Origin of the sequence: Actinomadura parmotrematis, from assembly GCF_019458805.1 — a bacterium.
Taxonomy (GTDB): Bacteria; Actinomycetota; Actinomycetes; order Streptosporangiales; family Streptosporangiaceae; genus Spirillospora; species Spirillospora parmotrematis.
This window is the reverse complement of sequence record NZ_JAIBOA010000011.1, coordinates 56,058-111,535: the sequence shown is the minus strand read 5'-3', so window position 1 is coordinate 111,535 and position 55,478 is coordinate 56,058. Positions and strand designations below refer to the sequence as shown.

54 protein-coding genes and 2 pseudogenes (2 of these 56 cut by a window edge) are annotated in these 55,478 nt (G+C 74.9%); 15 read left to right on the top strand and 41 right to left on the bottom strand.

Annotated elements, in window-relative coordinates:
* The 5 genes from gad to hutH all read right to left on the bottom strand — a co-directional run.
* A protein-coding gene (gene gad / locus K1Y72_RS18670; protein WP_220167640.1) for a glutamate decarboxylase crosses the window boundary here: on the bottom strand, positions 1-913 show its 5' portion. 464 nt of this gene lie to the left of the window's left edge; only the first 913 of its 1,377 coding nucleotides appear in the window; it begins with the start codon at positions 911-913; the stop codon falls past the left edge of the window.
* An 88-nt stretch (positions 914-1,001) separates the two neighbouring features.
* On the bottom strand, positions 1,002-2,369 hold the full coding sequence (locus K1Y72_RS18665; RefSeq protein ID WP_220167639.1) for a formimidoylglutamate deiminase: 1,368 nt from the start codon (positions 2,367-2,369) through the stop codon (positions 1,002-1,004).
* A gap of 68 nt (positions 2,370-2,437) precedes the next feature.
* Entirely contained in the window at positions 2,438-3,667 is a 1,230-nt protein-coding gene (locus K1Y72_RS18660; protein ID WP_258572763.1) for an allantoate amidohydrolase, read from the bottom strand.
* Positions 3,667-5,346, bottom strand: coding sequence for a urocanate hydratase (gene hutU / locus K1Y72_RS18655; protein WP_220167638.1), 1,680 nt, complete (start codon positions 5,344-5,346; stop codon positions 3,667-3,669). Before hutU ends, K1Y72_RS18660 begins: the two co-directional genes overlap by 1 nt.
* Positions 5,347-5,371: 25 nt before the next feature.
* Complete coding sequence (gene hutH / locus K1Y72_RS18650; protein ID WP_220167743.1) at positions 5,372-6,916, bottom strand: histidine ammonia-lyase; 1,545 nt, start codon at positions 6,914-6,916, stop codon at positions 5,372-5,374.
* Between the two features lie 103 nt (positions 6,917-7,019).
* Between hutH and K1Y72_RS18645 the strand changes: the two genes are divergently transcribed.
* From K1Y72_RS18645 to K1Y72_RS18635, 3 genes are all read left to right on the top strand, one after another.
* The gene (locus K1Y72_RS18645; protein ID WP_220167637.1) at positions 7,020-7,778 is read left to right on the top strand and encodes an IclR family transcriptional regulator; all 759 of its coding nucleotides are present in this window, start codon (positions 7,020-7,022) and stop codon (positions 7,776-7,778) included.
* 118 nt (positions 7,779-7,896) lie between these two features.
* The gene (locus K1Y72_RS18640) at positions 7,897-8,508 is read left to right on the top strand and encodes a matrixin family metalloprotease (protein ID WP_220167636.1); all 612 of its coding nucleotides are present in this window, start codon (positions 7,897-7,899) and stop codon (positions 8,506-8,508) included.
* Between the two features lie 21 nt (positions 8,509-8,529).
* Positions 8,530-9,162 carry a hypothetical protein gene (locus K1Y72_RS18635; RefSeq protein WP_220167635.1) on the top strand — a complete coding sequence of 211 codons (633 nt, stop codon included), beginning with the start codon at positions 8,530-8,532 and terminating at the stop codon, positions 9,160-9,162.
* Positions 9,163-9,248: 86 nt separating this feature from the next.
* Here K1Y72_RS18635 and K1Y72_RS18630 read toward each other — a convergent pair whose 3' ends face one another.
* The 4 genes and pseudogenes from K1Y72_RS18630 to K1Y72_RS18615 all read right to left on the bottom strand — a co-directional run.
* On the bottom strand, positions 9,249-10,166 hold the full coding sequence (locus K1Y72_RS18630; protein ID WP_220167634.1) for an ABC transporter substrate-binding protein: 918 nt from the start codon (positions 10,164-10,166) through the stop codon (positions 9,249-9,251).
* A gap of 33 nt (positions 10,167-10,199) precedes the next feature.
* The gene (locus tag K1Y72_RS18625) at positions 10,200-10,892 is read right to left on the bottom strand and encodes an ABC transporter permease (RefSeq protein WP_220167633.1); all 693 of its coding nucleotides are present in this window, start codon (positions 10,890-10,892) and stop codon (positions 10,200-10,202) included.
* On the bottom strand, positions 10,889-11,647 hold the full coding sequence (locus tag K1Y72_RS18620; RefSeq protein ID WP_308287137.1) for an ABC transporter permease: 759 nt from the start codon (positions 11,645-11,647) through the stop codon (positions 10,889-10,891). Before K1Y72_RS18620 ends, K1Y72_RS18625 begins: the two co-directional genes overlap by 4 nt.
* Positions 11,648-11,736: 89 nt before the next feature.
* A pseudogene (locus K1Y72_RS18615) lies at positions 11,737-12,480 on the bottom strand (ABC transporter ATP-binding protein); the annotation flags it as partial.
* 179 nt (positions 12,481-12,659) lie between these two features.
* On the opposite strand from K1Y72_RS18615, the gene K1Y72_RS18610 reads away from it, so the two are divergent.
* Positions 12,660-14,126 (top strand): aromatic amino acid ammonia-lyase, encoded by a 1,467-nt coding sequence (locus K1Y72_RS18610; RefSeq protein WP_220167632.1) that lies wholly within the window; start codon positions 12,660-12,662, stop codon positions 14,124-14,126.
* Between the two features lie 21 nt (positions 14,127-14,147).
* On the opposite strand, the gene K1Y72_RS18605 is transcribed toward K1Y72_RS18610, so the two are convergent.
* Positions 14,148-15,167 (bottom strand): LacI family DNA-binding transcriptional regulator, encoded by a 1,020-nt coding sequence (locus tag K1Y72_RS18605; protein WP_220167631.1) that lies wholly within the window; start codon positions 15,165-15,167, stop codon positions 14,148-14,150.
* Between the two features lie 116 nt (positions 15,168-15,283).
* Between K1Y72_RS18605 and K1Y72_RS18600 the strand changes: the two genes are divergently transcribed.
* Positions 15,284-16,201: an amidohydrolase family protein gene (locus K1Y72_RS18600; protein WP_220167630.1), complete on the top strand. Its 918-nt coding sequence runs from the start codon at positions 15,284-15,286 to the stop codon at positions 16,199-16,201.
* The gene (locus tag K1Y72_RS18595) at positions 16,191-16,727 is read left to right on the top strand and encodes a cysteine dioxygenase (RefSeq protein ID WP_220167629.1); all 537 of its coding nucleotides are present in this window, start codon (positions 16,191-16,193) and stop codon (positions 16,725-16,727) included. Before K1Y72_RS18600 ends, K1Y72_RS18595 begins: the two co-directional genes overlap by 11 nt.
* On the opposite strand, the gene K1Y72_RS18590 is transcribed toward K1Y72_RS18595, so the two are convergent.
* Entirely contained in the window at positions 16,666-17,832 is a 1,167-nt protein-coding gene (locus tag K1Y72_RS18590) for a hypothetical protein (protein WP_220167628.1), read from the bottom strand. The genes K1Y72_RS18595 and K1Y72_RS18590 overlap by 62 nt on opposite strands.
* Positions 17,833-17,959: 127 nt before the next feature.
* Here K1Y72_RS18590 and K1Y72_RS18585 point away from each other — a divergent pair, with 127 nt between their 5' ends.
* Positions 17,960-18,706 (top strand): SGNH/GDSL hydrolase family protein, encoded by a 747-nt coding sequence (locus K1Y72_RS18585; protein ID WP_220167627.1) that lies wholly within the window; start codon positions 17,960-17,962, stop codon positions 18,704-18,706.
* A gap of 257 nt (positions 18,707-18,963) precedes the next feature.
* Here K1Y72_RS18585 and egtD read toward each other — a convergent pair whose 3' ends face one another.
* The 4 genes from egtD to egtA are packed head-to-tail and all read right to left on the bottom strand — an operon-like array spanning position 18,964 to position 23,178.
* Positions 18,964-19,914, bottom strand: a complete 951-nt coding sequence (gene egtD, locus K1Y72_RS18580) for an L-histidine N(alpha)-methyltransferase (RefSeq protein WP_220167626.1) — start codon at positions 19,912-19,914, stop codon at positions 18,964-18,966.
* Between the two features lie 11 nt (positions 19,915-19,925).
* Positions 19,926-20,666, bottom strand: coding sequence for an ergothioneine biosynthesis protein EgtC (gene egtC / locus K1Y72_RS18575; protein ID WP_220167625.1), 741 nt, complete (start codon positions 20,664-20,666; stop codon positions 19,926-19,928).
* Positions 20,666-21,997, bottom strand: coding sequence for an ergothioneine biosynthesis protein EgtB (egtB, locus tag K1Y72_RS18570; RefSeq protein WP_220167624.1), 1,332 nt, complete (start codon positions 21,995-21,997; stop codon positions 20,666-20,668). Before egtB ends, egtC begins: the two co-directional genes overlap by 1 nt.
* Positions 21,976-23,178: an ergothioneine biosynthesis glutamate--cysteine ligase EgtA gene (gene egtA / locus K1Y72_RS18565; RefSeq protein WP_220167623.1), complete on the bottom strand. Its 1,203-nt coding sequence runs from the start codon at positions 23,176-23,178 to the stop codon at positions 21,976-21,978. Before egtA ends, egtB begins: the two co-directional genes overlap by 22 nt.
* Before the next feature lie 173 nt (positions 23,179-23,351).
* On the opposite strand from egtA, the gene K1Y72_RS18560 reads away from it, so the two are divergent.
* A complete protein-coding gene (locus K1Y72_RS18560; RefSeq protein WP_220167622.1) occupies positions 23,352-24,566 on the top strand; it encodes a hypothetical protein in 1,215 nt (404 codons plus the stop codon).
* Between the two features lie 13 nt (positions 24,567-24,579).
* Here K1Y72_RS18560 and K1Y72_RS18555 read toward each other — a convergent pair whose 3' ends face one another.
* The gene (locus K1Y72_RS18555; RefSeq protein WP_220167621.1) at positions 24,580-25,227 is read right to left on the bottom strand and encodes a rhomboid-like protein; all 648 of its coding nucleotides are present in this window, start codon (positions 25,225-25,227) and stop codon (positions 24,580-24,582) included.
* Positions 25,228-25,313: 86 nt separating this feature from the next.
* On the bottom strand, positions 25,314-26,903 hold the full coding sequence (locus tag K1Y72_RS18550; protein WP_220167620.1) for an MFS transporter: 1,590 nt from the start codon (positions 26,901-26,903) through the stop codon (positions 25,314-25,316).
* A gap of 122 nt (positions 26,904-27,025) precedes the next feature.
* On the opposite strand from K1Y72_RS18550, the gene K1Y72_RS18545 reads away from it, so the two are divergent.
* The gene (locus tag K1Y72_RS18545) at positions 27,026-27,667 is read left to right on the top strand and encodes a TetR family transcriptional regulator (protein WP_220167619.1); all 642 of its coding nucleotides are present in this window, start codon (positions 27,026-27,028) and stop codon (positions 27,665-27,667) included.
* Positions 27,668-27,674: 7 nt separating this feature from the next.
* Here the strand turns inward: K1Y72_RS18545 and K1Y72_RS18540 are convergent, their stop codons facing one another.
* Entirely contained in the window at positions 27,675-28,337 is a 663-nt protein-coding gene (locus K1Y72_RS18540; protein ID WP_220167618.1) for a pentapeptide repeat-containing protein, read from the bottom strand.
* 148 nt (positions 28,338-28,485) lie between these two features.
* On the opposite strand from K1Y72_RS18540, the gene K1Y72_RS18535 reads away from it, so the two are divergent.
* Complete coding sequence (locus K1Y72_RS18535) at positions 28,486-31,167, top strand: ATP-binding protein (protein WP_258572824.1); 2,682 nt, start codon at positions 28,486-28,488, stop codon at positions 31,165-31,167.
* A gap of 6 nt (positions 31,168-31,173) precedes the next feature.
* On the opposite strand, the gene K1Y72_RS18530 is transcribed toward K1Y72_RS18535, so the two are convergent.
* From K1Y72_RS18530 to K1Y72_RS18520, 3 genes are all read right to left on the bottom strand, one after another.
* Positions 31,174-32,610: a SulP family inorganic anion transporter gene (locus tag K1Y72_RS18530; protein WP_308287136.1), complete on the bottom strand. Its 1,437-nt coding sequence runs from the start codon at positions 32,608-32,610 to the stop codon at positions 31,174-31,176.
* Complete coding sequence (locus tag K1Y72_RS18525; protein ID WP_220167616.1) at positions 32,607-33,179, bottom strand: carbonic anhydrase; 573 nt, start codon at positions 33,177-33,179, stop codon at positions 32,607-32,609. The genes K1Y72_RS18530 and K1Y72_RS18525 overlap by 4 nt, the downstream gene beginning before the upstream one ends.
* A 173-nt stretch (positions 33,180-33,352) precedes the next feature.
* Positions 33,353-33,682: a hypothetical protein gene (locus tag K1Y72_RS18520; protein WP_220167615.1), complete on the bottom strand. Its 330-nt coding sequence runs from the start codon at positions 33,680-33,682 to the stop codon at positions 33,353-33,355.
* A 74-nt stretch (positions 33,683-33,756) separates the two neighbouring features.
* On the opposite strand from K1Y72_RS18520, the pseudogene K1Y72_RS37590 reads away from it, so the two are divergent.
* Positions 33,757-34,137, top strand: a pseudogene (locus K1Y72_RS37590) (DUF4184 family protein); the annotation flags it as partial.
* 40 nt (positions 34,138-34,177) lie between these two features.
* Positions 34,178-34,531, top strand: a complete 354-nt coding sequence (locus K1Y72_RS18515; protein WP_220167757.1) for a phospholipase C/P1 nuclease family protein — start codon at positions 34,178-34,180, stop codon at positions 34,529-34,531.
* Here the strand turns inward: K1Y72_RS18515 and K1Y72_RS18510 are convergent.
* From K1Y72_RS18510 to K1Y72_RS18490, 5 genes are read right to left on the bottom strand one after another with little or no spacing between them, the layout of a single operon-like run.
* On the bottom strand, positions 34,476-35,642 hold the full coding sequence (locus K1Y72_RS18510; protein ID WP_220167614.1) for a lipid-transfer protein: 1,167 nt from the start codon (positions 35,640-35,642) through the stop codon (positions 34,476-34,478). The two genes, K1Y72_RS18515 and K1Y72_RS18510, sit on opposite strands and share 56 nt — an antisense overlap.
* Complete coding sequence (locus K1Y72_RS37205; protein WP_308287135.1) at positions 35,639-36,928, bottom strand: OB-fold domain-containing protein; 1,290 nt, start codon at positions 36,926-36,928, stop codon at positions 35,639-35,641. Before K1Y72_RS37205 ends, K1Y72_RS18510 begins: the two co-directional genes overlap by 4 nt.
* Positions 36,929-36,936: 8 nt before the next feature.
* Positions 36,937-38,109 carry an acyl-CoA dehydrogenase family protein gene (locus tag K1Y72_RS18500; RefSeq protein ID WP_220167613.1) on the bottom strand — a complete coding sequence of 391 codons (1,173 nt, stop codon included), beginning with the start codon at positions 38,107-38,109 and terminating at the stop codon, positions 36,937-36,939.
* A 3-nt stretch (positions 38,110-38,112) separates the two neighbouring features.
* Positions 38,113-39,204, bottom strand: coding sequence for an acyl-CoA dehydrogenase family protein (locus K1Y72_RS18495; RefSeq protein WP_220167612.1), 1,092 nt, complete (start codon positions 39,202-39,204; stop codon positions 38,113-38,115).
* Complete coding sequence (locus tag K1Y72_RS18490; RefSeq protein WP_220167611.1) at positions 39,205-40,818, bottom strand: AMP-binding protein; 1,614 nt, start codon at positions 40,816-40,818, stop codon at positions 39,205-39,207.
* 214 nt (positions 40,819-41,032) lie between these two features.
* Here K1Y72_RS18490 and K1Y72_RS18485 point away from each other — a divergent pair, with 214 nt between their 5' ends.
* Entirely contained in the window at positions 41,033-41,638 is a 606-nt protein-coding gene (locus K1Y72_RS18485; protein WP_220167610.1) for a TetR family transcriptional regulator, read from the top strand.
* Between the two features lie 70 nt (positions 41,639-41,708).
* Here K1Y72_RS18485 and K1Y72_RS18480 read toward each other — a convergent pair whose 3' ends face one another.
* The gene (locus K1Y72_RS18480) at positions 41,709-41,891 is read right to left on the bottom strand and encodes a DUF397 domain-containing protein (protein WP_220167609.1); all 183 of its coding nucleotides are present in this window, start codon (positions 41,889-41,891) and stop codon (positions 41,709-41,711) included.
* A complete protein-coding gene (locus tag K1Y72_RS18475; RefSeq protein ID WP_220167608.1) occupies positions 41,879-42,688 on the bottom strand; it encodes a helix-turn-helix domain-containing protein in 810 nt (269 codons plus the stop codon). The genes K1Y72_RS18480 and K1Y72_RS18475 overlap by 13 nt, the downstream gene beginning before the upstream one ends.
* 158 nt (positions 42,689-42,846) lie before the next feature.
* Here K1Y72_RS18475 and K1Y72_RS18470 point away from each other — a divergent pair, with 158 nt between their 5' ends.
* A complete protein-coding gene (locus tag K1Y72_RS18470; RefSeq protein ID WP_220167607.1) occupies positions 42,847-43,356 on the top strand; it encodes an ATP-binding protein in 510 nt (169 codons plus the stop codon).
* A gap of 371 nt (positions 43,357-43,727) precedes the next feature.
* Here the strand turns inward: K1Y72_RS18470 and K1Y72_RS18465 are convergent, their stop codons facing one another.
* Entirely contained in the window at positions 43,728-44,162 is a 435-nt protein-coding gene (locus K1Y72_RS18465) for a hypothetical protein (protein ID WP_220167606.1), read from the bottom strand.
* A gap of 9 nt (positions 44,163-44,171) precedes the next feature.
* Positions 44,172-44,939, bottom strand: a complete 768-nt coding sequence (locus tag K1Y72_RS37200) for a hypothetical protein (protein WP_220167605.1) — start codon at positions 44,937-44,939, stop codon at positions 44,172-44,174.
* 133 nt (positions 44,940-45,072) lie between these two features.
* Here K1Y72_RS37200 and K1Y72_RS18455 point away from each other — a divergent pair, with 133 nt between their 5' ends.
* A complete protein-coding gene (locus tag K1Y72_RS18455; protein WP_220167604.1) occupies positions 45,073-45,318 on the top strand; it encodes a DUF397 domain-containing protein in 246 nt (81 codons plus the stop codon).
* Positions 45,319-45,345: 27 nt separating this feature from the next.
* Here K1Y72_RS18455 and K1Y72_RS18450 read toward each other — a convergent pair whose 3' ends face one another.
* The 11 genes from K1Y72_RS18450 to K1Y72_RS18400 form a co-directional block, all read right to left on the bottom strand.
* Positions 45,346-45,921, bottom strand: coding sequence for a biotin/lipoyl-containing protein (locus K1Y72_RS18450; RefSeq protein WP_220167603.1), 576 nt, complete (start codon positions 45,919-45,921; stop codon positions 45,346-45,348).
* A 259-nt stretch (positions 45,922-46,180) separates the two neighbouring features.
* Positions 46,181-46,471 (bottom strand): hypothetical protein, encoded by a 291-nt coding sequence (locus K1Y72_RS18445; protein WP_220167602.1) that lies wholly within the window; start codon positions 46,469-46,471, stop codon positions 46,181-46,183.
* Positions 46,471-46,698: a hypothetical protein gene (locus K1Y72_RS18440; protein ID WP_220167601.1), complete on the bottom strand. Its 228-nt coding sequence runs from the start codon at positions 46,696-46,698 to the stop codon at positions 46,471-46,473. The genes K1Y72_RS18445 and K1Y72_RS18440 overlap by 1 nt, the downstream gene beginning before the upstream one ends.
* The gene (locus K1Y72_RS18435) at positions 46,698-47,606 is read right to left on the bottom strand and encodes an RpnC/YadD family protein (RefSeq protein ID WP_220167600.1); all 909 of its coding nucleotides are present in this window, start codon (positions 47,604-47,606) and stop codon (positions 46,698-46,700) included. The genes K1Y72_RS18440 and K1Y72_RS18435 overlap by 1 nt, the downstream gene beginning before the upstream one ends.
* Positions 47,607-47,628: 22 nt before the next feature.
* Complete coding sequence (locus tag K1Y72_RS18430) at positions 47,629-47,856, bottom strand: hypothetical protein (RefSeq protein WP_220167599.1); 228 nt, start codon at positions 47,854-47,856, stop codon at positions 47,629-47,631.
* Positions 47,857-47,874: 18 nt separating this feature from the next.
* Complete coding sequence (alc, locus tag K1Y72_RS18425) at positions 47,875-48,891, bottom strand: allantoicase (RefSeq protein ID WP_220167598.1); 1,017 nt, start codon at positions 48,889-48,891, stop codon at positions 47,875-47,877.
* Complete coding sequence (gene allB / locus K1Y72_RS18420; protein ID WP_220167597.1) at positions 48,888-50,225, bottom strand: allantoinase AllB; 1,338 nt, start codon at positions 50,223-50,225, stop codon at positions 48,888-48,890. Before allB ends, alc begins: the two co-directional genes overlap by 4 nt.
* 9 nt (positions 50,226-50,234) lie before the next feature.
* The gene (locus tag K1Y72_RS18415; protein WP_220167596.1) at positions 50,235-51,350 is read right to left on the bottom strand and encodes a glycerate kinase; all 1,116 of its coding nucleotides are present in this window, start codon (positions 51,348-51,350) and stop codon (positions 50,235-50,237) included.
* Positions 51,350-52,153: a hydroxypyruvate isomerase family protein gene (locus tag K1Y72_RS18410; protein WP_220167595.1), complete on the bottom strand. Its 804-nt coding sequence runs from the start codon at positions 52,151-52,153 to the stop codon at positions 51,350-51,352. Before K1Y72_RS18410 ends, K1Y72_RS18415 begins: the two co-directional genes overlap by 1 nt.
* 51 nt (positions 52,154-52,204) lie before the next feature.
* Complete coding sequence (gene pucD, locus K1Y72_RS18405) at positions 52,205-54,508, bottom strand: xanthine dehydrogenase subunit D (protein WP_220167594.1); 2,304 nt, start codon at positions 54,506-54,508, stop codon at positions 52,205-52,207.
* Positions 54,509-55,478, bottom strand: the 3' portion of a protein-coding gene (locus K1Y72_RS18400; RefSeq protein ID WP_220167593.1) for an 8-oxoguanine deaminase. The gene runs 398 nt beyond the window's last position; 970 of the gene's 1,368 nt are visible here — the last part of the coding sequence; its start codon lies off the right edge, out of view; it ends in the stop codon at positions 54,509-54,511.

Genomic DNA, 55,478 nt, shown 5'->3' with positions numbered 1-55,478 from the left:
CGAGGTAGTCCACCCGGAAGATCAGGTCCTCGGGCAGCAGGTCCGCCGACCGCCACACCACCCAGCCGACGCCGAGCGGCGCGAGGCCGTACTTGTGGCCGGAGGCGTTGATGGACGCGACCCGGTCGAGGCGGAAGTCCCACACCAGGTCGGGCTGCGCGAACGGCGCGACGAACCCGCCGCTGGCGGCGTCCACGTGGATGGGGACGTCGAGCCCGGTGTTCATCTGGATGGCGTCGAGCGCCTTGGCGATCTCGGCGACGGGCTCGTAGTCGCAGGTGAAGGTGACGCCGAGGATCGCGACGACGCCGATGGTGTTCTCGTCCACGTAGTGGGCGAGCTGGTGCGGGCGGAGACCGGTCGCGCCGGGCTCCAGCGGGACCTGCCGCAGCTCGACGTCGAAGTAGCGGGCGAACTTCTCCCAGCACACCTGGACGGGCCCGCACACCAGGTTCGGCCGATCCGCGGGCTTGCCCTCGGCCTCCCGCTTCTTGCGCCACCGCCATTTCAGCGCGAGGCCGCCGAGCATGGCCGCCTCGCTGGACCCGGTGGTGGAGCAGCCCATCGTGGTCCGCTCCTGCGGCGAGTTCCACAGATCGGCGAGCATGCGCACGCAGCGCGACTCGATCTCGGCGGTCTGCGGGTACTCGTCCTTGTCGACCATGTTCTTGTCGAGCGACTCGGCCATCAGCCGCCGGACCTCGTCGCTGCTGAACGTGGTGCAGAAGGTCGCGAGGTTCTGCGCCGAGTTGCCGTCGAGCAGCAGCTCGTCGTGGAGCAGGTTGTAGACGACCTTCGGGTCGGACTGCCCCTCGGGCAGCCTGTCCTTGGGCAGCACCCGCTCGCTGAGGGAACTGGCGAAGACGTCGTCCGGCCCGCCCCCGTCGCCGGCGCTCACCTCGTGCAGTGCCATCCGCCCTCACCTCTGTCGCGCGATCACTCCAGGCTGTCCCTTCCAGGCTTTGCACCCCGTGATGCACGGTCGAAGGTTAAAAGTCCGTTCAGGTGGTGACAGCGCGGATGGCGGTGGCGAGGGCGGCGGGGACGTCGGGGACGTGGAGGTGGCGGCCGTCGCGGACGACGGGGCGGCCGGAGGCGATGACGTCGCGGACGTCGGCGGCGGTGGCGGCGAAGACGGCGGCCTCGGCGGCGTGGTCGGGGGCGGCGCCGGCGGTGCGGACCGAGGACATGTCGAGGGTGACGAGGTCGGCGCGGGCGCCGGGTTCCAGGCGGCCCGCGTCGGGCCAGCCGAGGGCGGCGTGGCCCGCGGAGGTCGCGGCGTCGAGCAGTTCGGCGGCGGTCCAGTGGCCGCGTTCGCGGGTGCGGAGCCGCTCGTCGAGCTCGACGGCGCGGGCCTCCTCCAGCAGGTCGATGACGGCGTGCTGGTCGGAGCCGAGGCTGAGCGGGGCGCCCGCGCGGGTCAGGTCGCGGGCGGGGCCGATGCCGTCGGCGAGGTCGCGCTCGGTCGTCGGGCACATGCAGACGCCCGTCGCGGTGCCGCCGAGCAGCGCGACGTCGTCGGCGGTGAGGTGGGTGGCGTGCACGGCGACGGTGCGGGCGCCGAGGGCGCCGCACTCGGCGAGCAGGCCGGCGGGCGTCAGGCCGTGGGCGTCCAGGCAGGCGGCGTTCTCGGCGGGCTGCTCGGACAGGTGGACGTGCAGCGGCGCGTCCCGCTCGGCCGCCCAGGACGCGACGGTGCCGATCTGGTCGCGCGGGACGGCGCGGACGGAGTGGATCGCCGCGCCGACGCGGGCGTGCGGGCGGGGGCGCAGGGCGCCGGCGCGGCGGGCCCAGTTGCGCGCGGAGCCGTCGCCGAAACGGAGCTGGGAGCCGGTGAGGGGCGTGCCGATGCCGCCGGTCAGGTAGCAGGCGTCCAGGAGGGTGATGCGGATGCCCGCGTCCGCGGCGGCGGCGATGAGGGCTTCGCCCATGGCGTTCGGGTCGGCGTAGGCGGCGCCGCCGGGCTGGTGGTGCAGGTAGTGGAACTCGCCGACGCAGGTGATGCCGGCGAGGGCCATTTCGGCGTACACGGCCGTCGCGAGGCGGTGGTAGGAGTCGGGGTCGAGGCGGTCGGCGACCGCGTACATCTGCTCGCGCCACGTCCAGAACGTGCCGCGATCGCGCTGGACGCGCGCGCGCAGCGCCCGGTGGAAGGCGTGGGAGTGGGCGTTGGCGAGGCCCGGCACGGTGAGGCCGCGCAGCCGCACCGCGTCCGGGGGCGCGGGGACGCCGCGGGTGACGGCGCTGATGCGCTCGCCGCGCGCCTCGATGAGGACGTCGCGGGCCACCGCGTCCCCGAGCCACGCGAGCTCGGCATGCCACTGCACAGGAACCTCCCGGTGAACGGGTCCGGAGAATCGTGACCACATGGTCGTCCGCGGTTGAGATGCGGCGTGTTGGGCGCTTTGACGATCGAAAGTGCCCAACACGCCGCATCTCAACGGGGGGTGACCGGGGGGTCGCGGGTCAGATCGGCGAGCACGGCGGTGAGCGCGCGGACGCCGGCGAGGGCGTCGGCGTGGTCGGCGTGCTCGGCCGGGGCGTGCGAGACGCCGGTCGGGTTGCGGACGAACAGCATCGCGGTCGGGATGCGGGACGCCAGGATGCCCGCGTCGTGCCCGGCGCCGGTCGGCAGGACGGGCGCGCCCGGCAGCGCCGCGAGCAGCCGTTCGCGCAGGCCGCGCGGGAAGTCCACGACCGGCGTGTAGGACTCCTCGGCGAGCGCGACCGCCACGCCGTGCCGGGCGGCGACGGCGCGGGCGTCGCGCTCGATGTCGGCGACGGTGGCGCGGACGGCGTCGTCGATCGGGCCGCGGGCGTCCAGCCAGGCGGTGACCGCCGACGGGATCGCGTTGACGCCGCCGGGGACGACGTCCAGCTTGCCGATCGTGGCGAGGGTGGCGTGCCGGTCGGCGGCCTGCCGGGCGGCCAGGATGGTGGTGGCGAGCGGCAGCATCGGGTCGCGGCGGTCGGGCAGCAGGGTGGTGCCGGCGTGGTTGCCCTCGCCGGTGAAGTCCAGCCGCCACCGGCCGTGCGGGACGATCGAGGTCGCGACGCCGACCGGGACGCCGAGCGCCCGGCCCTGCTCGACGTGCAGCTCCACGTAGCAGGACACGCGCGACAGCAGGTCCTCGTCGGGGCCGAGCGCGTCCGGGTCGAGGCCGTTGGCGGCGGCCGCGTCGGCGAAGGTGCGGCCGGCGCCATCGCGCAGGCCGCGGGCGCGCTCGGGCGCGATGGCGCCCGCCAGCAGCCGCGAGCCGAGGCAGGCGACGCCGAACCGGGCGCCCTCCTCCTCCGCGAACGCGGCGACGCCGATCGGGCGGGCGGGGACGTGGCCGCCGGCGCGCAGCGCGTCGAGGGCGGCGAACGCCGACACGACGCCGAGCGGCCCGTCGAACGCGCCGCCGCCCGGCACCGAGTCCAGGTGGCTGCCGGTGAGGACGGCGCCGCTCCGGGCGCCGCCGGGCGGCAGCCACCAGGCGAACAGGTTGCCGTTGGCGTCCCGCTCGACCTCCAGGTCCCGGCGGGACGCCTCGTCGAGGAACCAGGCGCGGCAGTCCAGCTCGGGGCCGGTCCAGGTGAAGCGGGAGTAGCCGCCGTCCGCGCCGCGCCCGACGGGCAGCAGCGCCGCCCACATCTCGTCGAACGCCGTGTCCCAGCCCGCCATCAGCCCTCCACGGTGTCTTCCATGGGGCCTTCGGCCATCGGGATGCGGACGCCGCGCTCGGCCGCGACCTCATGGGCGCGCTCGTAGCCGGCGTCGGCGTGCCGCATGACGCCCGTCCCGGGGTCGTTGGTGAGGACGCGCTCCAGCTTGCGCGCCGACAGGTCGGTGCCGTCGACCAGGCAGACCTGCCCGGCGTGGATCGAGCGGCCGATGCCGACGCCGCCGCCGTGGTGGATCGACACCCACGTCGCGCCGGACGCGGTGTTCAGCAGCGCGTTCAGCAGCGGCCAGTCGGCGATGGCGTCCGAGCCGTCGGCCATCGCCTCGGTCTCGCGGTAGGGCGAGGCGACCGACCCGGAGTCCAGGTGGTCGCGGCCGAGGACGAGCGGCGCGCTGATCTCGCCGCGCGCCACCAGGTCGTTGAAGACCGCACCCGCCTTGTCGCGCTCGCCGTAGCCGAGCCAGCAGATCCGCGACGGCAGGCCCTGGAAGTGGACCTTCTCCCCCGCCATCCGGATCCACCGGGTGAGCGGCTCGTTGTCGGGGAACAGGTCGAGGATCGCCTTGTCGGTGCGGGCGATGTCCTTGGGGTCGCCCGACAGCGCGGCCCAGCGGAACGGGCCCTTGCCCTCGCAGAACAGCGGCCGGATGTAGGCGGGGACGAAGCCGGGGAAGGCGAACGCGCGGGTGCAGCCCGCGAGCTCGGCCTCGCCGCGGATGGAGTTGCCGTAGTCGAACACCTCGGCGCCCGCGTCCTGGAACCCGACCATGGCCTCGACCTGCGCGGCCATCGACTCGCGGGCGCGGGTGGTGAAGCCCTCGGGGTCCTTGGCGCGCTCGTCGGCCATGTCGGCGAACGCGACGCCGCGCGGCAGGTACATGAGCGGGTCGTGCGCGCTCGTCTGGTCGGTGACGATGTCGATCGGCGCGCCCCGGCGCAGCAGCTCGGGGAAGACGTCGGCGGCGTTGCCGAGCAGCCCGATCGACAGCGGGCGGCGGGCGGCCTTGGCCTCCTCGGCGAGGCGGAGCGCCTCGTCCAGGGAGTCGGCGCGCACGTCGCAGTAGCGGTGCTCGACGCGGCGGTCGATGCGCGTCCCGTCGCACTCGACGCAGATCGCGACGCCGCCGTTCATGGTGACGGCGAGCGGCTGGGCGCCGCCCATCCCGCCGAGCCCGCCGGTCAGCGTGATCGTCCCGGCGAGGTCGCCCCCGAACCGCTTCGCGGCGACGGCGGCGAACGTCTCGTAGGTGCCCTGGAGGATGCCCTGGGTGCCGATGTAGATCCACGACCCGGCGGTCATCTGCCCGTACATGGTGAGGCCCTCGGCCTCCAGCCGGCGGAACTCCGGCCAGGTCGCCCACTGCGGGACGAGGTTGGAGTTGGCGATGAGGACGCGCGGCGCCCACTCGTGCGTCCGGAAGATCCCGACGGGCTTGCCGGACTGGACGAGCAGCGTCTCGTCGCCCTCCAGCGAGCGCAGCGAGCGGACGAGGCCGTCGAAGGCGTCCCAGCTGCGGGCGGCGCGGCCCGACCCGCCGTAGACGACCAGCTCGTCGGGGTGCTCGGCGACCTCGGGGTCGAGGTTGTTCATGAGCATCCGCAGGGCCGCCTCCTGCGGCCAGCCCTGGGTGCTCAGCGTGGTGCCGCGCGGCGCGCGCACCGGACGGGGACCGGACATGGCGTTCTCCTTGAAGAGCGGCGGGTCAGGACAGGGGGCCGGTGACCGACTCGGCGGCGGCGAGCAGCGACCCGTCGCGGACGAGCGCGGTGGTCGCGGCGATCTCGGGCGCCAGATGGCGGTCGGGGCCGGGGCCCGGGACGTGCTCGCGCAGCGCCGCGACGACGGCGGACGTCGCCGGGCCGGGACGCAGCGGGGTGCGCAGGTCGAGGGCGCGCGCCGCCGTCATCAGCTCGACGGCGACGACCTGCGCGAGGCCGTCCACCGACCGGCGCAGCTTGCGGGCGGCGTTCCAGCCCATCGACACGTGGTCCTCCTGCATCGCCGAGGAGGGGATGGAGTCGGCCGAGGACGGGACGGCGCGCCGCTTCAGCTCCGACACGATCGCCGCCTGCGTGTACTGGGCGATCATCAGGCCGGAGTCGACGCCGGGGTCGCCGGCGAGGAAGGGCGGCAGCCCGAACGAGCGGGCCTTATCGAGCATGCGGTCGGTGCGGCGCTCGGCCATGGAGGCGACGTCGGCGGCCGGGATCGCCAGGAAGTCCAGCACGTAGGCGACGGGCGCGCCGTGGAAGTTGCCGTTGGACTCCACCCGCCCGTCGGGCAGCACCACCGGGTTGTCGACGGCCGAGGCGAGCTCGCGGCCCGCGACGAGCTCGGCGTGCGCGAGGGTGTCGCGGGCGGCGCCGTGCACCTGCGGGGTGCAGCGGAGCGAGTAGGCGTCCTGGACGCGGGTGTCCTCGGGGCCGCGGTGCGACTCCATGATCCCCGAGCCGGCCAGCAGCGCCCGCAGGTTGGCGGCGGACGCGGCCTGGCCGGGGTGCGGGCGCAGGTCCTGGAGGTCGGCGGCGAAGACGCGGTCGGTGCCGAGCAGCGCCTCGACGCTCATCGCGGCCGCGAGGTCGGCGTGCTTCAGCAGGTGGTGCAGGTCGTGGATCGCGAGGACGAGCATGCCGAGCATGCCGTCGGTGCCGTTCAGCAGGGCGAGGCCCTCCTTGGCGGCGAGCGTCACCGGCGCGAGGCCGGCCTCGGCGAGCGCCTCGGCGGCGGGCCGCAGGTCGCCGCGGGCGTCGCGGACGTCGCCCTCGCCGATGAGGGCGAGCGCGACGTGCGCGAGGGGCGCGAGGTCGCCGGAGCAGCCGAGGCTGCCGTGCTCGTGCACGACGGGGGTGATGCCGGCGTTGAGCAGGGCGGCGAGGGCGCGGGCGGTGGCGGGCTGCACGCCGGTGCGGCCGGTCGCGAGGGTGCGCAGGCGGAGCAGCATCAGGCCGCGCACCACCTCCCGCTCGACCTCGGGGCCCGACCCGGCGGCGTGCGAGCGGACGATGTTGAGCTGGAGCTGCGCGCGCAGCTCGGGCGCGATGTGCCGGTTGGCGAGGGCGCCGAACCCGGTGGAGACCCCGTAGACGGGGGTGGGGCGCGCGGCCAGCTCCTCGATGTGGGCGCGGGACGCCTCGATCGCCGCGAGCGCCGTGTCGGACAGCTCGACGCGGGCGCCGTGCCGGGCGGCGGCGACGACCTGCCCGAAGGTCAGCGGATCCGGCCCCACCTGGATGTTCTTGTCCCCCATGCCGAAGCTCATACCCTCCATGCAAGCGGGTCGATCTTGCCGGGACGAGGCCCCGCGCGCGCGTTGTGTCTCGGATACGAGACGGCCGGGCGACAATGGGGGCATGACCCAGGTGCCCGCCGCGCGGCGCGCGCTCGCGGTGCTCCGCCTGCTGGCGGCGTCCGCCGGGCCGCAGCCCGCCTCGTCCATCGCCCGCGCCCTCGGCCTGCCGCGCTCCAGCGCCTACCACCTGCTCGCCGCGATGGCCGAGGACGGCTTCGTCGCCTACCTGCCCGAGGAGCGCCGGTGGGGCCTCGGCGTCGCCGCCTTCGAGATCGGCTCGGCCTACCTGCGGCACGGCCCGGTCGAGCGGCTGGCCCGGCCGCTGCTCCGCCGCCTGGTGGACGACCTCGGCGAGATCGCCCAGCTCGGCGTGCTGCACGGCGCCGAGACGCTGTACCTGCTGAAGGAGCAGCCGCCCCGGCACGCCACCCTGGTCACCGACGTCGGCGTCCGGCTGCCCGCGCAGCTCACCGCGTCCGGCCGGTCGATGCTGGCGCACCTGCCGGCCGCGCAGCTGCGGGCGCTCTTCCCCGGCCCGCTGGTGGACCGCACCGGGCGGGGCCCGGCGTCGCCGAGCGCGCTCCGCCGCGGGCTCGCCGCCGACCGGCGGCGCGGCTGGTCGCTGGAGGACGGCCTGGTCACCGAGGGCTTCGCCAGCATCGCGGCGTGCGCGTTCGACCACACCGGCCATCCGGCGGCGGCGATCACCGTGACGTTCCGCCGGGACCGCCGGCCGCCGGAGGAATGGCCGCAGATGGCCGCACTGATCAGGGAACGGAATCGGGAACTGACGTCTCGCCTGCACGGCTATGCACCATAAGTCGCTTAAGTCGACCGGCGTCAATTTAATAGTGAACTAAATATTTGACCTGCTCCTTTTCTTCTGCCCAAGATCACTGTGACACGTCCGCGACGATCAGGGCAGGCAGCCGGGAATCATGCAGAGACTGTTGAACGTCAGCGTCGCCGTCCTCGTGGCCGCGACCCCCGTGGCGGTCCTCGCCGCGACCGAGGCGCCCGCGAACGCCTACTGTTTCAAGGGCATCGGGCGGTGGAAGTACAACTCCTACACGTTGCAGGCGCGCTCGAGCATTCCGTCGAGCTGGAACGGCTCGGTGAAGAACGCGATGAAGCAGTGGAGCGGGATCAAGAATTCCAAGCTCCGGTACTACGGGCCGACCTGGAAGAGCCAGGCCGCCAACCCCGCGTTCTCGATCGACCGGATCAACTTCGCCAACGCGGGGCTGCCCGACGTGCCCGGCATCGCGCTCGGCTCGACGGTGCAGAAGCACCTCACCACCGCCGTCTCGCTGAACAGCCGGTTCACGTGGAACACGAGCGGCACGATGAGCCAGAGCGCCCGCAAGACCGACGTGTGGACCATCGCGGTCCACGAGATGGGGCACGCCTCGGGCCTCGCCCATCCCTACGAGTCGGGCGGCTGCGGCAAGCCGACCAAGGCCGAGAAGGCCGGCGTCATGTACGTCACGTGGAAGAAGAAGCGCTACCCGAACTCCGACGACAAGGCCGGGATCGCCAAGCGGTACTGAGCGACCGCCGACCAGCAGGGGATGGACAACCAGATGAAGCGCGTCATCATCGGCGCCGGGGCGGTCGCCCTGGCCCTCGCCGCCACCGGTTACGCGGCGGCCTCCACCGGGGACGGCTCCGCCGCCCCGGCGGCGTCCGGGACCGCGGGGCGGCGGACCGTCACCACCCTCGACGGCTACGAGCTCGGCGGCGACGTCAAGAGCGCCGCCGCCTTCAGCGGCAACGACCTGGTCTTCGACGGGACCGTGGCCGGCCCCGCCGAGCCGGCCCGCCGGGTGCGGCGCACCGTGCCCGGCGGCGGGCGGATCGACTACGTGTACACGCCGGTCCCGGTGCGGGTGGACAAGGTCCGCAAGGGCACCGGCGTCCGCGCGGGCCAGACCGTGCGGGTCCGCGTCCTCGGCGGCGCCGTCGGGTCGTACCAGACGGTGAGCAGCCTCGGCCCGCGGGCCCGCGACCTCACCCGCGGCCTGAAGGTCACCCTGTTCACCCAGCCGCTGGTGGACGCCGGGGACGGCCTGAAGGCCGTCACCCCGAACTTCGCCTTCGGCTACACGCCCGACCGCAAGAACGTCTACAGCATCGGGCCGGAGGGCTTCACGCGGAAGACCCCCGGCGGGTCCTTCGCGAAGGCGCTGAAGTCCGTGCGGTGACGCACCGGCGCTGAGGACGGGACGAGGCCCGCACCCCTTCCGGGGTGCGGGCCTCGTCGCCGCCGGTGGTGACCAGGCCGTGCGGATCAGGCGAGGCCGGCCTTCTTCAGCCAGTCGCCCGCCACGTCCTTAGCGTCGGCCTTGTCGACCGACATCTTGGTGTTCATGTCGAGCAGGTCCTGGGTGGTGAGCTTGGCCGAGACCGCGTTCAGCGCCTCCTGCGCCTTGGCGTCCACCTTCGCCTTGTAGATCAGCGGGGTGACGTTCTGCGCCGGGAAGACGAACTTGGGGTCCTCCAGCGCGACGAACTTGTTGCGGGTGATCGCCGCGTCGGTGCTGAACAGGTTCGCGGCCTGCACGCCGCCCTGCTTCAGCCGGGCGACGGTGATCGGGCCGGCGGTGTCCAGGGACTTGAACTCCTTGAACTCCACGCCGTACTTGTCCTTGATGCCGACGAGGCCCGACACGCGGGTCTTGAACTCCGACGGGCCGCCGATGGTGAGCTGCCCGGCGACCGGCTTCAGGTCGGCGATCGTCTTCAGCTTGTACTTGTCGGCGGTGGCCTGGGTGACCACGACCGAGTCCTTGTCCTCGGCCTGGGCGGAGGCGAGCACGCCGAGAGCCGCGGGCAGCTTGGTCTTCAGCGCCTCGTTCACCTGGTCGGTGGTGGTGGCGGTCGCCTTCGGGTCGACGTGCAGCAGCAGGTTGCCGTTGTACTCGGGCACCACCGACAGCTGGCCGGAGGAGATCGCCTTGTAGTACGCCTCGCGGGTGCCGGCGACCTTGGTCTCGGACTTGATGCCCTTGGCGTCCAGGGCCTGCTTGTAGACCTCGCCGAGCACCTGGCTCTCGGGGAAGTCGGCGGTGCCGATGACCAGGCTGCCGCCGCCCCCGCCGCCACCGCTGCTCTTCAGCGGGTCGCCGCCCTTGTCGTCGCTGCCGCAGGCGGTCAGGGCGAGCGCCGCCGCCAGCAGCAGGGCGGCTCCTCGGGTCTTACCGAGCATGGGAGTGTCCTTTCGGAAAGGGTGAAGGCGGGGTCAGGAGGAGGCGGACCGGCGCAGGCCGGGCGAGACCGCCGTGCGGGCGAGGACCGAGAAGCAGAGCTGGACCGCGAAGGCCAGCAGGATGACCAGGATCGCGCCGCCCGCCGTCGTGGCGTACTCCTGGCGCTTCAGCCCGTCGATGATGTAGCGGCCGAGGCCGCCGAGCCCGACGAACGCGGCGATCGCGGCCGTGGAGACGATCTGGATGGCGGCGGTGCGCAGGCCGAGCAGGATCAGCGGGAGCGCGACCGGCGCCTCGACCTTCAGCAGCACCTGCCGCCCCGTCATGCCCATGCCCTCGGCCGCGTCGCGGAGGCCCGGCTCGACCTGCTGGACGCCGGTGTAGGTGTTCACCAGCACCGGCGGGACCGCCAGCACCACCAGCGGCAGCAGGATCGGCACGAGGTCGCTGCTGGTCAGCGTGACCGCCAGCGTCAGCAGGCCGAGCGTCGGCAGCGCCCGCGCGCCGTTGGCGCCGCCCACCACCAGGAAGCCGAGCGCCGACGCCAGCCGGCCGCGGCGCTGGTGGCCGAGGACGAGGCCGAGCGGCAGCGCGAGCACGACGGTGATGGCGAAGGCGAGGCCGGAGTACTCCAGGTGCTCCAGCAGCCGGTGCGGGATGCCGTCCGGCCCGCTCCACTGCGCCGACTGGAAGAACCAGCGGATCGCGTCCCAGATCGCGTTCACAGGGCGGCCTCCTCGACCGGCGCGGCGTCGGCGTGCCCGGCGGCGGCGGCGCGGCGCTCGGCGCGCGCGCCGCGGCCGCGCCCGGCCCGCGACCAGGGGGTGAGCAGCCACTGGACGAGCAGCAGCAGCGCGTCGGCGACGAGCGCCAGCGCCACCGACAGCACGATCCCGACGATGATCGGGGTGGTGAAGTCGCGGTTGGCGCCGTCGGTGAACAGCATGCCGAGCCCGCCCTGGCCGAGCAGCGCGCCGACGCTGACCAGGCTGATGTTGGAGACGGTGGCGATGCGCAGGCCGCTCATCACCACCGGCAGCGCGATCGGCAGCTCCACCGTGGCGAGCCGCCGCGCCGGGCCGTAGCCCATGGCGACCGCCGACAGCCGGACGTGCTCGGGCACCGAGCGCAGGCCGTCCACCACCGAGGGGATCAGCACCGACAGCGTGTAGAGCGTCAGCGGGATCATCACCGTGGTGCGGGTGAGGCCGGTGAAGGGGATCAGCACGATGAACACCGCGATGGCGGGCAGCGCGTACAGCGCGCTCGTCACGGCGGTGACCGGCGCGTACAGGCGGCGCCACTGCGCGCAGGCGAGGCCGGCGGGCAGCGCGACGGCCAGCCCGAGCACCACCGGCACGATCGACATGATCAGGTGGTCCCGCAGCAGCGAGCCGATCTCGTCGAGGTTGCGGCCGATCCAGTCCCAGCGGATCAGCGGCTCGCCGTCGGCGGCGGCCAGGAGGGCGGCGCGGCTCACCGCTCGGCCGCCCGCGTCGGGTCGGCGACGGCGGCCTGCGGGCTCGCGGGCTCGCCCGCGGCGGCGGCCTCGGCGTCCAGCTCCTGGGTGAAGCGGAGGCGGCGGATGCCGCGGTCGCCGCCGAGGAAGTCGCGGACGAAGTCGTCGGCGGGCGCGTCCAGCAGCTCGTCGGGGGCGGCGTACTGGGCGAGCCGGCCGCCGACCTGGAACACCGCGATCTTGTTGCCGAGCTTGACCGCCTCGTCGATGTCGTGGGTGACGAACACGATCGTCTTCTCGACCTCGGCCTGCAGCCGCAGGAACTCGTCCTGGAGGCTGGTGCGGACGATGGGGTCGACGGCGCTGAACGGCTCGTCCATCAGCAGGATCGGCGGGTCGGCGGCGAGCGCGCGCGCCACGCCGACGCGCTGCTGCTGGCCTCCCGACAGCTGCGCCGGGTAGCGCTTGGCGAGCTTGGGGTCGAGGCCGACGCGCTCCATCAGCTCCAGCGCCTGCCCGCGGGCCCGCTTCTTGTCCTGCCCGAGGAGGAACGGCACCGTCGCGATGTTGTCGACGATCGTGCGGTGCGGGAACAGCCCGGCCTGCTGGATGACGTAGCCGATGCCGCGGCGCAGCGTCGGCGGGTCGACGTCGCGGACGTCGCGGCCGTCCACCGCTACCGTGCCCTCGGTCGCGTCGATCATCCGGTTGATCATCCGCAGCGTGGTGGTCTTGCCGCAGCCCGACGGGCCGACCAGCACGGTCAGCGAGCCGGCGGCGATCTCCAGGTCCAGCGAGTCGACGGCGACGGTGCCGTCGGGGTAGCGCTTGGTCACGCCCTCGAAGGTGATCAAACGGTTCACGTCCTCAGCGGGCGCTTCGCAACGCCGTGGTTCCAGTCCGGCAATGATGATCGGAAACGGGCTCTACCCCACAGTAGCCACCCGACACCCTGACGTCGCTCGGCGGAGCAGGTCAAGGGTCACATTCCGTATGATACCCACCGAAATAGTGAAGAATGTAGCGTGTCGCCGTGGAGCACAGCCGAATCGTTATCGACGGCACCGGGCTGGACTGCCGGACCGTCGCCCGCGCCGCCCGCGCGGACGTGATGATAGCCATAGCCGGAACGGGCGTGGAACGTGCCAGGGCCGCCTGGACGACCGCCCGCGCCGTGACCGCCGAGCGGCCCGTCTACGGCCGCACCACCGGCGTCGGCGCCAACCGCGTGGTGAACGTGGAGTGGGAGGACGCCGACGCGCACGGGCTGCGGCTGCTGCGCAGCCACGCCGCCGGCGCCGGGCCGCTCGTCGCGGCCGAGATCGTCCGGGCGATGCTGACCGTGCGGCTGAACCAGATCGCGGCGGGCGGCTCGGGCGTGGACCCCGGCGTCCTCCAGGCCCTCGCCGACGCGCTGAACCTCGGGCTGCTGCCGCCCGTCCCCGCCTACGGCGCGATCGGCACCGGCGACCTCACCGCGCTCGCCTCCACCGCGCTCTGCCTGCTCGGCGAGCGGTCCTGGCTCGGCGGCCCGGACGCCGGGCCGGAGCGCGGCCCGGGGTTCCGGCTGCGCTCCGCCGACGCGCTCGCCTTCATCAGCTCCAACGCCGCCACGCTCGGCGAGTCGGCGCTCGCCGTCGCCGACCTGCGGACGCTGGTCGCCGCCTCCACCGTCGTCGCGGCGCTCTCGCTGCTCGCGGTGCACGGCTCGGAGGAGCCCTTCGCGCCCGCCGTCCACGACGCCTGCCCGCACCCGGGCCAGCAGGAGGTCGCGGCCGCGGTGCGGCTGCTGCTCGCCTTCGACCACCCCGCGCCCGCCCGCATCCAGGACCCCTACGGGTACCGGGCGTTCCCGCAGGTGCACGGGCCCGCGGTGGAGGCCGTCCGGTACGCCGAGGACGTGGTGGCCCGCGAGATCAACGCCGCGTCGGAGAACCCGCTGGTCGACGTCGCGGGCCGCACCGTCTGGCACAACGGCAACTTCCACACCGCCTACGTCGGGCTCGCGCTCGACGCGGCGCGCGCCGCGCTGTTCCAGACGATGGCGCTGTCGGCGGCGCGGCTCGGCACCCTCACCGAGCCCGCCTTCACCGGCCTCTACCCCTTCCAGGCGGCCACCGAGGCGTCCTCGGGGATCATGATCCTGGAGTACGTGGCGCACTCGGCGCTCGCCGACGTGCGGCGCCTCGCCGCGCCCGCCGCGCTCGGCAACGCCGTCCTGTCGCGCGGGGTGGAGGAGCACGCGGGCTTCTCCACGCAGTCGGCGCGGGCGACGACCGACGCGCTCGGCGGCTACCGGATCGGCCTCGGCTGCGAGCTCGTCGCGGCGGTGCGGGCCCTGCGCATGCAGGGCCGCGCCCCGGCGGGCGGCCCGCTCCGCGCCGCCTACGACATGGCGACCGGCGTCCTGGACGAGCGCGTCGAGGACCGGCCGCTGGACGCCGACATCGCCCTCGCCGCCGACCTGCTGCCGCGCCTCGCCGCCGTCATCGACGCCTGACGGCCCGTGCGGCGGCGCGCATCACGGCGCGCCGGGCGGGGCGGGCCGGGCGGTGGAGGAGCGGACGCGCAGCGTCGGCTCGCGGACGACGCGGCGGTCGCGCGGGGTGCCGTCGATGACGTCCACCACCAGCCGGACCGCGTCGTCGACGATGCCCTCGATGTTCCAGTCGACGGTGGTGAGCGGCGGAGTGAGCAGCCGCGACATGGGGTGGTTGTCGTAGCCGCAGACCGACAGCGCGCCCGGGACGTCGAGGCCGAGGTCGCGGGCGGCGGCGTACACGCCGTAGGCGATGACGTCGGAGAAGCAGAAGACCGCCGTCGGGCGGTCCGCGCGGCCGAGCGTGCGGGCCGCCGCGCCGGTGGCGCCCTCCAGGGACTGCGGCGCGACGACGACCTCGACGCGCAGGCCGAGGCGGTCGGCCTCGGCCTCGACGTGCACGTCGGCGGGCCGGTCGGGGGTGCTGGTGAGGGTCGGGGTGAGCACCGCGACGTGCCGGTGGCCGAGGGCGCGCAGGTGCTCCAGGGCGAGGGTGACGCCGTGCCGGTTGTCGAACACGACCTCGCTCTGCGCGCGCCCGCCCGCGAGGGCGTCGCCGATGGACACGACCGGGACGGTCTCGGCGAGCTCGGCCCAGAACGCCGCGGACGGGTCGAGGGGCTGCACGATGAGGCCGTCGACCCGCTGGTCGCGCAGCCGGCGGGCGAGCCGCAGCTCCTGCTCGGGGTCGCCGCCCGCGTCGACCAGCAGCGCGTAGCGGTCGCGGGCGAGCAGCGCGCGGCCGATGCGGGCGGCGAGCGACTGCTGCCAGTAGTCCTCCAGCGAGCCGCAGAGCAGGCCGACCATGTCGGTGCGGCCGCTCGCCAGGGCGCGGGCGATCGGGTGGGCCTCGTAGCCGAGCTCGGCGGCGGCGGCGCGGACCCGCTCCTGCGTCTCCTCGCTGGTCTGGATGCCGCGCAGCGCGTACGACACCGCGGCCGGGGAGAGCCCCGTCGCCTGCGCCACCTCCCTGATCGTCGCCCGCTTGCGCCTGTCAGCCACGCCCCAACCATACGGGCCGGGGGTGACGGTCCGCGGGCGCGAACTTGACGGGAGCGTCACTGAACCGGTTCACTGAAGCGGTTCACTGATGCGGTTCAGCCAGGAGGGGGTGACCGGTGCCCGGCACGGACGTGCACCAGCACCTCTGGAGCGAACCCCTGGTGACGGCCCTGCGCGCCCGCTCCGCACCGCCCTTCCTGGACGGCTGGACGCTGCACCTGGCCGGCGAGCCGCCCTACGAGGTGGATCCCGCCGACCACGACCCCGACCGGCGCGCCGCGCTCGCCCGCGCCGACGGCCTGGACCGCGCGCTCGTCTCGCTGTCCACCCCGCTCGGCGTCGAGTGGCTGCCGCCCGGCGAGGCGGCGCCGCTGCTCGACGCCTACCACGAGGGTGCCGCCGCGCTGCCCGAGCCGTTCGGGGCGTGGGCCGCCGCGAACGTGCACACCGTGGACGCCGCGACCGTCCGCGCGGCGGCCGCCGCCCTCGACCTCGGCGGCTTCGCCGGCCTCCAGCTCCCGGCGTCCGCGCTGGACGGCCCCGAGGGGCTGGCCCGCTGCGCGCCACTGCTCGACCTGCTGGACGAGCGGGGCCTGCCGCTGATGGTGCACCCCGGTCCCGCGCCGCAGTCCGGCGGCGTCCCGGCGTGGTGGCCGGCGCTCGTCCCCTACGTGCAGCAGCTGCACGCCGCCTGGTTCGCCTTCCGCGCCTTCGGCCGCCCCCGCCACCCGCGCCTGCGGGTGTGCTTCGTGGCCCTCGCCGGGCTCGCCCCGCTGCACGGCGAGCGCCTCGCCGCCCGCGGCGGCGGCCGCGGCGCGGTCGACCCGGACGCGTTCGTCGAGACCTCCTCCTACGGGCCGAAGGCCGCGGACGCCACCGTCCGCGCCCTCGGCATCGACGTGGTCGTGCACGGCACCGACCGGCCGTACGCAGGCCCCGCCGACCTCGCCCTCGGCGAGGCGGCCGGCCACGCGTTCCGCGTGGCCAACCCGCACCGACTGCTCACCGGAAAGGAGCGCCCGCATGACCTCTGATGTCCTGGCCCCGACCACCGGTGGCGTCTCCTGTCTGGCGGACCTGCCCGCCCGCGCGCTCGGCAAGCACGAGCTTCGGGAGCTGGTGGACCGCCTCGCCGAGGAGCCCGGCCTCTGGCGCCAGCACGTCGCCTTCTCCGACGACGAGCGCCACTACGCGTCCCTGTACCGGGACGAGTACGTCGACATCTGGCTGCTCTGCTGGACGCCGGAGAACGACACCGGCTGGCACGACCACGACGTCTCCTCGGGCGCCGTCCGGGTCGTCGCGGGCGAGCTCAGCGAGAACAACCCGCGCATCGGCGGCGACCACGTGGAGGTCCGGGTCGGCGAGGGGGACTCGTTCTGCTTCGGCCCCGAGCACATCCACCGGCTGGTGGGCTCGGCGGCCGCCTCGGTGTCGATCCACGCCTACTCGCCGCCGCTCTGGCGGCTCGGCCAGTACTCCATCAGCGAGGGCGGCGTCATGCGCCGCCAGTCGGTGAGCTACGCCGACGAGCTGCGGCCCGTCGACGAGGAGTCCTGACTCCCGCGACGGCGACCAGCACCGCGAAACCGGCGGCGAGGCCGCGCAACAGCCCGGCCTCGTAGTAGGGGTCGGTGACGAGCCGGACGGCCGCGTAGGCGGCGGCCGCGCCCGCGAGGGCGCCCGCCGCCGTCCGCGCGGTCGGGAAGCGCCCGGGGGACGCGCGCAGCGTCGCCACGGCGGCGGTCGCCAGAAGGATCGCGACCATCACCAGGTAGGGCGCGGCGCCGAACCGCACGCCGTACCGGACCGACAGCGCGGGCACGAAGAACAGCGCGAGGCCCTGGCCTAAGCCGCCGGCGACGAGCGCCAGGGCCGCCCGCCCGGGACCGGCGTCCCCGTCCGCCGGTGCGCGGACGCGGCGCCGCAGCGGCAGGACGACCGCGAGGACGGCCACGGCGGCCAGCGCGCCGGGCAGCCGCCCGCCCAGGTGGCCGAGGTTGTAGATCAGCGCGGTGTCGTAGAGGGTGAGCACGAGCTGCCCGAGCGCCCAGGTCGCGGCCGTGAACAGCAGCAGCCCGGCGACGGAGGCGGACGCGGGCGACGGGCCGCCGCGCCGCGCCATCCGGTTCAGCAGCAGCGGCGTGACGACGCCCGAGACGATCCGGATCGCGATGTCGTCGTCCGTCCAGGGGTTGCGCAGCTCGGCCTCGATCAGGCAGAACGTCAGCGTCCAGGACGCCGACGCCGCCCACACCACGGGCGTCGCGAACAGCCGCCGGTAGAGGCCGTCGTCCAGCCACCGCACGACGGTCGCGTAGGCCAGCAGCACGAGCGGCAGCTCCAGGAACGCCTGGACGCGCAGCACCGTCGGGGCGAGCAGGCCGGGCGCCGGGACGTGCCGGGCCAGGCCGTCCAGGTCGGCGAGCGCGAACCAGCCGGATGGCAGGTAGCGGGCGACGAACGAGGGGTCGCCGCCGTGCACGCGCGCGACGTACACGGTGAACAGCACCTGGTTCAGGTAGAAGAGGGCGGTCACCGCGGCGAACCCGGCGAGCGGCGGCACCGCCCGGCCGGGGACCGGGTCCGGCGGCCGCGTTCGGGGCACGAGCAGCAGGCTCGCCAGGACCGAGGCGGCGGCGGTGAGCGCCAGGATGATCGCCACGACGGCGATGCTAACGACCGCCGATGGAAAAACGGGACCGAAGCGACACATGCGAACGCGCGGAACGAGGCGGGCCGAACAGTAAAATCGGCCGTCCCGCACTCCTTTTCCCCGACGGTGGTCCCCCATGCGCCCTCGCCGTGCCCTGCTGCCCCTCGTCCTCGCCGGGCTGGCCTGCCTGCCCGCGGCCGGGTGCACCGCGGTGACGGGCTCCGCGCCCGCGCGGGCGCGGGTGGCGACGGCGCGGCCGGCGCCGACGGCCCCGGTGGTGATGTTCCTCGGCGACTCCTACACCGTGGGCGAGCGCGGCGCCCTGCCCGAGAACACCTACGCGGCGGGGACGGCGCGGCTGCTCGGCTGGCAGGTGGTCCTCGGCGGGCGGGCGGGCACCGGCTTCGTCTCGCCCGGCACGACCCGGCCCCGGCAGGACTTCGGGCAGATGTTCGAGAGCCAGCTCGGCTGGCGTCCCGCGCCCGACCTGCTGGTCGTCGCGGGCGGCCACAACGACGTGCACGCCGCGCTGCCGGCGGTGCTGGCGAACGCCCGCGAGGTGCTGGAGCGCGCGAAGCAGCGCTGGCCGGGGACGCGGCGGCTGCTCATCGGCCCGATGTGGGGCGACGGCCACCCGCCCGCGACGGCGCTCGCCGTCCGCGACGGCCTGAAGCGGCTGGCGGCGGCGGAGGGCGTCCCGTTCGTCGACCCCCTCGCCGAGAAGTGGATCACCGGCGACCGGTCCCTCGGCACCGGCAACGCGCCCGGCTACATCAAGCCCGACCGCACCCACCCGACCAACGCCGGGCACCGCTACCTCGCCTCCCGCCTCGCCGCCGACCTCCGCCGCCTGAACCTCGCCCGCCCCTCCCGCACCCCCTGACCCTCCGGTCACCCAACGTCGAGATGCGGCGTGTTGGCCTATGGGAGCGCTCCCATTGGCCAACACGCCGCAAGTCAACGAACGGTGACCGGGGAGTCACCTCGCGCGACGACCCCGCCCCGCGCGCGAGTGCGTTACCTGACCGCGCGGGGCGACGCCGCAGGCGAGCCCCGCGCGGTCAGATCGCGAAGCGATGTCGCACTCGCCCAAGGCACGGTCGAAGTGCGAGCCGCCAGGCGAGTGCTTCGGGCCGGGGCTCAGGCAGGTGCAGCGAGGGTGAGGGAGAAGTCGCCGGCGGGGTCGGTCCAGAGTTCGGTGACGGAGAGGCCGGCGGAGGCGAGTTCGGTGCGCAGGCGTTCGGGGCGGAACTTGGCGGAGATCTCGGTGCGCATCTCCTCGCCCGCGTCGAAGTCGACGTCCAGGTCGAGCTCGCCGACGCGGACACGCTGGTCGGTGGTGGAGCGCAGCCGCATCTCGATCCACTCCTCGGCGGCGTTCCAGACCGCGACGTGCTCGAAGGCGTCCACGTCGAAGTCGGCGTCCAGCTCGCGGTTGACGACGTGCAGGACGTTGCGGTCGAACTCGGCGGTGACGCCCCCGGCGTCGTCGTAGGCGCGGACCAGCCGGGCGGGGTCCTTGACCAGGTCGGCGCCGACCAGCAGCGCGTCGCCGTCGCGCATGGTGGCGCGGATCCCGCCGAGGAACGCGACCCGCTCGGCGGGCGGCATGTTGCCGAGGGTGCCGCCGAGGAACGCGACGAGGCGCCGCTCCCCGCCGGGCAGCAGCGCGAGGTGGCGCTCGTAGTCGGCGACGACGGGCCGCACGGTGATCGCGGGGTGGTCGGCGGCGAGCGCGGCGGCGGCCCCCTCCAGGAAGTCGCCGCTCACGTCCACCGGCACGTAGGTCTCCAGGGTGGCGGCGAGGGCGTCCAGCAGCAGCCGGGTCTTCTCGCCCGACCCGGCGCCGAGCTCCAGCAGGGTGCGGGCGCCGGTGAGCCGGGCGACGTCGGGGGCGCGGGCGGTGAGGATCTCGCGCTCGCGGCGGGTCGGGTAGTACTCCTCCAGCGCGGTGATCCGCTCGAACAGCTCGCTGCCGCGCTCGTCGTAGAACCACTTGGGCGGCAGCGTCTTCGGTGTCGCGGTCAGGCCGTCGTGGACGTCCTGGCGCAGCGATTTGGCCAGGTCGTCGGGGGTCAGGTAGCGGTCCATGGGAGCCCTCCTCAGAGCGGGGTGATCGCGACGCCGGTGGCGGGGCCGGCGGTGACGAGCGAGCGGTCGGGGACGGCCCGCCAGCCGGGGCCGTCGTCCAGCGGCTCGGACGCGAGCGTGGTCGCGCCGCCGGCGGAGCGGACGAACAGCGAGTCGCCCCAGGTGGTGGCGGCGAGCGCGGTGCCGTCGGCGGCGAGCAGGTTGTAGCGGCCGGGGGCGAGGCCCGCCAGGGCGCGCACGACGGCGGCGAGGCCGTCGCCGAGCGCGGCGCCCTCGCGCCAATGGCGGGCGGCGAGCGCGAACAGCAGCGCCGAGTCGACGGGGGCGCGCGCGTCGGGGACGTCGGCGAGGTCGCCGGCCAGCTCGCGGAGCTTGCCCTCGACCCCGGCGAAGCCCTCGACCTTGCCGTTGTGGCTGAACAGGCGGGCGCCGGCGCGGAGCGGCTGGGCGCACGACTCGTCCACCGGGAACCCGCTGGTCGCCGACCGGACCGCCGCGACGGCGCAGCCGGCGGCGACCGTCGCGGCGATCTCCCGGAAGGACTGGTCGGTCCAGATCGGCTGCGCGCGCCGGAACCGGACGGGCGCGGCCGCCCCGCCGGGGTACCAGCCGACGCCGAACCCGTCGGCGTTCAGCAGGTTGCCCTGCGTCATGCGCGGCGCGTACGACTGGTGCTCCAGCGAGTGCGTCCCCCCGTACATCAGCTCGTGCAGCGTGATCTCGGGGCCGAGGTAGCCGACGTGGCGGCACATCAGGCGGCGTCCCGGGCGCACCGGAACCCGGCGAAGATCTGCCGCCGGATCGGGTAGTCCCAGTTGCGGAACGTGGTGCGGACGGCCGTCGGATGCGTCGCCCACGACCCGCCCCGCAGCACCTTGTACTCCGGTCCGAAGAACACCTCCGAGTACTCCTTGTAGGGGAAGGACCGGAACCCCGGGTAGCCGGTGAAGTCGCTGGACGTCCACTCCCACACGTCGCCGAGCATGCGGCGCACGCCGTAGGCGGAGGCGCCGCCGGGGTGGGCGCCCGCCTCGGACGGGCGGTGGGCGCGCTGGCCGAGGTTGGCGCGGCCCTCCTCGTAGTCGTCGCCCCAGGGGTAGCGGCGGGAGCGCTGGGCGGCGGGATCCCAGGCGGCGGCCTTCTCCCACTCGGCCTCGGTCGGCAGCCGCTTGCCGGCCCAGCGGGCGTAGGCGTCGGCCTCGTACCAGCAGACGTGCTGGACGGCCTCGCCCGGCGGGACCGGCTCGACGTGCCCGAAGCGGCGGCGCGTCCAGCCGCCGCCCTCGCGCGTCCAGAAACCGGGGGCGCGCTTGCCGCCGCTCGTGCGCCACTCCCACCCCGCGTCCGTCCACCACCGCGGGTCGTCGTAGCCGCCCGCCTCCATGAACGCCAGGTAGTCGGCGTTGCTGACGGGCTCGGCGTCGATGCGGAAGGCCGGCACCTCGACGAGGTGGCCCGGCCGCTCGTTGTCGTGGGCCCAGGGGTCGTCGGAGGTGCCCATGACGAACGGCCCGGCCGGGACGAGCACCTCGCCGAGCGGGGCGGGGCGCGCCTCGCCGGCCGGGGCGGGCGGGTCGAGCAGCGCCGGGCCGTCCTTGCGGAGCTGGTGGGTGGCGAGCATGGTCTCGTCGTGCATGTGCTCGTGCTGCACGACCATCCCGTAGACGAAGCCGCCGTCGGTGAGGGGGCCGCCGCCCTCGAAGCGGGCCGCGTCCAGGGAGTCCAGCACCCTGGCGCGGACGGTGGCGAGGTAGGCGGCGGCCTCGGCGGGCGGCAGCAGCGGCAGGGACGGGCGCGTCGCGCGCGGGTGCTCGAACGCGTCGTACAGGCCGTCGATCTCGGGCCGCATCGCGGCGGCCCCGCCGGCGGCGCGGAGCAGCCAGAGCTCCTCGTAGTTGCCGATGTGCGCGAGGTCCCAGACGAGCGGCGACATCAGCGGCGACACCTGCGCCACCAGCGCCGCGTCGTCCAGGACGCCGGTGGTGAGGCCGTGGCTGCGGTCGCGGGCGCCGCCGAGGGCGCCCGCGATGAACTCCTTCAGCGCCCGCTCGTCCCTCTCGTTCACGCGTGCCGCGTCGGCCATGCCTGGTCCCCCTCGTCGTCGTCGGCGGGGCAGCGGCCCCGTGCCACGTAGCGGTCGGTGTACTCCTGGACGAGCGGCGCGAGGCCGGCCGCGCCGAGCCGGGGCAGCGCGTCCAGGGCGGCGGTGAAGCAGGCGCGGGCCGCGCGGGCGAGCGCCGGATCGGCGAGCGCGTCGCGGGCGGCGGCCGTCCAGGCGTCCGCGACGGGATCCACCGCGGCCTCGGCCGCCGCGGTGGCGGCCGGGTCCTCCAGGAGCGCCGTCGCGACCGCCACCGGGACCGGCCAGTACCGCCCCGGCAGCGCGTCGATCATCCGCAGCTCCAGCCAGCCGCGCGGGCGGACGGGCGGGAACAGCGTCGACAGGTGGTACTCCAGGTCGGTCAGGTCGGGCTCGCCCTTGCCGAGCCAGGACCCGAACGTCATGCCGGGGTCGGCGATCCAGCGGCCGTCCTTGGTGTGCACGACCATGACGCGGGCGTCGAGGGCGTACCGGGTCCACTCCTCGGCCGGGTCGCCGCCGTCCGGGCCGAGGACGGGCAGCGTGCGGCACGGGTCGAGGTCGGCCCAGACGCCCTGCCGCGAGGAGCGCAGGCCGGTGCGGCGGCCCTGGTGGCACGGCGAGTTGGCGAACGCGGCGACCAGGACGGGACCGAGCGCGTGGACGAGGCGCCAGCGGCGCAGGGCGTCCGCGTCGTCGGCGCCGATGTCCAGGCAGACCTGCACCGACGCCGTCGAGCACATCATGGCGAGGCCCGCGGACGCGAACCCGCTGGCGTCGAAGTAGTCGCGCATGCAGTGGTAGCGCGGGTGCTCGGCCTGGAACAGCGGGCGCCGCAGCGGGTCGACGCCGTGCCCGGCGAGGTCCAGGCCCGCCGGCGCGAGCGCGGCCCGCACGTGCGCGATGTCGGCGCCGAGGCCGCGGTGCACGCCGGCGAGGTCGGGGAACGGGACCGAGCTCAGTTCGAGCTGCCCGCCCGGCTCGTAGGTGACCGCGCTGCCCGCGGGCGGCGGGCCGGCGTTCTCCACCAGCGCGCGGACGCGGGCGGCGGGCACGTGCGCGGACGGGTCGCCGCGGCGCGTCACGAACCACTCGGTCTCGGCGCCGACCGCGCCGGGCGGCCCCTTCTTGAAGCAGATGCCGTGGATGTACTGGTAGACCGCGTCCGCGGTCAGCCGGGACATGCGTGGAGCCCCCTAGATCAGACAACGGTGTCCATGCTTCCCAGCTGATCCGGTTCAGCAATCCGGTCGCAGCCGGAAAATTTGTCGTTGATTGCTGGAATTAGCCACGCTCGTCGCCTTCGTTGGCAGACTGCACTAGAGTCCCCATTCCCCCCACTCTGTCCGGAGGTCACATGCGCGGAGACCTGGGCTCGCTCTACGACGCGCACGCCGACCGCCTCTACGCGCACTGCTGGTCGCTGCTCGGCGACGCGCAGGCGGCGGCGGCGGTCACCGACGCGTTCGCCGCGGCCGTCCGCCATCCCCCGCGCGGTGACAGCGTGCTGTGGCTGTACTCGCTGTCGCGCTCGGCCTGCACCGACCGCGGCGCGTTCGACGGCGCGGCGTTCGGCACCGGCGACGGCGACGCGCTGGTGCGCGCGGCGTCGGCCCTGCGCGCCGACCACCGCGAGGCGCTGCTGCTCTGGGCCGGCGACTGGCTGGAGCCGGGCGACATCGCCCGCGTGCTCGGCGTCGCCCCCGACACCGCCCGCGACATGCTGCACGCCGCCCGCACGCGGCTGGAGCGCGGCGTCCTCGACATCCTCATGCGCGGCGCGACCGGCGCCGACCTGGAGCTCATCACGGCGTTCGAGAAGGGCCGGCTGCCGCAGCTGCTCGCCCGCCGCGCGCCCGACCGCGCGCCGGCGTGGCTGCGCGAGCGGGTGCTCGCCCTCGGTGAGGACGGGGCGCAGCAGCCGCTCGCGGCCCTCACCGCGCCGGCGCCGCTCGTCGTCATCGGCCGGCCGCCGGTACCGGTGGCGCGGGCGCGGCGCGGGCTGTCCAAGGGCTTCGCGGCCGCCGCCGGGATCGCCGCCTCGGTGGTCGCGGCCGTCGGGCTGCTCGCCTCCTGGCCGGCGGCGCGCGGCGTCGGGGTGGGCGCGGCGACGCCGACCTCCGGCGAGAGCGACGCCGCGACCGCGCAGCAGACCTCGGCCGCGCCGGTCGGCACCGCGCGGACGCCCGCCCCGAACGGCCCGGCGACGGTGCAGGGCACCGCCGCCCAGGAGGACGGCGGGGACCCCGTGTCCGCGACGGCCTCGGCGCCGCCGTCCGCGCCCGGCGGCGGCGCGCCCGCGCAGGGCGGCGACGGCGGTGGCGGTGTGGCCGCGCCGCCGCCGAGCAACGGCACCGGCAGCGCTCCGGCGCCCGCCGAGCCGCCCGCGGCGAGCGAGCCGTCCGAGCCGTCCGCGCCGGCGGACCCGCCGGACACCTCCGCGCCGGCGGAGCCGCCCGCGACGAGCGAGCCGCCGGCCGAGGAGACGCCGCCCGCCGAGCCCTCGGACCCGCCGGCCGGAGCCGAGACGCCCGCGCCGACCGAGAACCCGGCGCCGGCGCCCTCGGGCTGAGCCCGGCCGCCGGTCAGACCGTCGCCGGCGCCGCCGCGAGCGGGGGGACGCCCCCGCCGCGGCGGCGCTGGCGCCGCGCCAGCAGGCCGCCGACCAGGCCGCCGGTGACCATCGCGACCAGGTGCCCGACGGCGGCGACCTCCAGCCGGTCCAGGCCCTCGAACAGCACCGGGACGAGCGCGGCGAGGCCGCCGGCGGCCAGCAGCCGCGGGAGGCGCCCCGGCCCGTACAGGATCGCCGCGACGAGCGCCGCCGACAGCACGTAGGACGGGCCGACGTCGGGGATCGTGCGGATCGACGACGACAGCAGCCCGAGCTCCAGCCGGGCGAGCGCGACGCCCTCGCTGACCAGCGTCCCCACCACGTGCGCGGCGGCGACGAGCACGACCGACGGGACCGTGCCGAAGCGCCGCGCCACCGGGAACAGCCCGATCGCGCCGAACACCAGCAGGATCGGCTGCGCGCCCTCGGCGACGAACGCCGAGGCGACCAGCGTGCCGACCGGCCGGACCGCGAGGTTGGCGAGGTTGGTGCTCGCCCATCCGATCATCGCGTCGCGGTCGGCCGCCGACAGCACGTGCACCTGCACCACGGCGACGGCGGCGAACACGCCGAGGAACGTGAGCGGCATCGCGTAGCGCTTGAAGAACCCGTCCATCATCCACCGCAGGCTAGGGGCCGACCGGGGAGCAAGCGGGCGATACCCCGAAAGCCGCGCCGGAAACGGTGATCACCGTCAGATCACCGTCAGATCGCCGCCGCGCCGCCGGTCGCGCGGCCGCGCCGCACGAGCAGCGCCGCCGCGACCGCGACCGCGGAGACCGCGCCGGCGACCGTCATGGACGTCTGGAAGCCGTCCATGAACGCCAGGTGGCTGCCCGCGGTGATCTCCTGCGCGGCGCGCCCGGTGCTGCCCGGCGGGACCGGCGCGACGCCCTGGCTGACCAGCCCGGACTGCCCGGCCAGCCTCTCGGCGGCCGCCGCCGGGACGCCCTGCTCGGTGAGCCGCCCGTACAGCACGTCGCCGACGCGCCCCGACAGGAGCGTGCCGAGGACGGCGGTGCCGAGCACCCCGCCGAGCTGCGACGCGGTCTGCTGGAGGCCGCCCGCGACGCCCGCCAGGTGCTCGGGGGCGTTCCCGACGATCGCCTCGGTGCCCGCGACGATCAGCATCCCGAACGCCAGTCCGATCAGCACGAACCAGGGCCAGATCTGCAGGTAGGGGGCGTCGACGCCGATGCGGGCGAGGCCGAACAGCGCGACGGCGGTGAGGACCATGCCGAGGACGAGCGGGACGCGCGGGCCGAACCTGCTGGTGAGGGCGCCCGCGACGGGCGAGGCGACGATGAACACCGCCGTCATCGGCAGCATCCGCACGCCCGCGCCGACCGGGCTCATCCCGTGCACCTGCTGCAGGTACAGGGTGATGAAGAAGATCGTGCCGAACATGCCGAAGAAGGCCAGCACGACGAGGCCGGTCGCGGCCGACAGCGACACCGACCGGAACAGCGCCATCGGCAGCAGCGGGTTCGCCGCGCGCAGCTCGCGGGCGACGAACGCGGCGAGCAGGACGGCCGCCGCGGCGAACGACGCCAGCGGGACGGCGGTGCCGAAGCCGTGCTCGCCGGCCTTGATGAGGCCCCAGACGAGCGCGAACAGGCCGCCGGTCAGCAGGGCGGCGCCGGGCAGGTCGAACGACCCGCCGGCCGCCTCGTCCCGGGACTCGCGGATCACCCAGAGGCCGACGGCGAGCGCGAGCACGCCGAGCGGGGCGTTGAGGAAGAACACCGACTCCCAGCTGACGTTCTCCACCAGCAGGCCGCCGACGATGGGGCCGCCCGCGATGGACACGCCGACCGTCGCGCCCCAGATGCCGAGGGCGGCGTTCAGCCGCTCGGCGGGGAAGGTGGCGCGCAGGATGGCGAGGCCGGCGGGCTGCAGGAGCGCCCCCGCGACCCCCTGCACCACCCGCCAGAAGATGACCGTGCCGAGGCCGCCGGACAGGCCGATGAGCAGCGAGGCGGCGGCGAAGCCGGCGACGCCGGCGAGGAAGGTGCGCTTGCGGCCGAACCGGTCGGCGATCTTGCCGGCCGGGATGAGGGTGACCGCGAGGGCGAGCAGGTAGGCGTTGGTGACCCACTGGAGGCCGGACAGGCTCGCGCCGAGGTCGGCGGCGATGGCGGGGTTGGCGATGGAGACGACGGTGGCGTCGAGGCCGACCATCATCACGCCGAGCGCGACGGCGAGCAGGGTGAGCCAGGGGTGCCCGTGGCCGGCGCGGGTGCGGCGGGCGGCCGGGCGGGGCGCCGGCAGGCGGGTGTCGGACGGATGCGCCATGGGAGGTCCTTCGGGGAGACGGCGGAGAGCCCAAAGTGTCATGCGATGACATAAGTCGTCAAGCGACCAATATCACAGGCAGACATTTGGCGCCGAATGGCTTTCTGGTTACACTGCGGCCCATGACCGAGGTCCTCCCCGCGGGCCGCCGGGAGCGCAAGAAGCAGCGCACCCGCGAGGCGCTCGTCGACGCCGCGTTCGCCCTGTTCGCCGAGAAGGGCTTCGACGCGACCACCGTCGAGGAGATCGCCGACGCGGTGGACGTGTCGTCGCGGACCTTCTTCCGCTACTTCGCCTCCAAGGAGGACGTGGCGCTCACCTTCCAGGAGGAGCAGCTGCGGGTGGTGCACGAGGCGTTCGCCGCCCGCCCCGCCGACGAGCCGGTCATCACCGCGCTGCGCCGCGCGATGGTGTCGACCGTGCGGGCCTGCGAGCACGGCGAGCTCGGCTTCGACGCCGGCCGCTTCACCTGCATGATCGAGCTGACCGAGCGGAGCGACGCGCTCATGGCGGGCAGCCTGGAGCACGCCCAGCGCAAGCAGGCCGAGATCACCGCGGCCGTCGCGGCGCGGCTCGGCGCCGACCCGGCCACCGACATCCGCCCGCACGTGATCACCACGACGGTGATGAGCGCCTTCCACGCCGCCGCCGAGTACGTCCGCTCGACGGGCGCCGGGCTCTCGCTGTCCGACGCCCTGGACGAGGCCTTCGCCGTCCTGGAGGGCGGCCTCAACCTGCCCTCGGCCCCGCCGCCCGCCGGATAGGCGCCGCTCAGTCGGCGATGGTGATGCCGGCCTCGGCCGCCAGCGCGTCCAGCAGCGTCCGCGCGTCCGCCGTGCCGACCGTCGCGCCGTCGAAGCTGCGGATGCCGCCGACGCCGCTGAGGTCGCAGCCGGTGAACCGGGCGTCCTTCATCGCCGCCCCGCTGAACTGGGTGCCGGCGAGGCGGCAGCGCTCGAACCGGACGCGGGTCAGCTCGGCTTTCTGGAAGTTCGCCTCGGACAGGTTGCAGTCGCGGAACACCACGTCGCGCAGGTGCGCGAAGCGGAACGAGGCGAGGTCGGCGCGGCAGCCGTCGAACAGCACGTCGCGCAGGCCGGCCTCGGCGAGGTGCAGGCCCGTCATCCGGCAGGTGCGGACGGCGGTGCTGAACATCCGCGAGGTGAACATCCGGGCGTTGGCGAGGTCGCAGCCGTCGAAGGCGACGTCGGCGAACCCGGCCCGGTGCAGGGTGACGCCGGCGAGGCCGGTGCCCTCGAACCGGCACCGCTCGAACTCCACGTCCTCGGCGCCGGTGATCGGCACGGCGCCGTAGCGCAGCGACAGGTAGACGCCGTCGTCGGCGAGCTCGGTCTCGGCGATCCCGGCGGCCGCGAGCGTGGCGGGGATGGCGGGGGACTTCGGTTCGCGGAAGACGGAGGTGCGGGCGGCCATACCGCCCACCCTACGGCCGTCCCACGCGCCCCTCGCTCCACTCGGATAGCCGGGCACGGTACCCGAATCGCCACGTACGTGGTGGGGTGTCGGTGGAAGCCCGGATGGCGGGCGGGCGGCGGGCGCCGATACTGGGTGCGTGGCGGGCATGGTGGGCCGCGACGCCGAAACGGCGCTGGTACACGGCCTGGTGGACGGGGTGGACGACGGCCGCGGCGGCGTGCTGCTCGTGCTCGGCGAGGCCGGCATCGGCAAGACGCGGCTGCTCGCCGAGGCGGCGCGGCACGCCCGCGGACGCGGCCTTGCGGTGCTGACCGGGCGGGCCGTCCAGTCGGGCGGCGCCTATCGGCCGCTCGCGGAGGCCCTCGCCCGGCACCTCGGCGACGAGCCCGACGATCCGGGGCTCCGCCCCTACCGCGCCGCGCTCGGGCGGATCCTGCCGGGCTGGTCGGGCGGCCCGCCCGCGGGCCCCGACCCGGTGCTGCTGCTCGGCGAGGGCATCGCCCGGCTGCTCGGCGGCCGGGGCACCGTGCTCGTCCTGGAGGACCTGCACTGGGCCGACGCCGACACCCGCGCCGTCCTGGAGTACCTGGCGGGCGCGCTCCGCGACCGGCCCGTCCTCGTCGTCGGCTCGGCCCGCGACGACGAGGACCCGCCGCGCCTCGCGGGCGCGCGCACCGTCCGGCTGCGCCGCCTGGACGGACCCCGCGCCCTGGAGCTGGCCCGCCGCTGCGCGGGCGGCGACCTGCCCGCGCCGGTCCGCGAGCTGGTGCTCGGCAAGTCCGACGGGCTGCCGCTGCTCGTCGAGGAGCTGGTGGCGGGCGGCCGGGCGCCGACGCTCGCCGCGCTCGTCGCCGAGCGGCTGGCGGCGCTGTCCCCGGACGGGCGCCGGATCCTGCAGGCGGCCGCCGTCCTCGGCGGCGATCCCGACTGGACGCTGCTCGGCGCGGTCACCGGCGCCGCCGAGGACGCCGTCCTCGCCGCCCTGCGCGCCGCGCAGCCCCGCCTGGTGGTGACCGAGGGCGAGGCGCTCCGCTGGCGGCACGCCCTCACCCGCGACGCGGTGCTGGCGTCGCTCACCGCGCCCGAGCGGGCGGTGCTGGCCCGCCGGTCGGCGGACGCGCTGCTGGCGCGCGGCGGGCCGGACGACGCCGAGCGCGCCGCGGGGCTCCTCGCGGCGGCGGGCGAGCGGGACCGCGCCGCGGCGGTCTTCCTGCGGCTCGCCCGCGCCGGGCTCGTCCGGGGCGCGCTGCACGACGCCGCCGCGCTGCTGGACCGGGCGGGCGCTGGCCCGGAGGTCGCCGTCGAGCGGGTCCGGCTGCTGACGCTGCGCGGCCACGCCGACGAGGCGCTCGCCGAGGGCTCGCGCGTCCTCGACGCGACGACCGGCGCCGACCACGCCCGGCTGTGCGTGCGGCTCGCCGACGCCGCGATCGCGCTGCGCCGCTGGGAGGAGGCCGACCGGCTGCTGCACCGCGCGGGCCGCCCCGACGACCCCGGCGTCCTCGTGCTCGCCGCCGACGCCGCGTTCGGGCCGGGCGACCTGCCGCGGGCGGCGCGGCTCGCCACCGCCGCGATCGCCGCGGCCGAGGCGCGGGGCCGGGTCGAGGAGTGCTGCCGCGCCCTGGTCATCCTCGGCCGCTGCGTGCTCCGCGAGGACCCGGCGGCGGCGCGCTCGGTCTACGAGCGGGCGTTGCAGCTCGCCGCCGAGCACGGGCTCCGCCCGTGGCGGATCACCGCGCTGATCCAGCTCGGCACGATCGAGGTGTGCGCGCACCCGTTCTCGCCGCTGCTGGCCGAGGCCCGCGAGCTGGCGCTGGACACCGGGCGGCTCGCCGAGGCGGTCGTGGCCGGGCTGCTGCACGCCGAGGGGCTGCTGCTCGCCGACGGCCCGGCCGCTGCGGAGGGCCCCGCCCGCGAGGGCGTGGCGCTGGCGGACCGGCTGCGGATGCCCGCGCTCGCCGCCATGGGCGAGCTGCTCGCCGCGCACGCCCGCGCCCTCGCCGGCGACCGCGACGGCGCGGCCGCCCTGCTGGCGTCGGCGGCGGGACGCGCGGACGCGGCCGTCGAGATCGCCGCGCTGCCGCCGGTGGTGCGCGGCCTGTCCGCGCTGCTGGACGGCGACCTCGACGCCGCGGCGCCGCTGTTCGACGAGGGCCTCGGCCTGCTGCACGGGCGCCGGCAGGCCGCGCCCGTCCCGCACTGGGGCCTCTGGGCGCTGCTGCGGACCCTCGCCGGGGACCGCGGCGACGAGGCCCGCGAGCAGGTCCGCAACTCCTACGTGACGCTGCGCGCCGTGAACGCGGGTGCCCTCCGCTACGCCGACGCCGTCGCGGCGGGCCGCGCGGGGCGGCCCGCCGAGGCGGCCGGGCTGTTCGCCGAGGGAGACGCGCTGCTCGCCGAGCACCACTGGTGGCGGCGCCTCTGCCGGACGCTGGCGCTGCGCGCCGCCGTCGCCGACGGCTGGGGCCGCCCCGTCCCCGCCCTCCGCGCCGACCTCGCCGCCTTCGAGGCGTCCCGGGAGGAGCGCCTCGCCCGCCTCGCGCGCGACCTGCTGCGCAAGGCGGGCGCCCCGACCCGCCGCGGCCGCGGGCACCGGGCGGTGCCCGCGCTCCTGCGGGCGGCGGGCGTCACCAGCCGCGAGACCGACGTCCTCGGCCTGGTCGCCGAGGGCCTCACCAACCGGCAGATCGCCGACCGGCTGTACCTGTCGCCGCGCACCGTCGACACCCATGTGGCGAGCCTGCTCGCCAAGACCGGCGCCGCCGACCGCCACGAGCTGCGCCGGGTCGAGCGGACGTCGCGCCGCTCCCCCGGGGCGGGCCGGTAGCGGGATCTAGGCGGCGTCGGGGACGAGCCGGGCGGGGGTGTTCCTGCGGTCGGTCCAGTCGGTGAGGGTCGTGCGGCAGGCGTGGTCGAGGTGGCGCAGGCCCGACAGGTCCAGGTCGACGGGGCGTCCGGGGGGCAGCGCCTCCAGGGTGCCGAGGATGTGCGGGATGCGCAGGAACGTCGCGCTGCCGGTGAGCGCGACCCCGATCTGCGGGGCGCCCGGCCGGTCGTCCACCTCGATGTGGACGTGCGAGGTCTCCCAGGCGGTCTTGACGACGGCGAGGAGCAGGCCGAGCAGGACGCCCTCGAACAGATTGAGGGCGACGACGGCGCCGGCGGTCGCGGCGAGGACGACCGCCTCGCCGCGGTGCCGCCGCCACAGCGGGACGAGCCCGCGCAGCGGGATGAGCCGCCAGCCCGCGTGTACGAGCACGCCCGCGAGCGCCGCCACCGGGATGGCGCCGAGCACGCCGGGCAGCGCCGCCGTGAACAGCAGCAGCCACACGCCGTGCAGGACGCGGGACGCCTTCGTGCGCGCCCCGGCCTGGACGTTGGCGGAGCTCCGCACGATGACGGCCGTCATCGGCAGCGCGCCGAGCAGGCCGCAGACGGTGTTGCCGGCGCCCTGCGCCATCAGCTCCTTGTCGTAGTCGGTGCGCGGGCCGGTGTGCATGCCGTCGACGGCGGCCGCGCTGAACAGGCTCTCGGCCGAGGAGATCAGCGCGAACGCGGCGACGGTGCCGAGGACGCCGAGCTCGGCGAGCCGGGCGAGCTCGTCCCCGCCGGGCGGCTGCACCACGCCGAGCAGCCCCGCGATCTCCAGGTGGGCGACGGGCGCGGCGAGCAGCCAGGACGCCGCCGTCACCAGCGCCACCGCGCCGAGCGGCGCCGGGACGGCGCGCACCCGCCGCGGCAGGAACCGCCAGCCCGCCAGGCAGGCGACGGTGGCGGCGCCGACCGCGACGGCGGGCGAGGCCAGCCCGTCCCAGAGCAGCGCCGGCAGCCCGGCGAGCTTGGCGAGACCCGAGCCGGGGGCCTTCTCCCCCGCCATCGTGTAGAGCTGCCCGGCGATGATGGTGAGGCCGATGCCGGCGAGCATGCCCTCCACGACGGCGATGGAGATGGCGCGGAACCAGCGGCCGAGCCGGAGCGCGCCGAGCGCGAGCTGCACCAGCCCGGCGGCCAGCACGATCGCGCCGAGCACCGGCAGCCCGTAGCGCTGGACGGCGTCGAACACGAGCACGGTGAGGCCCGCCGCCGGGCCGCTCACCTGGAGGCTGCTGCCCGGCAGCAGCCCCGCGACGAGGCCGCCGACGATGCCGGTGACCAGGCCGAGCTCCGGCGGCGCGCCGGAGGCGATGGCGACGCCGGCGCAGAGCGGCAGCGCGACGAGGAACACCACCAGGGACGCGGCGATCTCGCCGCGCCAGGGCACGGCCCTCACAGCGGCAGGAAGGCGCGGGCGCCCGGGTCGTGGGCCAGCACCGCGCCCGTGTGCACCCGGTAGTACCAGGCGTGCAGGCCGAGCCGCCCGCCGGCGACCCGCTCGCGCAGCCCCGGGTACTCCAGCAGGCGCGCGGTCTGGTTGAGGACGTGGCGCTGCGCGGCGTCCGCGGCCTCGCCGCCCGGAGCGGCGCCCGGCAGCGGGGTGGAGGTGGCGAGCCATTCGCGGAGGGCGGGGACGGCGCTGAGGTCGTCGCCGCGCGTCATCGCGCCGACGGCCCCGCAGTGGGAGTGGCCGCAGACCACGATGTCGGCGACGCCGAGCACCTCGACGGCGAACTCGATGGTGGCGGCCTCGCCGGACGGCCGGTCGAGCCGGTAGCGGGGCACGATGTTGCCCGCGGTGCGCAGCTCGAACAGCTCGCCGGGGCGGGCGCCGGTGAACAGCGATGGGATGACGCGCGAGTCGGAGCAGGTGATGAACAGCGCGAGCGGCGACTGGCCTCCGGCGAGGCGGTGCAGGTCGGCGTCTCCGGTGAAGCAACGGGCGTGCTCGATGAGTTTCTGCATGCGGGAATGCCTCCAGGGGCGGGCCGCGAGGGGCGGCGAGCGTCGATGGAGTGGACCGTGGGAATGGCGGATCGGCCGTGCCCGGACGCGCCGCCGGGCGGCGGTGCGGCGAGCGCGGAACACGGGCAGACATGCGAGAGAAATTCACCTATGCCTGCCGACAGTCGTCCCTGTCAGCAGCGGAATATCTGCAAAAGCGCGGCGATATCCCGTGGTGCGCGCCGGGGTGCCGCGAGCGCGGCGGCGACGGCGGGGCCGGGGCGGGCGGCGCGCGGTGGCGGCGCGATGGGCAGGACGGCGCGGCGGGGGTTCCGCACGCCCGGAATCGCCTGCGGGGCGAGTTGCACGATGGCCTCGCGCGGCAGCGCGTCGCGCTCGCTGCTGCGGTCGTGCACGTCGGCGACGGGCGGCGGCCCACCGGCCGGCGCGGGGGCCTCGGCGAAGGAGAGGCAACCGCAGACGGCGAAAAACGCAAAGAAGAACACCGCCATGGCATGCCGCACGGTTCCACCTCTCTCTACCTCGCCTTCGATCATAAAGCCTTTACCCGGCCACTGTCCGTCACCGGGAAGAAACCATGTTCGAACTCACACGCTCGACGATTACCACCACTTCAGGAAACTTTCTTGACATAAATGCGAAATATCGATGTCACCGTCTCGCCCGCCCCGGACGGCCTCCGGGGCCACTACGCTCGCGGCCCATGCCGTTCACGCTCGCCCACCCGGCGGCCGTCCTCCCGCTCGCGCGCGGCCCGCTGGCGTTCTCGGCGCTCGCGGCCGGGTCCATGGCGCCCGACGTCCCCTACTTCCTGGCGGGCGGCGGCTTGCGCGACGCCGTCCACACCCCGGCCGGCGCCCTCACCTATGACATGGCGTTCGGGCTGGCCCTGTTCGCCGCCTTCCACCTGCTGTGGAAACGTCCCCTGCCGGCCCTCTGCCCGCCCCGGCTCGCCCGCCGCCTCCAGGCCGCAGCGGAGGGCCTGGAGCTGTTCCGGTGTGCAGTACGCGAGCGGCGTCCTCGGCCTGCTCGCCCTCGCCTGGTGGGGCCTGCGGACGTTGCGTCGCGCTCCCGCCGGGAACGGGGAACCCCGCGTTCTCGGCGGGAGCGCGGCGCGCGCGGTCGTCGCCGCGCTGGCGGCCTGCGCCGCGCTCGGCGCCCTCCTCGGCGCCACCTTCATGATCAAGGACCCGGGGGCGCCGCGCACCCCGCACGCGCTGCTCGTCAACGCCGTCGTCGGCGCGACGACCGGCGCCGCCGCCGGCCTCACCCTCTACGGCGCCGCGCTCGGCGCCTTCAGCCGGCCGCGCCGAGGACCAGGCCGCTCGTCGGCACGCCGGTCCCCGCCGTGACGAGGACGTTGCGCACGTCGGGGACCTGGTTCACCGAGGTGCCGCGCACCTGGCGGACGCCCTCGGCGATGCCGTTCATGCCGTGGATGTACGCCTCACCCAGCTGACCCCCGTTGGGGTTGACCGGTAGCCGCCCGCCGAGCTCAATGCCGCCGTCCCTGATGTAGTCGCGCGCCTCCCCGCGCCCGCAGAACCCCAGCTCTTCGAGCTGGACCAGGACGAAGGGGGTGAAGTGGTCGTAGAGGATGGCGGTCTGGACGTCCGCCGGGGTGAGGCCGGAGCGGCGCCAGAGCTGGTCGCCGACGGCGCCCATGGCGGGCAGCGCGGCGAGGTCGCCGGTGTAGTAGCCGAACATCATCATCTGGTCGGGGCCGGTGCCCTGCGCGGCGGCCTCGATGACGGCCGGGGGCTGCGCCAGGTCGCGGGCGCGCTCCAGGCTCGTCACGACGACCGCGACGCCGCCGTCGGACTCCTGGCAGCAGTCCAGCAGGTGCAGCGGGTCGACGATCCAGCGCGACGCCTGGTGCTCCTCCAGGGTGATCGGGCGGCCGTGGAACCAGGCGGCGGGGTTGGTCGCGGCGTGCTTGCGCATGGCGACGGCGACGCGGCCGAAGTCCTCGCTGGTCGCGCCGTACTCGTGCATGTAGCGGCGGGCCTGCATCGCCACCCACGCGGCGGGCGTCGCGAACCCGTAGGGCAGGTGCCAGGAGAACTCCAGGCCCGTCGAGTCGGCCCGCGACGACGGGCTGGCCTGCCCGAACCGGTGCCCGGACCGCTCGTTGAACGCCCGGTAGCAGACGACGACGTCGGCCTGCCCGGACGCGACGGCCATCGCGGCGTGCGCGACGGTCCCGCAGGCCGCGCCACCGCCGTAGTCCACGCGGGAGAAGAACCGCAGGCCCGGGATGCCGAGCTCGCGCTGCACGGCGATCTCGGAGTTGCTGTCGGCGGTGAAGGTCACCAGGCCGTCCACGTCGGACGGCGACAGCCCGGCGTCCTTGATCGCGGCGAGGCACGCCTCGGCGGCCAGCCGCAGCTCCGAGCGGCCGGACTCCTTGGAGAACTCGGTGGCGCCGATGCCGGCGATCGCCGTCTTCCCGGAGATCGTCATGCGTCCCCCTTCAGGCGCACGGTCGCGGTGACGTGGTCGCCGAGGCTGACCGTCCCGCGCACGGTGATGGTGCGGTCGTCCACCCGCTCGCCGGTGACGGTGAGGACGTCGCCGGCGTAGGCGGGCGCGCCGAGCCGCACCGCGATGGACTCCAGCACGGCGCCCGGCGCGAGGTCCAGGGCGCAGCGCTGGACGAGGCCCATCGTCGTCAGGATGTTGACGAAGATGTCCTTGGAGCCCTGCGCCTTGGCGATCGCGACGTCGTGGTGGACGGGCGTGAAGTCGCGGGTGGCGAGCGCCGTCGCGATCACGAACGTCGGGGTGAGCTCGACGCGCCGCCCGTCCGGGGCGGCCGCGGGCTCGGGTGCCGGCGCGGGGTCGGGGGCGCCCTCGGGCGTCCACTGCGGGAGCGTCAGCTCGTCGTCCATCCGCTCGAAGATCAGGCGGACGGGCATGCCCACGCGCACGTCCTCGACCGGGCAGCCGTTGACGTTGCCGACGACGCGCACGCCCTCGTCCAGCTCCACGACCGCGACGACGTAGGGCGGGGTGCGGCCGGGCACGGGCGGGTGGTGGTGTACGACGTAGGAGTGGACGGTGCCGTGGCCGGACGCGACCGCGTACGTCCGCTCGGTGGAGTGGCACTGCGGGCACATCGGGCCGGGCGGGTGCCGGAGCGCTCCACAATCGGCGCACTTCTGGATGCGCAGCTCGCCCGCGTCGACGCCGTCCCAGTAGAACTGGGTGTCCTTGCCGATGGCGGGCCGCAGCGGGTAGCGGCCGCCCGCCTGCGGCTTGGCCTTGGCGCCGCCGGCCCGCTGGCGCGGCTGGAACTTCAGGATGCGGAACAGCATCTCGGCGACGCGCTCGTCGTTCTCGTCGTACCAGGACTGGTACCAGGTGACGAAGTAGCCCTCGCCCATCGCGGTCTTCTTCGGGCCGGCGATGCCGCCGAACCGCATCCGGCTGGTGAGCGCCTCGCCGATCTTCAGGTAGCGGTCGTAGGTCTGCTCGCAGTTGGTCGCGACGACGCCGGTGTAGCCGTGCTCGTTGAGCATCCGCAGCGGGTCGTCGGCGACCGAGGGGCCCTTGGCCCTCGACAGGCCCGGCATCGACCACACCTGGATCATCGCGGGCGGCGCCGCGTCGTCCCAGGCGCCGGGGTCGCCGAGCGCCTGCGTCCAGTTGCGGATCATCGCGGTGTTGACCGGGTCGGGGCACTCGCCCCCGGGCTGCTCGCCGAGCGCGGCGAGCCGCTCGGCGAGCTCCATCAGCTTTTGGTGCACGGTTCTCCTTAGCGCGGCGCGCGCGGCAGGCCGAGGCCGATCATCGCGATGAGCTCGCGCTGGATCTCGTTGACGCCGCCGCCGAAGGTCAGCACGATGGCGCCCTTGACGCCGTGGTCGAGGCGGTCGACGAACTCGGCGGTGGCCGGGTCGCCGGGGTCGCCGTAGCGGGCGAGGGTGTCGCCGACGATCCGGCCGACCTCCTGCATCCGCTCCGACCCGTAGATCTTGGTGGCGGAGGCGTCGGCGGCGCCCAGCCAGCCGAGGTCCATGTTCGCGGCGACCTGCCAGTTCAGCAGCTCGTTGACGCGCAGGTACCCGTACACCTGCCCGACGGCGCGGCGCACCGCGGGCTCCTCGATGAGGGGGCGCCCGTCCGGGCCCGTCGCGGTGCGCGCCCACGCCTCGAACCGGTCGTAGGTGTGGCCGATGTTGCCGGCCGGGCCGAGCGTGACGCGCTCGTGGTTGAGCTGGTTGACGATGAGGTCCCAGCCCTTGTTCTCCTCGCCCATGAGCATGTCGGCGGGGACGCGCACGTCGGAGTAGTACGTGGAGTTGGTGTGGTGGCGGCCGTCCATGGTGACGATCGGCGTCCAGGAGAAGCCGGGGTCCTTGCAGTCCACGATGAGCATCGAGATGCCCTTGTGCTTCTTGGCGTCCGGGTCGGTGCGGGCGGCGAGCCAGACGTAGTCGGAGTAGTGCGCCCCCGACGTGAAGATCTTCTGGCCGTTGACGACGTAGTGGTCGCCGTCCTTGACCGCGGTGGTGCGCAGGGACGCCAGGTCGGTGCCGGCGCCGGGCTCGCTGTAGCCGATCGCGAAGTGGCACTCGCCCGCGAGGATCTTCGGGAGGAAGAACTCCTTGTGGGCGTCGGTGCCGTACTGCAGGATCGTCGGCGCCACCGAGTTCAGCGTGATGATCGGGTACGGCACCTCGGCGCGCGCGATCTCGTTGGCGAAGATCTGCTGCTCCATGGGGCCGTAGCCGCGGCCGCCGTACTCCTTCGGCAGCGCGACGCCGAGCATCCCGTCGCGGCCGAGCCGCTTGCAGTGCTCCATGTAGTGCTCGCCGAACGGGTCGTCGGCGATCCGCGCGCGCTGCTCGGCGTCCAGGCAGCCGCGGAAGTAGTCGCGCAGCTCGGCGCGGAGCTTCTTCTGCTCGTCGGTCAGGTCGATGAACACGGGTCACGCCTCCTGGGGGACGAGGGAACCGAGGATGTCGAGCTGCTGCTCGGCCCCGCCGAGCAGGTGGCCCGCCTGCTTGCCCCAGGCGAAGTAGCGGTGCAGCGGGTAGGTGACGTCCAGGCCGATGCCGCCGTGCAGGTGCTGGCAGGTGTACAGGGCCTCCACGACGGGCCCGGCGGCGTTGTAGGAGGCGATCGCCAGGACCTCGTCGGCGTCGGGGGCGCCCTCGGCGAGGCGCCACGTGCCCGCCCACACCGCGACGTCCAGCGCGCGCTTGGCGATGTAGACGTCGCCGATGTTCATGGTGACGGCCTGGAACTGGGCGAGCGCCCGATCGAACTGCTCGCGCGTCTTGACGTATTCGGTGGTGAGCTTCAGCGCGCCCTCGATGACTCCCGACGACAGCGCGACCGCGCCCGCGACGGCGCTGCGGCGCAGGGTGTCCCAGGCGCCGTCGCCGAGCAGCGCGTCCGCGCCGACCCGGACGCCGCGCAGCTCGATCCGCGACAGCGGCTCGGTCGTCGCCGACGGCTGGTCGGTGATCGTCACCGCCGCCGGCTCGACGAGGAACACCCCGACGCCGTCGCCGGTGCGGGCCGGGACGAGGATGCGGGACGCCTCGCGGGCGTAGGGCACGAACGTCTTCACACCGTCGAGGACGTGGCCGTCGCCGTCGGGCGTCGCGGTCGCGGCGACCGCGCCCGCCGGGCCGACCTCGCGGTAGGCGCCGGTGAGGATCGCCTCGCCCTCGGTGAGCGGCGCGAGCAGGTCGATCTGCGCGTCCGTGCCGTGCGCGGCGATCGCGGGGGCGGCGAGGGCGAGCGCGGCGTAGGCGGGGACGGGCGCGACGTGCGCGCCGATCTCGCGGAGGATCACCGTCCGCTCGACCGGGCCGAGCCCGGCGCCGCCGGCCCGCTCGGGCAGCACCGCGCCGAGCAGCCCGGCCTGGCCGAGCGCCTTCCAGATCGCGGCGTCGTAGGGCGCGCCGGTCTTCTCGAAGGACTCCAGCCGCTGGACGGCCGCCTCGCGACCGAGCAGGTCGGCGGCGAGCCCTTGCAGGTCGCGCTGCGTCTCGTCGAGGTCGAAGTCCACTCATCCACTCCCTTCCAGGAGGTGCAGGCGGCCGCGCCGGGCGAACTCCTCGCGCAGGGCGGCCGCGTCTTCGGGGGTCAGGCGGCGGTAGGCCAGCTCGCGGCCGGGCCGCCACCAGACCGGGTCGCCGGTGCGCCAGCCGTCCTTCGCCAGCTCCCGCTTGAGGATCTTGTTGGAGGCGGTGGCGGGCAGGTCCGGCGCGACCCGCACGTAGCGGGGCGGCCACTTCGGACCGAGGTCGGCGCGGCCGCGCAGATAGGCGGCGAACGCCTCGGGGTCGAAGCCGTCGGCGGCGAGCGCCAGCATCACCTGGTCGCCGGACGCGGCGTCCGGCACCCCGTACACCGCGAGCTGGCGGACGTCCGGCAGGTCGGCGAGGACCCGCTCGACCTGCGCTGCGCCGAAGTTCTCGCCGTCCACGCGGAGCCGGTCGGCGGTGCGGCCGACGAAGAACGCGTAGCCGTTCTCGTCGGCGTAGGCGTGGTCGCCGGACCAGAACATGCCCTCGCGGACGCGGTCGGGGGCGTCCTCGTTGTAGTAGCCGTCGAACAGGCCGTTGCCCTCGGTCGCGACGAGCTCGCCGATCGCCTCGTCGGGGTTCAGCAGGCGGCCGCCGGCGTCCAGGCGGGCGGGCGGGCACGGCTCGCCGGTCTCGGGGTTCAGGACGCGGACGCCGTCGGTGAGCTTGCCGAGCGCGCCGGGCGGCCCGAACGGGTCGGGCGACACCGCGATGGCCGTTTCGGACGAGCCGTAGGCGTCCACGACGAAACAGCCGAAACGCTTCTGGAAGGCGGCCTGCTCGGCGGGCGCGGCCTCGTTGCCGAAGGCGACCTTCAGCGGGTTGTCGGCGTCGTCGTCGGCGGGCGGCGTCGCGAGCGCGTAGGACAGCGCCTTGCCGACGTAGTGCAGGTAGGTGCAGCCGTGCGCGCGCACGTCCGGCAGCAGGCCGGACGCGGTGAAGCGGGAGCGCAGCACGAGCGTCGCGCCCGCCGCGAGCGCCGGCGCGTACGCCGCCATGATCGCGCCGGAGTGGAACAGCGGCATCGGGCAGTACACGACGCCGTCGGCGTCCAGCAGCCGCCCGGCGAGGTTCTCCCCCGGCACCGCCACCTTGCGGTGGGTGACGCGGACGGCGCGCGGCCGTCCCGAGGTGCCCGAGGTGAAGATCAGCATGAGCAGGGTGGAGTCGGTGATCCAGCCTGTTTCGGGTGTTTCGGCGGTGTCCGGCGGCGCGTAGCCGGGACCACCGATGTCGATCACCTGGCCGAGGCCCTCGGCGAGGTGCGCGTACCGCTCCTCGGTGAGGACCAGGTCACAGTCGGCGCGCGCAGCGTCGCCGGCGAGCTCGGCCGCGCTGCGGGTGGGGTTCAGCGCGACGACGACCGACCCCGACAGCGCGGCGCCGCCGAGCAGGAACACCAGCTCGGGGACGTTGTCGAGCAGCACCCCGACGTGCAGCGGGCGGCCGCCGGTCGTGCGCGCCGACAGCCACGCGGCGCGGCCGGCGCAGGCGGCGACGACCTCGGCCCACGTCCAGGTCCGGCCGTCGTCGGCGCTCACCAGGCCGGTCCGGCCGTCGTCCGCGCGGGCCGCGAGCAAGCTTGCCACCGTCACCGCCGACCACCTCCTCGGCGGCAAAACTAGAACAGATTCTAGTCTCTGTCCAGAGTGGTGATCAGCGCCCGTCACGCCCGCGTTCGACCCGCATGTCAGGGTGCACTGACCGGCCCGGGCGCCGCGCGGGGCGTTTTCAGATAACACGTTCTCACCCGCCCTGTAGGCTGTCCCCGACGGGCGGCGCGCGCGGCCCGGCGAAGGAGGACGACCCGTGACCGCAGAGCCGACCGCGACCGAGCAGAAGCCGCCCGGCGCGCGGTCGCGCAGCCAGCACCAGCGGCGCAAGCGCATCGTCCAGGCGGCCGCCGCGCTGGCCTCGCGCGGCGGCGTCGAGGCCATGCAGATGCGCACGGTCGCCGAGCGGGCCGGCGTCGCCCTCGGCACCCTCTACCGCTACTTCCCGTCCAAGATGGACCTGGTCGTCGCGGTCGTCAGCGAGGAGCTCGACCTGCTGGAGGGCAGCATCGAGCGCCGCCCGCCCCGCACCGACGCCCCGCCGCAGCGCGCCGTGGACGTCCTCATGCGCGCGACTCGCGGCCTCATGCGCGAGCCCGAGCTCGCCGAGGCGCTGATCCGGTCGCTGCTGCTCTCGGACGTCAAGACCGAGTTCGGCGACCGCATGACGGGGCTGCTGCTCCGCGCCGCCGTCGGTCCCGACATCGAGGTCGGCCCCGCCGACGAGCGCCGCGTCCTCGCCCGCGCGCTGTCCAGCGTGTGGACCATGGAGATGATCGAGATGCTGCGCGGCCACGCGACCGCCGAGCAGATCCAGGCGAAGCTGGAGACGGCCGCCGCCCGCCTGCTGGTCGACTTCTGATCCGCGCCGCCTTGCGCAGAAACGAGAAGGCCCGGCCCCCGCTGAGGGGCCGGGCCTTCTCCACGAAGTCTCAGGACGCTTTGACGATCGCCACCAGAGAAGCCAGCGACGCCCGATCCACCACCAGGTGCCCGGCCTCGGGGGCCTTGCTGTCGCGCACTCCCACGGCCGCCCCGAGGTCGGCGAGCTCCACGCAGTGCGACCCGTCGTTGGCCGACCGGGACGCCTTCCGCCACTTGATCAAGTTTTCCATCTGCTCTCCGCCGTCTCCCTGATCAACGCCCCCGACATGTCCGCAGGAAGCGCGTACGTTGCGAGATCACTGAACCGTTCCGACAGGCGCTCGACCTCCCTGCGCCCACCCAGGATCACGCCCGCGGGTTCATGGTCAACGTACGCCACGGAATGCCCGTCGCACAGGCGGGCGATGGCGAACCCCCCGAGGTGCCCCGAGTGCCCGCAGCCGTCGGGAAGGATCTGCACGGACAGCCGGGGCGAGATCACGTCCGCGATGTGGTGCAACTGCTCGTACATGAGCGCGGCGGTACCGATCCTGTGCCAGAGGACGTGCTCCGCCATCAACACCATCAGACGTGGCGGAAGCGGCTCGTCCCGTGACAGGATGGCCTGCCGGGCCATCCTTGCTTCGACTGCCTTCTCATCGCCGTACAGCAGTTCCCGCGCGTAGTCGGGGGTCTGGAGAAGCCCGTCCACCAGAAGGGGCTGGTAGGAGCGCAGCAGCTCCGCTTCACTCTCCTGTTCCGGCCATCCGACGAAGTGATCGGGGAACGCCGCCGCCCGTCCGTCGAACAGGCCCCCGTGAAGCCGGGCCAGGGCTCCGCCGGTTTCGAGTGCACCGTCCGCCAGTTCGGCGAACACGAGATCGCAGGCGGCAAGGCCGCGCTCGATCTCGGAGATCGTGGACGCCCCGAACGGGATCAACGCAGCCAGTGCGCGCAGGCTGTGCCCTCGTAGCTCCCGGTGATAGCGCACCTCGGACCCGAACAGATGGCGCGGTCCGGCGCTCGGGGTGAGGGGTTGCGATTCCATGGCGTCTCCGGGGGGTGTGCGGGACGTGTTCGCGGGGTGTTCACGAGCCTTCAGAGAACGTCGGGGGGCGTTCCTGAACAGGGATTCTCTGTAGAGGAACCTACGCCGCCGAGCGCAGTGTGTCACCCATCACAGACGCACAGTGAGGAGTGATCGCGATGCCGGACCCGATCGATCCACAGAAGCCGCCCGCGCCGACCACGGACGCCACCATGATCATGCTGGGCCCGGCCGGGGAATCCGCCAAGACCGGCCGCGACTGGGTGAGCGACTGGGTGTGGAACCGGGGCGGCGCCGAGGACGCCGCCTACACGGCGTCCGTCGTCGCCAGCGAGCTCATCACGAACGCGATCACGCACGCCCACGTGCCCGGCGAGGGCATCGCCGTCCGCCTCTACACGTCCCGGCGGGGGCCGGTCCTGGAAGTCCTCGACGCCTCCGACAAGGCCCCCGAACCACGACCCGGGTTCAGCCTCTCCGCCAAGTCCGGCCGGGGCCTGATGATGCTCGCCTTCCTCGTGGAGGCGTGGGGCTGGCACCCCCGCATCGCCGGCGGCAAAACCGTCTGGGCGCTCCTGAAGACCGAGCCCGCCCCGAAGCCCGCCCCGGAGCGCACCCCGCCCGCCCCGGTACCGCCCGCCGATGACCGCCCGGCCACCACACGTTGACTTGCGGCGTGTTGGCCCCTTTCGATCTCCGTACAGGCCAACACGCCGCATCTCAACTGTTCATGACCGGCCGGTCACGGACGGCGGAGCGCCCGCCTGCCGCTCTGGGCCGCCGCCACCGGCGAATCCCGGCCATCCAACATCGCCCAGTGGTGGCGGCCCTACCGCGTCCGCGCCTCCCCGCCCGACCGGCCGGCAACGCCCGCCGCGCATGACCACCCGGTCGCCCGTCGTTGAGATGCGGCGTGTTGGCCACTTCGAAGATCGAAAGTGGCCAACACGCCGCATCTCAACAATGAATGACCAGGGGGTCGCGGACGGTGGGGTGGGGCGCTCGGCGCCGCTGGGGCGGCGTCGTCGGTGGAGGCCGGTCAGGGGCGCTGGCCCGCGCGGTCGACGACGGCGGTGCGGACGCGGACGAGGAGGCGTTGGAGCGTGCCGCGCGGGATGACGCGCGTGCCGTCCTCGCCGCGCGCCACGTGCCGCTTGATCGCGACGGCGCGCTCGCCGAGGTAGGCGTAGGTTCTCGGGTCCAGGAGGACCTCCTCGTGAAGCCAGCCCTCCGTCGTCCAGCCGACGGCGAGGGCGGGGCGCCCAGCGTCGTCCTCGGCGCCCGTGCCTAGGGTCGCGCCGGGCAGGGCGTGCATGGCCCGGAAGATCGCGGCCTGCACCTTGGGCGGCGGGACGGCGTCGCGTAGGATCGTGTTGAGCGTCCGCAGGGTGCCGGCGCGGCCGCCGCCCATCCCCGGCCCGCCCTGGCGGCGCAGTTCGGCGACGAGCGCGGCCGGGTCGGTGGGCAGGGCCACCACGTCGGTCTAACCGGTCCGCGGCTGCACGACCGACATGATCTGGTGGCTCATCCGCCCGTCCGGGCCGAGCGCGGCCTCCTCCGTGCCGTCGCCGCGCCGCCAGTGCCGCTCCACGACCGTCCGGTACGGGCCGCCGGTCGTCACTCCGGCGGCGTGGACGGAGGTCGTCAGGTGCGTCTCGGTGTAGATCCACTGGTCGGGGCGGGGGGCGGTGAAGGGGCGGCGCTCGGCGGCGAGGGCGGCCCGGTCGAGGGCCTCGGCGGCGTTGGCGACGGGGCCCGCCGGGATGCCGGGCAGGATCGGGCGCTGGTGGCCGTGCCCGTCCGAGCCGCCCGTCTGGACGACGGTGATGCCGGCGACAGCGGCGGCCGCAGCGGCGCTGACGACGCCGAGGCGGAGCGCGAGACGGCGCCCTCCGCGCCTCCGGAGCGGGGCGACGGACGCCGTCGGCCGAGCGCGGTCCAGAAGTGCGGCGCGGGCCGCGTCGCGGGCGGCCGGGTGGGCGGCGCGGGCGTCTCCCAGGCGACGAGCAGCAGCACGTCGCGGTCGCCGTCCGCAGGCGCGGGCGAGCGCCCGGTACTGGCGGACCTCGGCACGGCCGTGCCGGGCGATGAGGTTGGAGGCGATCCCGTACGGCCAGGGCCGGGCGTCGGGCCGCGCCGGGTCGTAGCGGTCGAACAGCGCCGCGAACGCCTCGGGGTCGCGCCGCGAACGGCCGATGACGTCGGCGTCGCTCTCCCGCCCGGCCGCCGGCGCGGGCGTCACCGCGGCCATGTCGGGTTCGTTGCCATCTGGACGCCTTCCGCGTAGGTGAGGGGGTCGTGGCTTGTTCGCCGTTCCCCCGCGCCGCGTTCGCGGGACACTAGCCTGTGGGACGACCATCACCGCGACCGGAAGGGTGCCGCACGTGGCCGAGCAGGAGCCGTTCATCAGCGACGGTGTGATCATCGAGTTCATCGACGGCAAGGACGTGCCGGTGAACCACAAGGAGTTCGGCGACCGCGCCGTCGTCATGCGCGACGCCGAGAACCCCGACGGGCCGATCCTGTACTTCACCGAGGCCGAGTGGGACGCCTTCGTCCTCGGCGTCAAGGACGGCGAGTTCGACGACCTCCTCGAAGAGCCCGAGCCCGAGGCCCCCGGCCAGGCCTGACCGGCGTAGGGGGCGCCGCCGCGCCCCCTACCCGTCCGGCGGCCACAGCAGGAGCAGCGGGATCGTCATCAGCGTCCCGACGGCCACCGCCGCCGCCAGCCAGTCCGGCCCGAGGCGATGGGCGAGCGTGATGGTGAGCGGGCTGACCAGCCAGGACACCACCAGCCCCACGAGCACCCGCTCGCGCACCACCGAGGCGGTCGACCGGCGAGGCGCCGCCTCCGGCGGCGCGACCGGATCCGCGGGCCGCACCCTCCGCTCGTGCCGGATGTACCGCTCGTGCCGGGGGACGCGCGCGACGCGCGGCCGCCACTCGTTCTGGATCGAGCAGAGGTCGACCCCCGCGTCCCGCAGCCGCCCCGGCCGCACCGGACCGCGCAGCACCCCCGCCGCCGGCGCGGTGAGGACGATCTCCCGCAGCCCGTCGCTGACCACCAGCAGCGGTTCCCCCGCGTCCACCGGCTCGCCGGGCGAGGCGAGCCACCGCCGGACCGTCCCCGGCTCCCCCGTCCCGAAGTCCGGCGCCGTCACCACGACCCCGCCACCCCGCGCCCGCCGCCACGGCGCGACCATCGCGTCGACGTCCGTCCCGCCCTCGGTCATGACCACACCCTGACCGCCGCGACCGCGCCCGTCGAGGCCCAGATCGCGAACGGCCGGCGGAGGTCGCTCCCCGCCGGCCGTTCGCTCGGCTCGCACCGGCTACCCGAACACGTCCTCGGCGGTCTCGGCCGTCAGGAGCCGGTCCACCCAGGCATTGACCAGATCACGGTTCACGCAGCTCTCCGCCTTCTCCCGCATCTCCGGCGGCACCTCGATGCCCCGCTTCTCCAGGGAGAGCAGGATGGCGTCCGTGATCCCCTTACAGGCATGGGCCGCGGGCGGTGGCGCTGCCGAGCTCGTAGATCTCACCGCGCAGACCGCGGATCACGTCCTCGGGCGAGGCATAGGAGGTCGTGTACCTGAACCAGGCGTCGAGCTGATCGTGATCCCTGCATTCGTGGATCTTGGCGCGAGCACTCTCCGATATTCTGATCTTCCGCTTCTCCAGCATACGGAAGATCGCCTCCGACTTGCCCATGGCCTCGTACGCGGGAAGGAAGCAGGAGAAGCCGAAATAGTCCGGGCGTTCCCTTTCCGCTTCCGCTTCCATCAGGCGAAGAACTCGTCGGCCGTCCCGACCACAGGGGCGCGCTCCAGCCGAACGTTGAGCCGGTCAGTGTCGACGCAGGTTAGGACGCGCTCACGCTCGGCTGCCGAAATCACCACTTCGCGCATCTCCAGCACTTTGAGAACCACTTCAGCCAATCCCTCAGCGAAGCCTTGGGCGAAGTAGTGGCGGGCGAAGTCGCTCTGGTACTTGTAGGTGCCGGTCGCCATCAGGTGAAGAGCTCGGCGGCCGTCTCGACCGACATGACGCGTTCGATCCACGCATCGAGCTGCTCGGCGTCGTTGCAGGCCATGATGCGCTCGTGCTCGGCCTCTGACACCGCCACCCGCCGCACCTCCAGCATCTTGAGAACCGCCTCGGCCTTGCCCTCGGCCCTGCCCTCGACCTTGCCCTCCGCCTTGCCTTCGGTTTTGCCCTCGGCGAAGTAGCCGCGGGCGAAGTCGCTCTTGTACTCGTCGGTACCGGTGCGCATGAGCTCCTCCAGGATCTTCTTGGCCGCCTCGGGCAGTGCGGAGAGAACAGCATCAGAATACAGTTTGGCCCTGTCGTCGCCCTGGTTCAGCATGGTGGCCAGAGCTCCGTGCACGATCTCCATGCCCGCGCGCTCGCGGTCGGGCAGGGTGTTGGACACGGCCGCGATGACGGCGAGTTCGGGGTTCGCCGCGGCCTGGGCGGTGCTGGTGACGAAGGGCTCGATGCCGGGCCCGACGACGTAGGGGATCAGCCGGAAGCCGGGATGGCCGATGTCGATGGCGCAGCGGGCCCAGTCGGCTACGGAGCGGTCCGGGCAGATGGTGACGAGGACGACCGGGCATTCGAGCCTGGCTCGCACTTCGGTCGCGTACAGCGGCCAGGTGAAGAGCTTACGGGGGTCCTTGGCGAGTTGCATCTCGACAATGACGGCGAGACGCGGGGAGCGCTCGTCCTTGGGTTCGAGCAGGACGACGTTGTCGGCCCGATAGGTGGCGGGGACGACCTGAGTGGCCTCCTCACTGAGCGAGTGGACGCGGGCGGTGGGCGGGACCGGGAAGCCGAGGATCTGTTCCAGTAGGGGGATGACGACTTCGGGGCATTTTCGGATGAGTTCGATCGGATGTTCATGGCGGGAGCTGGGCATGTCACGGTAAGTTACTGCATGATCACTGTTCGATTGCCGTTTCTTGAGAATCCGTTCGAGCGTCGGCCGCGTAGGTCAGGTACAGCCAGGTCGGCGGCAGCGGGGCGAGGAGGGCGGCGAAGGTCGTCCAGAGCAGCCAGGGCGGGACGTGGTGGCGGGCGAGAAGGACCCAGCCCGGGGCGAGCAGCCAGCAGACGAGGGTGCCGAGGAGGACCTTCTCGCCGAGTGTCGTGCCGGGTTCGGACGTCATGCGCCCAGCATCGGCCGGTCAGGTGGTGGCGGTCCAGCGGTCGGTGAGGGTGCGGGTGCCCTCGGGAGTGAGGTCGCCGAAGAGGCGGAGGCGGCCGAGACCGCCGTCCGGGTGGATGTTGAGGCGGACGTGAGTGACCGGCGGCGCGCCGTCCAGGCGGAAGCGGTGGCGGCCGTCCGGCTGGACGCGGGTGCGGGGCAGCAGTTCGGTCCAGGCGGACGGGGACGCGCCGGTGGCGCCTTCCAGGGACACCTCGGCGGGCGCGTTGAACTTCAGGTGGGTGGTGTCGAACTCGGCGAGGCGGACGACGCCGGCGGCGGCGAGGCGGATGACGGCCCACTCGTGGCCGGGTTCGCGGCGGCGGGCGGTCTCCCAGCCCTCGGCCTGGTTGCGGGCGAGGCCGGGGAGGAGCATGTTGTCGGGCCGCGAGTAGAACATGTTCGAGCAGTCCAGGACGCGGGCGCCGTTCTCCAGGGCGGCGAGGTCGACGGTGAGGCCGTCCAGCAGCGCGGGGTCGGGGACGGCCTCGCCGTGGACGCGCAGCCGGGCGATGCCGCCGTCGGGGAACATGTTGAGGCGGACGTGCGTGAAGCGCCGCCCGCTGTCGACGGGGAAGGCGTGCGCGGCGTCGCCCTTCAGCGGGCTGCGCGGGACGATCTCCGTCCAGGGAGCGTCCGCGAGCTCGGCGGGCGAGGGGTGGCCGGGCAGCGCGCACGCCTCGACGGAGGCGTGCGGCGGGTAGTTGCCCTTGAACCATGCGGTGTCGACGACGACGCCGCGGACGACGCCGGGCACGCCGAGGCGGACGAGCGCCCAGTCGTGGCCGTAGGCGCCGGACGCGTCGGGGCGGCGGCGGGCGGTCTCCCAGCCGTCGTACTCCTGGCCCTTGGCGCCGAAGGTCTCCGGGGAGAACCGCGACGCCCACGGGTTGAGGAGGTTCTCCTTGGCGGCGAACGACTCGTCGCTGGCGGCCAGCACCGAGCCGCCGAGGAGGCGGCCGGCGAGGTCGGGGAGGGCGGCGAAATCGGCGGTCACAGGGTCTCCGTTCCGGGGCGGGCGAGCAGCTCGCCGCGCGGCGGGGCGGCGAGGTCGACGGGGGCGCCGCGCAGCCAGGTGGCCTGCACGAGGCCGGTGAGGGTGCGGCCGGCGTAGGGGGTGACGGGATTGCGGTGGTGCAGGGCGGCGGGGTCGACGGTGTGCGCGCGGTCGGGGTCGAACGCGGTCAGGTCGGCGTCGGCGCCCACGGCGATGGCGCCCTTGCGGCCGGTCAGGCCGGCGAGGGCGGCGGGGCCTTCGGCCATCCAGCGGACGACGTCGCGCAGGCCGTGACCGCGGGCGCGCGCGGCGGTCCAGACGGCGGACAGGCCGAGCTGGAGGGACGAGACGCCGCCCCAGGCGGTGGCGAAGTCGCCGGCCTTGAGGTCGGCGGTGCAGGGTGAGTGGTCGGTGACGACGCAGGTGAGGACGCCGTCCGCGAGGCCCTGCCAGAGAGCGTCGCGGTTGGCGGCGCCGCGGATCGGCGGGCAGCACTTGTAGGCGGTGGACGTCGGTCCGGGGACGTCCTCGTCCGACAGCGTCAGGTAGTGCGGGCAGGTCTCGGCGCTGACGCGCAGCCCGGCGGCGCGGGCCTCGGCGAGGGGTTCGAGGCAGTCGGCGGCCGACAGGTGCAGGATGTGGGCGCGGACGCCGGTCTCGGCGGCGATCGCGATGACGCGCTCGACGGCGGCGCGCTCGGCCGACGGCGGCCGGGACGCCAGGAACGCCGGGTAGTCGCCGCCGTCCGGGTCGGTGAGGATCGCGGGGTCCTCGGCGTGCACGATGACCAGGCCGTCGAGGGCGGCGATCTCGGCGAACGCGGCGCGCTGCTCGGCCGGGGACAGCGGTGGGAACTCGGGGACGCCGGAGTCGGCGGTGAAGCACTTGAACCCGAACGCGCCGCGCTCGTGCAGCCCCCGCAGGTCGGGGACGTTGCCGGGGATCGCGCCGCCCCAGAAGCCGACGTCGACGAACACCGCGCCGCGGGCGGCGTCCCGCTTGACCTCCAGGTTCGCGGCGGTGGTGGTCGGCGGCAGCGAGTTCAGCGGCATGTCGACCAGCGTGGTGACGCCGCCCGCGGCGGCCGCGCGGGTGGCGGTGTCGAAGCCCTCCCACTCGGTGCGGCCGGGCTCGTTGATGTGGACGTGGGTGTCGACCAGGCCGGGCAGCAGCGCGACGTCGCCGAGGTCGGTCTCGGCGGCGGCGGCGAGCGGCGCGGCGGCGTCCTCGATCGCGGCGATCCGGCCGTCGCGGACGGCGACGGCGGCGGGCCGCTCCCCGCCGGGGAGCACCGCCCGGCGCGAGCGGATCACCAGGTCGTAGCGGTCGGTCACACGATCTCCCTACAAGAGCCAGTCGGGGGCGATGAGGTCGGCGGCGAGGCGTTCGAGGAGGGGGCCGGCGGCGGTCATGCAGCGGCCGGGGTCGGGTTCCAGGTCGGTGAGGGCGTAGGCGGCCTGGAGGCGGGCGCGGCGGAGCTGCTCGCCGGTGAGGGCGCGGCGGCCGGCGACGGCGATCGCGGGGACGCCGGCCTGGGCGGCGGCGCGGGCGACGCCGGCGGGGGCCTTGCCGCGCAGGGTCTGCCGGTCGAGGGAGCCCTCGCCGGTGATGACGAGGCGCGCCCCGGCGGCGCGGTCCGCGAAGCCGAGCAGGTCCAGCAGGTAGCCGATGCCGGGCCGGACGGTCGCGCCGAGCAGGGCGAGGGCGGCGAACCCGACGCCGCCCGCCGCGCCCGCGCCGGGCCGCTCGGCGACGTCGGCGCGGCCGGTGACCGCGACGAGCCGGGCGAGGCCGTCCTCCAGGACCCGGACGTCGCCGGGGCCCGCGCCCTTCTGCGGGGCGAAGACGGCGGCGGCGCCGTCCGGGCCGAGCAGCGGGTTGTCGACGTCGCTGGCGACGATCACCTCGACGGCGCGGAGCGGCGGCGCGGCCTCGACGCGGGCGAGGTCGCGGAGGGCGCCGCCGCCGGGCGGCAGCTCGGCGCCTCCGGCGTCGAGGAAGCGGGCGCCGAGCGCGGCGGCGAGGCCGGTGCCGCCGTCGGTGCAGGCGCTGCCGCCGAGGCCGAGGACGATGCGGGTCGCGCCCGCGCGGACGGCGGCGTCGATCAGCTCGCCGGTGCCGCGGCTCGTCGCGGCGAGCGGGGCGGGGGCGCCGCCCGGCAGGCGGCGCAGCCCGGACGCCTCGGCGAGCTCGACGACGGCGGTGCCGCCGCGCCGCGCGTAGCAGGCGGCGACGGGCCGCCCGGTCGGACCGGTGACGTCGGCGGGGATCCGGTCGAACCCGGCGGCGACGGCGGCGTCCACGGTGCCGTCGCCGCCGTCGGCGACCGGCAGCGCGACGAGCGGGACGCCCGGCGCGGCGCGCCGCAGCCCGGCGGCGACGTGCGCGGCGACCTGCCGGGCGGTGAGCGAGCCCTTGAACTTGTCCGGCGCGATGAGGACGTGCCCCTGGCGGTCCATCACGCGGCCTCCAGCCAGGCGAACGCCGCGCCGGACGGCCCCTGCGGCGCGTACTCCAGCGCGATCAGGCCGGTGTAGCCGATCTCGTCCAGCACCGCGAACAGGGCCGGGAAGTCGATGGCGCCGGTGCCGGGGCGGCCGCGCCCGGGGGCGTCGGCGATCTGGACGTGCCCGATGTCGGCGGCGTGCGCGCGGGCGTCGCGCGCCAGGTCGGCGCCGTTGCCCGCCAGGTGGTAGCTGTCGAAAAGGAACCTCACGTTCGGCTCCCCGACGCGCCGCACGACGCCCACCGCGTCATCGGCGGTGAGCAGCGGATACGCGCCGTTCTGCCCTTGCGTGAGCGGTTCGATCAGCAGCGTCCCGGGCAGCGAGCGGGCGGCGTGCCGCAGGTTCTCGACGGCCGCCGCGTCCTGCTCGGCGGGCGCCAGACCGTCGCGGCGCTGCCCGTACAGGGCGTTGAACAGCGCGACGCCGGTCCGCTCGGCGACGCGCCGCGTGACGTCCAGGCTCGCGCGGAATTCGGCGGTGCGGGCGGGGTCGGACAGCACGCCCCGCTCCCCCGCCGCCATGTCCCCCGCGTACAGGTTGAGGCCGGCGAGGCGGACGCCGGCGTCCTCGACGGCCCGGCAGAACGCGTCCACGTCGGCGTCCGGCGGCACGGGGACGCCGTTCCACGGCCACCAGAACTCGACCGCGCCGAACCCGGCGGCACGGGCGGCGGCGGGCCGCTCCAAAAGCGGCAGCTCGGTGAACAGCAGGGAGCAGTTGACGGCGAGGCGTCCGGTGGGCGGCGTGCGGTGCATGGTCCTCCTCGGGCGGGGCGGCGTCCGTCCATGATCGCGGACGCCGCCCGGTCAGCCCGCGATGTGCTCGGGCCGGACCGGCACCCGCGTGAGCGCCTTGCCGGTGGCGTCCCGGACGGCCGCCACGATCGCCGGGGTGGACGACAGCGTCGGCGGCTCGCCCGCGCCGCGCAGCCCGTAGGGCGCGTCGGGGTCGGGGTGCTCCAGGATGTCCAGCCGCATCGGCGGCACGTCGAGGATGGTCGGGATGAGGTAGTCGGTGAACGACGGGTTCCGGACGAGGCCGCCGGAGACGACGATCTCCTCCATGAGCGCGAGGCCGAGGCCCTGCGCGGTGCCGCCGTGGATCTGCCCCTCCAGCGACAGCCGGTTGAGGATCTTCCCGACGTCCTGGACGGCGGCGAGCTCCACCACCTTGACGAGGCCGAGCTCGACGTCCACGTCCACGACGGCCCGGTGCACGCAGAGCGCGAGCTGGGTGTGGCTGTCGCCCTGCCCGGTGACGGGGTCCAGGCGGGTCGTCGGCCGGTGGTGGAACTCGCGGGTGAGTTCGATGGCGTCGTCGCCGAGCACCTCCTCGACCGGCGCGAGCACCCCGGCGGCCCGCGACACGACGGCGCCGCCGACCACCGACAGGTCGTCGTGCCCGTACCGGGCGGCGGCCCGCGCGAGCAGTTCGCCGCGCACCGCCTCGCAGGCCGCCTTCACCGCGCCGCCGGTCATGTACGACTGGCGGGACGCGCTGGACGACCCGGCGTCGCCGACCCTGTTGTCGGCGGGCGCGATGGTGACGCGGCGGACGCCGAGCTCGGTGCGGGCGATCTGCGCCTTGACGGTGACGAGGCCCTGCCCGACCTCGGCGGCGGCCGTGTGGACGAGCGCGGTCGCCTCGCCGCCGATCACCTCCAGCCGGACGCGGGCGGTGGAGTAGTCGTCGAAGCCCTCGGAGAAGCAGATGTTCTTCAGCCCGATGCCGTAGCCGACGCCCCGGACGACGCCCTCGCCGTGGGTGGTCTGGGACGCGCCGCCGGGCAGGTCGCGGATGTCGGCGGCGTCGAGCGCGGGCGGCAGCGGCATCGCCTCGATGCGGTCGAGCATCTCGGCCATCGGCGCGGGCGCGGTGATGACCTGCCCGGTCGCCAGCGCCGACCCCTGCGCGACGGCGTTGCGGCGCCGCACCTCGACGGGGCTGATCCCGCAGGCGGCGGCGAGCTTGTCCATCATCGACTCGTAGGCGAAGCACGCCTGGACGGCCCCGAACCCGCGCATCGCCCCGCACGGCGGGTTGTTGGTGTAGACGCCGTAGGCGTCGATGCGGATGTTGGGGATCTCGTAGGGGCCGACGCCGAGCGAGGCGGCGTTGCCGGTGACGTTCTCGGTCGAGGAGGTGTACGCGCCGCCGTCCAGGACGATCTCGACGTCGGCGTAGACGAGGATCCCGTCGCGTGTCGCCCCGTACTCGTAGCGCATCTGCGCGGGGTGCCGGTGGACGTGCCCGAAGAACGACTCGTACCGGTTGTAGGACATCTTGACGGGGCGGCCGGTGCGCAGCGCGAGCATTCCGGCGTGGATCTGCATGGACAGGTCCTCGCGGCCGCCGAACGCGCCGCCGACCCCGGCCATCGTCATGTGCACCTGGTCCTGCTCCAGGCCGAGGCAGGGCGCGATCTGCTTGAGGTCGTTGTGGATCCACTGGGTGGCCACGTACAGGTCCAGGCCGCCGTCGTCGGCGGGGACGGCGAGGCCCGACTCGGGGCCGAGGAACGCCTGGTCCTGGATGCCGACCTCGTAGTCGCCGGCCACGACCACGTCCACGCCGTCGCGGACGGCGTCGACGTCGCCGACGCGGACCGGCTGGTGGCGGACGATGCCGCCGCGCGGCTGCACGGCGAGGCCCACCGGGTCGGCGAGCACGGCGCGCGCGTCGGTGACGGGCTCCCGCACCTCCCACTCGATCGCGATGAGGTCGAGGGCGCGGCGGGCGATCTCGGGGTGGTCGGCGGCGACGAGCGCGATCGGCTCGCCCTGGTGGCGGACCTGATCGACGGCGAGGACGGGCTGGTCGTCGGGGTGGTCGATGCCGAACGTCTTGCGGCCGGGCACGTCCTCGTGGGTGAGGACGGCGTGCACGCCGGGCGCGGCGAGCGCGGGCCCGACGTCGATCGACAGGATGCGGGCGCGCGGGTGCGGGCTGCGCAGCGTCGCGCCCCACAGCATGCCGTCCATCCACAGGTCGGAGGCGTAGGCGAACTCGCCGGACACCTTGAGGGTGCCGTCGGGGCGGAGCGGGCTGTCGCCGACGCCGCCGTGGCCGGGCGCGGCGACCCGGCCGGGCGTCCTGATCGGGGTGGCCATCTAGAGGACCTCCTCCGCGAGCGTCATGAGGCGGCGGTGGGCGGCGGCGCCGCGCCGCGCGACCTCGTCCTGGGCGACGGTGGCGAGCGCGTCGTCGGCGACGACCGTGCGGCCGCCGACGAGGAGCCGCCGGAGCGGCGGGGTGCCGCCGGCGGCGAGGGCGAGGACGGGATCGTCGATCGCGGCGTGGAAGCCGCCGACGTCCCACAGGGCGATGTCGGCGAGCTTGCCGGGCTCCAGCGACCCGATCTCGGCCTCGCGGCCGAGGCAGCGGGCGCCGCCGATCGTGGCGATCTCCAGGGCCTGCCGGGCGGTGAGGGCGCGCGGGCCGGAGCGGGCGCGCTGCATGTAGACGGCCTGCTTGATCTCGCCGCCGAGCGGGACGAGCTCGGCGGACGCCGCGCCGTCCACGCCGAGGCCGACGGGCGCGCCCGCCGCCAGCAGCTCGGCGACGCGGGCGATGCCCGAGCCGAGGCGGGCGTTGGAGGACGGGCAGTGCGCGGTGCCGGTGCCGGTCGCGGCGAGCCGGGCGATGTCGGAGTCGTGCAGGTGGACGCAGTGCGCGAGCCACACGTCCGGCCCGAGCCAGCCGAGGGAGTCCATGTACTCGACGGGCGTCGCGCCGAAGTGCTCGCGGGTGTAGTCCTCCTCGTCGGTGGTCTCGGCGAGGTGGGTGTGCAGGCGGACGCCCCTGGCGCGGGCCAGCTCGGCGGACCGCACGAGCAGGTCCTTGGTGACCGAGAACGGCGAGCAGGGCGCGACCGCGATCCGCAGCATCGACCCGAAGGAGGCGTCGTGGTGGCGGTCGATGGCGGCCTCGGTCTCGGCGAGGATCGTGTCGAGGTCTTCGACCACCTCGTCCGGCGGCAGGCCCCCTTGCGACCGCCCGAGGTCCATGGAGCCCCGGCAGGGGTGGAAGCGGACGCCCAGCTCGGCGGCGGCGTCGATCTCGGCGGCGAACAGGTCGCCG

Coding starts and splice junctions, on each gene's coding strand:
- K1Y72_RS18665 (WP_220167639.1), bottom strand. CDS start 2,369: ATGTGGTCACGATTCTCCGGACCCGTTCACCGGGAGGTTCCTGTGCAG.
- K1Y72_RS18660 (WP_258572763.1), bottom strand. CDS start 3,667: ATGGCGGGCTGGGACACGGCGTTCGACGAGATGTGGGCGGCGCTGCTG.
- hutU (WP_220167638.1), bottom strand. CDS start 5,346: ATGTCCGGTCCCCGTCCGGTGCGCGCGCCGCGCGGCACCACGCTGAGC.
- hutH (WP_220167743.1), bottom strand. CDS start 6,916: ATGGGGGACAAGAACATCCAGGTGGGGCCGGATCCGCTGACCTTCGGG.
- K1Y72_RS18645 (WP_220167637.1), top strand. CDS start 7,020: ATGACCCAGGTGCCCGCCGCGCGGCGCGCGCTCGCGGTGCTCCGCCTG.
- K1Y72_RS18640 (WP_220167636.1), top strand. CDS start 7,897: ATGCAGAGACTGTTGAACGTCAGCGTCGCCGTCCTCGTGGCCGCGACC.
- K1Y72_RS18635 (WP_220167635.1), top strand. CDS start 8,530: ATGGACAACCAGATGAAGCGCGTCATCATCGGCGCCGGGGCGGTCGCC.
- K1Y72_RS18630 (WP_220167634.1), bottom strand. CDS start 10,166: ATGCTCGGTAAGACCCGAGGAGCCGCCCTGCTGCTGGCGGCGGCGCTC.
- K1Y72_RS18595 (WP_220167629.1), top strand. CDS start 16,191: ATGACCTCTGATGTCCTGGCCCCGACCACCGGTGGCGTCTCCTGTCTG.
- K1Y72_RS18585 (WP_220167627.1), top strand. CDS start 17,960: ATGCGCCCTCGCCGTGCCCTGCTGCCCCTCGTCCTCGCCGGGCTGGCC.
- egtD (WP_220167626.1), bottom strand. CDS start 19,914: ATGGACCGCTACCTGACCCCCGACGACCTGGCCAAATCGCTGCGCCAG.
- egtC (WP_220167625.1), bottom strand. CDS start 20,666: ATGTGCCGCCACGTCGGCTACCTCGGCCCCGAGATCACGCTGCACGAG.
- egtB (WP_220167624.1), bottom strand. CDS start 21,997: ATGGCCGACGCGGCACGCGTGAACGAGAGGGACGAGCGGGCGCTGAAG.
- egtA (WP_220167623.1), bottom strand. CDS start 23,178: ATGTCCCGGCTGACCGCGGACGCGGTCTACCAGTACATCCACGGCATC.
- K1Y72_RS18560 (WP_220167622.1), top strand. CDS start 23,352: ATGCGCGGAGACCTGGGCTCGCTCTACGACGCGCACGCCGACCGCCTC.
- K1Y72_RS18555 (WP_220167621.1), bottom strand. CDS start 25,227: ATGATGGACGGGTTCTTCAAGCGCTACGCGATGCCGCTCACGTTCCTC.
- K1Y72_RS18550 (WP_220167620.1), bottom strand. CDS start 26,903: ATGGCGCATCCGTCCGACACCCGCCTGCCGGCGCCCCGCCCGGCCGCC.
- K1Y72_RS18545 (WP_220167619.1), top strand. CDS start 27,026: ATGACCGAGGTCCTCCCCGCGGGCCGCCGGGAGCGCAAGAAGCAGCGC.
- K1Y72_RS18540 (WP_220167618.1), bottom strand. CDS start 28,337: ATGGCCGCCCGCACCTCCGTCTTCCGCGAACCGAAGTCCCCCGCCATC.
- K1Y72_RS18535 (WP_258572824.1), top strand. CDS start 28,486: ATGGTGGGCCGCGACGCCGAAACGGCGCTGGTACACGGCCTGGTGGAC.
- K1Y72_RS18525 (WP_220167616.1), bottom strand. CDS start 33,179: ATGCAGAAACTCATCGAGCACGCCCGTTGCTTCACCGGAGACGCCGAC.
- K1Y72_RS18510 (WP_220167614.1), bottom strand. CDS start 35,642: ATGACGATCTCCGGGAAGACGGCGATCGCCGGCATCGGCGCCACCGAG.
- K1Y72_RS18480 (WP_220167609.1), bottom strand. CDS start 41,891: ATGGAAAACTTGATCAAGTGGCGGAAGGCGTCCCGGTCGGCCAACGAC.
- K1Y72_RS18475 (WP_220167608.1), bottom strand. CDS start 42,688: ATGGAATCGCAACCCCTCACCCCGAGCGCCGGACCGCGCCATCTGTTC.
- K1Y72_RS18470 (WP_220167607.1), top strand. CDS start 42,847: ATGCCGGACCCGATCGATCCACAGAAGCCGCCCGCGCCGACCACGGAC.
- K1Y72_RS37200 (WP_220167605.1), bottom strand. CDS start 44,939: ATGGCCGCGGTGACGCCCGCGCCGGCGGCCGGGCGGGAGAGCGACGCC.
- K1Y72_RS18450 (WP_220167603.1), bottom strand. CDS start 45,921: ATGACCGAGGGCGGGACGGACGTCGACGCGATGGTCGCGCCGTGGCGG.
- K1Y72_RS18445 (WP_220167602.1), bottom strand. CDS start 46,471: ATGGAAGCGGAAGCGGAAAGGGAACGCCCGGACTATTTCGGCTTCTCC.
- K1Y72_RS18440 (WP_220167601.1), bottom strand. CDS start 46,698: ATGGCGACCGGCACCTACAAGTACCAGAGCGACTTCGCCCGCCACTAC.
- K1Y72_RS18435 (WP_220167600.1), bottom strand. CDS start 47,606: ATGCCCAGCTCCCGCCATGAACATCCGATCGAACTCATCCGAAAATGC.
- K1Y72_RS18430 (WP_220167599.1), bottom strand. CDS start 47,856: ATGACGTCCGAACCCGGCACGACACTCGGCGAGAAGGTCCTCCTCGGC.
- K1Y72_RS18415 (WP_220167596.1), bottom strand. CDS start 51,350: ATGGACCGCCAGGGGCACGTCCTCATCGCGCCGGACAAGTTCAAGGGC.
- K1Y72_RS18410 (WP_220167595.1), bottom strand. CDS start 52,153: ATGCACCGCACGCCGCCCACCGGACGCCTCGCCGTCAACTGCTCCCTG.
- pucD (WP_220167594.1), bottom strand. CDS start 54,508: ATGGCCACCCCGATCAGGACGCCCGGCCGGGTCGCCGCGCCCGGCCAC.